The organism is Synechocystis salina LEGE 00031, from assembly GCF_015207985.1.
In the GTDB taxonomy this organism is placed as follows: Bacteria; Cyanobacteriota; Cyanobacteriia; order Cyanobacteriales; family Microcystaceae; genus Synechocystis; species Synechocystis salina.
In genome coordinates this window covers 1-54,429 of record NZ_JADEVV010000027.1, presented here as the reverse complement: position 1 = coordinate 54,429, position 54,429 = coordinate 1, and the positions used below count along the sequence as shown (strand labels likewise).

The 54,429-nt window shown below is 48.2% G+C and carries 51 protein-coding genes; 25 read left to right on the top strand and 26 right to left on the bottom strand.

The features are described from left to right. On the top strand, positions 1-1,048 hold a 1,048-nt coding region (gene aroB, locus IQ217_RS10790; RefSeq protein WP_194019943.1), incomplete at its 5' end, for a 3-dehydroquinate synthase. Here the strand turns inward: aroB and IQ217_RS10785 are convergent. Then, the gene (locus tag IQ217_RS10785) at positions 1,038-1,307 is read right to left on the bottom strand and encodes a hypothetical protein (protein ID WP_194019942.1); all 270 of its coding nucleotides are present in this window, start codon (positions 1,305-1,307) and stop codon (positions 1,038-1,040) included. The two genes, aroB and IQ217_RS10785, sit on opposite strands and share 11 nt — an antisense overlap. On the opposite strand from IQ217_RS10785, the gene IQ217_RS10780 reads away from it, so the two are divergent. The 4 genes from IQ217_RS10780 (at position 1,306) to IQ217_RS10765 (ending at position 6,781) form a co-directional block, all read left to right on the top strand. Beyond that, on the top strand, positions 1,306-4,491 hold the full coding sequence (locus IQ217_RS10780; protein ID WP_194019941.1) for an efflux RND transporter permease subunit: 3,186 nt from the start codon (positions 1,306-1,308) through the stop codon (positions 4,489-4,491). The genes IQ217_RS10785 and IQ217_RS10780 overlap by 2 nt on opposite strands. Before the next feature lie 65 nt (positions 4,492-4,556). After that, positions 4,557-4,784: a hypothetical protein gene (locus tag IQ217_RS10775; protein WP_194019940.1), complete on the top strand. Its 228-nt coding sequence runs from the start codon at positions 4,557-4,559 to the stop codon at positions 4,782-4,784. Beyond that, positions 4,771-5,202: a type II toxin-antitoxin system VapC family toxin gene (locus IQ217_RS10770; RefSeq protein WP_194019939.1), complete on the top strand. Its 432-nt coding sequence runs from the start codon at positions 4,771-4,773 to the stop codon at positions 5,200-5,202. The genes IQ217_RS10775 and IQ217_RS10770 overlap by 14 nt, the downstream gene beginning before the upstream one ends. 109 nt (positions 5,203-5,311) lie before the next feature. Further along, positions 5,312-6,781, top strand: a complete 1,470-nt coding sequence (locus IQ217_RS10765) for a TldD/PmbA family protein (protein WP_190599799.1) — start codon at positions 5,312-5,314, stop codon at positions 6,779-6,781. Positions 6,782-6,820: 39 nt separating this feature from the next. Here IQ217_RS10765 and prmC read toward each other — a convergent pair whose 3' ends face one another. Further along, positions 6,821-7,720, bottom strand: a complete 900-nt coding sequence (gene prmC / locus IQ217_RS10760; RefSeq protein WP_194019938.1) for a peptide chain release factor N(5)-glutamine methyltransferase — start codon at positions 7,718-7,720, stop codon at positions 6,821-6,823. A 158-nt stretch (positions 7,721-7,878) separates the two neighbouring features. Here prmC and IQ217_RS10755 point away from each other — a divergent pair, with 158 nt between their 5' ends. Together IQ217_RS10755 and IQ217_RS10750 are read left to right on the top strand one after the other, a co-directional pair. After that, positions 7,879-9,072: a hybrid sensor histidine kinase/response regulator gene (locus IQ217_RS10755; protein WP_194019937.1), complete on the top strand. Its 1,194-nt coding sequence runs from the start codon at positions 7,879-7,881 to the stop codon at positions 9,070-9,072. Between the two features lie 210 nt (positions 9,073-9,282). Beyond that, the gene (locus IQ217_RS10750) at positions 9,283-9,480 is read left to right on the top strand and encodes a hypothetical protein (protein WP_194019936.1); all 198 of its coding nucleotides are present in this window, start codon (positions 9,283-9,285) and stop codon (positions 9,478-9,480) included. Positions 9,481-9,621: 141 nt separating this feature from the next. Here IQ217_RS10750 and patD read toward each other — a convergent pair whose 3' ends face one another. Then, entirely contained in the window at positions 9,622-10,005 is a 384-nt protein-coding gene (gene patD / locus IQ217_RS10745) for a heterocyst frequency control protein PatD (protein ID WP_194019935.1), read from the bottom strand. 372 nt (positions 10,006-10,377) lie between these two features. On the opposite strand from patD, the gene IQ217_RS10740 reads away from it, so the two are divergent. After that, positions 10,378-12,660, top strand: coding sequence for a RelA/SpoT family protein (locus IQ217_RS10740; RefSeq protein ID WP_194019934.1), 2,283 nt, complete (start codon positions 10,378-10,380; stop codon positions 12,658-12,660). Between the two features lie 187 nt (positions 12,661-12,847). On the opposite strand, the gene ahcY is transcribed toward IQ217_RS10740, so the two are convergent. Next, positions 12,848-14,125 carry an adenosylhomocysteinase gene (ahcY, locus tag IQ217_RS10735; RefSeq protein WP_194019933.1) on the bottom strand — a complete coding sequence of 426 codons (1,278 nt, stop codon included), beginning with the start codon at positions 14,123-14,125 and terminating at the stop codon, positions 12,848-12,850. Between the two features lie 278 nt (positions 14,126-14,403). Here ahcY and vap15 point away from each other — a divergent pair, with 278 nt between their 5' ends. Beyond that, complete coding sequence (gene vap15 / locus IQ217_RS10730; protein ID WP_190599792.1) at positions 14,404-14,622, top strand: type II toxin-antitoxin system VapB15 family antitoxin; 219 nt, start codon at positions 14,404-14,406, stop codon at positions 14,620-14,622. Then, positions 14,612-15,043: a putative toxin-antitoxin system toxin component, PIN family gene (locus IQ217_RS10725; RefSeq protein ID WP_194019932.1), complete on the top strand. Its 432-nt coding sequence runs from the start codon at positions 14,612-14,614 to the stop codon at positions 15,041-15,043. The genes vap15 and IQ217_RS10725 overlap by 11 nt, the downstream gene beginning before the upstream one ends. A 30-nt stretch (positions 15,044-15,073) precedes the next feature. On the opposite strand, the gene IQ217_RS10720 is transcribed toward IQ217_RS10725, so the two are convergent. The 5 genes from IQ217_RS10720 to IQ217_RS10700 all read right to left on the bottom strand — a co-directional run bounded on the left by IQ217_RS10720 (position 15,074) and on the right by IQ217_RS10700 (position 21,105). Continuing rightward, positions 15,074-15,958 (bottom strand): transglutaminase family protein, encoded by an 885-nt coding sequence (locus tag IQ217_RS10720; protein WP_194019931.1) that lies wholly within the window; start codon positions 15,956-15,958, stop codon positions 15,074-15,076. Between the two features lie 97 nt (positions 15,959-16,055). Next, positions 16,056-16,619, bottom strand: coding sequence for a Uma2 family endonuclease (locus IQ217_RS10715; protein ID WP_194019930.1), 564 nt, complete (start codon positions 16,617-16,619; stop codon positions 16,056-16,058). Between the two features lie 20 nt (positions 16,620-16,639). Then, entirely contained in the window at positions 16,640-17,836 is a 1,197-nt protein-coding gene (locus IQ217_RS10710; RefSeq protein ID WP_228024028.1) for a glycosyltransferase family 4 protein, read from the bottom strand. Between the two features lie 51 nt (positions 17,837-17,887). Next, positions 17,888-19,024, bottom strand: coding sequence for a hybrid sensor histidine kinase/response regulator (locus IQ217_RS10705; RefSeq protein WP_194019928.1), 1,137 nt, complete (start codon positions 19,022-19,024; stop codon positions 17,888-17,890). A 95-nt stretch (positions 19,025-19,119) separates the two neighbouring features. After that, complete coding sequence (locus IQ217_RS10700) at positions 19,120-21,105, bottom strand: response regulator (RefSeq protein ID WP_194019927.1); 1,986 nt, start codon at positions 21,103-21,105, stop codon at positions 19,120-19,122. A 154-nt stretch (positions 21,106-21,259) separates the two neighbouring features. On the opposite strand from IQ217_RS10700, the gene atpD reads away from it, so the two are divergent. The 4 genes from atpD to IQ217_RS10680 all read left to right on the top strand — a co-directional run bounded on the left by atpD (position 21,260) and on the right by IQ217_RS10680 (position 26,185). After that, complete coding sequence (atpD, locus tag IQ217_RS10695) at positions 21,260-22,711, top strand: F0F1 ATP synthase subunit beta (RefSeq protein WP_194019926.1); 1,452 nt, start codon at positions 21,260-21,262, stop codon at positions 22,709-22,711. A gap of 148 nt (positions 22,712-22,859) precedes the next feature. After that, entirely contained in the window at positions 22,860-23,270 is a 411-nt protein-coding gene (gene atpC, locus IQ217_RS10690) for an ATP synthase F1 subunit epsilon (RefSeq protein ID WP_190596739.1), read from the top strand. Between the two features lie 199 nt (positions 23,271-23,469). Further along, entirely contained in the window at positions 23,470-24,987 is a 1,518-nt protein-coding gene (locus tag IQ217_RS10685; protein WP_228016614.1) for a M16 family metallopeptidase, read from the top strand. Continuing rightward, complete coding sequence (locus IQ217_RS10680; RefSeq protein ID WP_228016615.1) at positions 24,962-26,185, top strand: beta-ketoacyl-ACP synthase; 1,224 nt, start codon at positions 24,962-24,964, stop codon at positions 26,183-26,185. The genes IQ217_RS10685 and IQ217_RS10680 overlap by 26 nt, the downstream gene beginning before the upstream one ends. Positions 26,186-26,418: 233 nt before the next feature. Here the strand turns inward: IQ217_RS10680 and IQ217_RS10675 are convergent, their stop codons facing one another. From IQ217_RS10675 to IQ217_RS10635, 9 genes are all read right to left on the bottom strand, one after another. After that, positions 26,419-27,843, bottom strand: a complete 1,425-nt coding sequence (locus IQ217_RS10675) for a Ni/Fe hydrogenase subunit alpha (protein ID WP_194019925.1) — start codon at positions 27,841-27,843, stop codon at positions 26,419-26,421. A gap of 50 nt (positions 27,844-27,893) precedes the next feature. Further along, on the bottom strand, positions 27,894-28,322 hold the full coding sequence (locus IQ217_RS10670) for a type II toxin-antitoxin system VapC family toxin (protein ID WP_194019924.1): 429 nt from the start codon (positions 28,320-28,322) through the stop codon (positions 27,894-27,896). Positions 28,323-28,354: 32 nt separating this feature from the next. Further along, positions 28,355-28,615, bottom strand: a complete 261-nt coding sequence (locus tag IQ217_RS10665) for a hypothetical protein (protein WP_194019923.1) — start codon at positions 28,613-28,615, stop codon at positions 28,355-28,357. A 50-nt stretch (positions 28,616-28,665) separates the two neighbouring features. After that, positions 28,666-29,214, bottom strand: a complete 549-nt coding sequence (locus IQ217_RS10660) for an NADH-quinone oxidoreductase subunit B family protein (RefSeq protein WP_194019922.1) — start codon at positions 29,212-29,214, stop codon at positions 28,666-28,668. 47 nt (positions 29,215-29,261) lie between these two features. Further along, the gene (hoxU, locus tag IQ217_RS10655) at positions 29,262-29,978 is read right to left on the bottom strand and encodes a bidirectional hydrogenase complex protein HoxU (protein WP_194019921.1); all 717 of its coding nucleotides are present in this window, start codon (positions 29,976-29,978) and stop codon (positions 29,262-29,264) included. A gap of 26 nt (positions 29,979-30,004) precedes the next feature. Beyond that, the gene (locus tag IQ217_RS10650; protein WP_194019920.1) at positions 30,005-30,643 is read right to left on the bottom strand and encodes a Uma2 family endonuclease; all 639 of its coding nucleotides are present in this window, start codon (positions 30,641-30,643) and stop codon (positions 30,005-30,007) included. Positions 30,644-30,683: 40 nt separating this feature from the next. Beyond that, on the bottom strand, positions 30,684-32,285 hold the full coding sequence (locus IQ217_RS10645; RefSeq protein ID WP_194019919.1) for a NuoF family protein: 1,602 nt from the start codon (positions 32,283-32,285) through the stop codon (positions 30,684-30,686). A gap of 198 nt (positions 32,286-32,483) precedes the next feature. Then, the gene (hoxE, locus tag IQ217_RS10640) at positions 32,484-33,011 is read right to left on the bottom strand and encodes a bidirectional hydrogenase complex protein HoxE (RefSeq protein WP_194019918.1); all 528 of its coding nucleotides are present in this window, start codon (positions 33,009-33,011) and stop codon (positions 32,484-32,486) included. A gap of 824 nt (positions 33,012-33,835) precedes the next feature. Beyond that, a complete protein-coding gene (locus IQ217_RS10635) occupies positions 33,836-34,510 on the bottom strand; it encodes a hypothetical protein (RefSeq protein ID WP_190596756.1) in 675 nt (224 codons plus the stop codon). Between the two features lie 397 nt (positions 34,511-34,907). Between IQ217_RS10635 and hypD the strand changes: the two genes are divergently transcribed. Further along, positions 34,908-36,032, top strand: a complete 1,125-nt coding sequence (gene hypD, locus IQ217_RS10630) for a hydrogenase formation protein HypD (RefSeq protein ID WP_194019917.1) — start codon at positions 34,908-34,910, stop codon at positions 36,030-36,032. A 16-nt stretch (positions 36,033-36,048) separates the two neighbouring features. Here hypD and rfbD read toward each other — a convergent pair whose 3' ends face one another. The 4 genes from rfbD to IQ217_RS10610 form a co-directional block, all read right to left on the bottom strand. After that, the gene (rfbD, locus tag IQ217_RS10625) at positions 36,049-36,927 is read right to left on the bottom strand and encodes a dTDP-4-dehydrorhamnose reductase (protein ID WP_338116540.1); all 879 of its coding nucleotides are present in this window, start codon (positions 36,925-36,927) and stop codon (positions 36,049-36,051) included. 8 nt (positions 36,928-36,935) lie between these two features. Beyond that, a complete protein-coding gene (gene msrA, locus IQ217_RS10620; RefSeq protein WP_194019946.1) occupies positions 36,936-37,604 on the bottom strand; it encodes a peptide-methionine (S)-S-oxide reductase MsrA in 669 nt (222 codons plus the stop codon). A gap of 104 nt (positions 37,605-37,708) precedes the next feature. Continuing rightward, positions 37,709-39,184 (bottom strand): glycogen synthase GlgA, encoded by a 1,476-nt coding sequence (glgA, locus tag IQ217_RS10615; protein WP_194019915.1) that lies wholly within the window; start codon positions 39,182-39,184, stop codon positions 37,709-37,711. Positions 39,185-39,400: 216 nt separating this feature from the next. Next, entirely contained in the window at positions 39,401-39,994 is a 594-nt protein-coding gene (locus tag IQ217_RS10610) for a TetR/AcrR family transcriptional regulator (protein WP_194019914.1), read from the bottom strand. Between the two features lie 115 nt (positions 39,995-40,109). Here IQ217_RS10610 and IQ217_RS10605 point away from each other — a divergent pair, with 115 nt between their 5' ends. The 8 genes from IQ217_RS10605 (at position 40,110) to IQ217_RS10570 (ending at position 49,127) form a co-directional block, all read left to right on the top strand. Beyond that, entirely contained in the window at positions 40,110-40,784 is a 675-nt protein-coding gene (locus tag IQ217_RS10605) for a GNAT family N-acetyltransferase (RefSeq protein ID WP_199309564.1), read from the top strand. Positions 40,785-40,798: 14 nt separating this feature from the next. Beyond that, positions 40,799-41,494, top strand: a complete 696-nt coding sequence (locus tag IQ217_RS10600) for an SDR family NAD(P)-dependent oxidoreductase (protein WP_194019913.1) — start codon at positions 40,799-40,801, stop codon at positions 41,492-41,494. Positions 41,495-41,624: 130 nt separating this feature from the next. Next, on the top strand, positions 41,625-42,623 hold the full coding sequence (locus tag IQ217_RS10595) for an ATP-binding cassette domain-containing protein (protein ID WP_194019945.1): 999 nt from the start codon (positions 41,625-41,627) through the stop codon (positions 42,621-42,623). A gap of 321 nt (positions 42,624-42,944) precedes the next feature. Beyond that, positions 42,945-44,702: a hypothetical protein gene (locus IQ217_RS10590; protein ID WP_194019912.1), complete on the top strand. Its 1,758-nt coding sequence runs from the start codon at positions 42,945-42,947 to the stop codon at positions 44,700-44,702. Between the two features lie 51 nt (positions 44,703-44,753). Beyond that, on the top strand, positions 44,754-45,488 hold the full coding sequence (locus tag IQ217_RS10585; RefSeq protein WP_194019911.1) for a class I SAM-dependent methyltransferase: 735 nt from the start codon (positions 44,754-44,756) through the stop codon (positions 45,486-45,488). Positions 45,489-45,824: 336 nt separating this feature from the next. After that, positions 45,825-47,555 (top strand): mechanosensitive ion channel family protein, encoded by a 1,731-nt coding sequence (locus tag IQ217_RS10580; protein WP_194019910.1) that lies wholly within the window; start codon positions 45,825-45,827, stop codon positions 47,553-47,555. Positions 47,556-47,617: 62 nt separating this feature from the next. Further along, entirely contained in the window at positions 47,618-48,541 is a 924-nt protein-coding gene (locus IQ217_RS10575; protein ID WP_190596777.1) for a mechanosensitive ion channel family protein, read from the top strand. Between the two features lie 94 nt (positions 48,542-48,635). Beyond that, the gene (locus tag IQ217_RS10570; RefSeq protein WP_194019909.1) at positions 48,636-49,127 is read left to right on the top strand and encodes a hypothetical protein; all 492 of its coding nucleotides are present in this window, start codon (positions 48,636-48,638) and stop codon (positions 49,125-49,127) included. A 1-nt stretch (position 49,128) separates the two neighbouring features. Here the strand turns inward: IQ217_RS10570 and IQ217_RS10565 are convergent, their stop codons facing one another. Then, a complete protein-coding gene (locus tag IQ217_RS10565; RefSeq protein WP_194019908.1) occupies positions 49,129-49,290 on the bottom strand; it encodes a hypothetical protein in 162 nt (53 codons plus the stop codon). 169 nt (positions 49,291-49,459) lie between these two features. Then, positions 49,460-51,121, bottom strand: a complete 1,662-nt coding sequence (locus IQ217_RS10560; RefSeq protein WP_228024026.1) for a purple acid phosphatase family protein — start codon at positions 51,119-51,121, stop codon at positions 49,460-49,462. Positions 51,122-51,205: 84 nt separating this feature from the next. Here IQ217_RS10560 and IQ217_RS10555 point away from each other — a divergent pair, with 84 nt between their 5' ends. Then, positions 51,206-51,973: a WecB/TagA/CpsF family glycosyltransferase gene (locus tag IQ217_RS10555; RefSeq protein WP_228024025.1), complete on the top strand. Its 768-nt coding sequence runs from the start codon at positions 51,206-51,208 to the stop codon at positions 51,971-51,973. Positions 51,974-52,011: 38 nt separating this feature from the next. Here IQ217_RS10555 and tsaB read toward each other — a convergent pair whose 3' ends face one another. Continuing rightward, the gene (gene tsaB, locus IQ217_RS10550; protein WP_194019906.1) at positions 52,012-52,671 is read right to left on the bottom strand and encodes a tRNA (adenosine(37)-N6)-threonylcarbamoyltransferase complex dimerization subunit type 1 TsaB; all 660 of its coding nucleotides are present in this window, start codon (positions 52,669-52,671) and stop codon (positions 52,012-52,014) included. Between the two features lie 225 nt (positions 52,672-52,896). Between tsaB and IQ217_RS10545 the strand changes: the two genes are divergently transcribed. After that, positions 52,897-53,598, top strand: coding sequence for an SGNH/GDSL hydrolase family protein (locus IQ217_RS10545; protein WP_190597227.1), 702 nt, complete (start codon positions 52,897-52,899; stop codon positions 53,596-53,598). Positions 53,599-53,614: 16 nt separating this feature from the next. Here IQ217_RS10545 and IQ217_RS10540 read toward each other — a convergent pair whose 3' ends face one another. After that, positions 53,615-54,241 carry a DnaJ domain-containing protein gene (locus tag IQ217_RS10540; protein WP_194019905.1) on the bottom strand — a complete coding sequence of 209 codons (627 nt, stop codon included), beginning with the start codon at positions 54,239-54,241 and terminating at the stop codon, positions 53,615-53,617. Between the last annotated feature and the right edge of the window lie 188 nt (positions 54,242-54,429).

Sequence of the window (54,429 nt, the reverse complement as noted above, 5' to 3'; positions counted from 1 at the left end):
CTATCAAGTACAGATTGTGCCGGGGGGCTTGGCAGAAATTGCGAGCTATTTAGCTCCCCTCGGCTTGGGCCAAAAAATTATGGTGGTGTCTAACCCGGAAATTTATGACCACTACGGCGAAGTTGTCATTCAAGCTTTACAAAAGGCGGGTTATGAGGTTTTTCAGCATTTAATACCCGCTGGGGAAACCCATAAAACCCTGGCCTCCATTAATGAGCTTTACGATGTCGCTTTCCAAGCCAATTTGGAACGCAATTCCACCCTGCTGGCCCTGGGGGGAGGGGTGATTGGTGACATGACCGGCTTTGGGGCGGCCACTTGGCTGCGGGGTATTAATTTTGTCCAGGTGCCCACTTCTTTACTGGCCATGGTGGATGCTGCCATTGGCGGCAAAACGGGGGTGAACCATCCCCAAGGCAAAAATTTAATTGGTGCTTTTTACCAGCCCCGCTTGGTGTACATTGACCCCACTGTGTTAAAAACCCTGCCGGAACGGGAATTTCGGGCGGGCATGGCGGAGGTGATTAAATACGGGGTGATTTGGGACCCAGAATTGTTTACCGCCTTAGAAGAGGCAGACGATTTATCGAGCATCGATCGCCTGGCCCCGGCATTGCTAACCCAAATTATCCAACGCTCCTGCCAAGCAAAAGTGGACGTGGTCAGCCAGGACGAGAAAGAAGCAGGGTTACGGGCCATCCTCAACTATGGTCACACCATTGGCCACGGGGTAGAAAGTTTAACGGGCTACGGGGTGATTAACCATGGGGAGGCGGTGGCCATTGGCATGGAAGCGGCGGCCAAAATTGCCCATTGTCTAGGACTTTGTGACCACGAGTTAGGCGATCGCCAGCGGCAACTATTGCTCAAAACTAAATTACCCACGGAAGTTCCTCCCTCCTTGGCGGTAGAAGATTTGCTGGCGAGTTTACTGCACGACAAAAAAGTCAAAGCCGGTAAGGTGCGCTTCATTCTCCCCACGGCGATCGGGCAGGTGATCATGAGTGATGCGGTTACGGGGGAAGTCATTAAGGCTACTATGCTCTAGTTTTCTTCTGCGATCTAGTGAGTAATACTACTAGTTTTTCCCATTCCCCAGCGGTCCGTTGGGGCAGAATTTTCCCTTGAGGAAGATGGGGATCACCAGAGCGGTTCCACCAATCCCTCCAGCCCAAATTAAGCTTCTGGGCAACGGAAAGATCAACCCAAAGTAGGGTTAGGGCATTGTTAAAGATATGTAACAATATGGCAACGACGGCCGGGTTTAAAGCCAGTCTTCGCCGCTGAACCGCCTTTGTGCCTACCATGTTTGTCGATTTCTTCATTAAACGCCCCGTTTTTGCCAGCGTTTGCGCCATTATCATCCTCTTGGTGGGAATGATCAGCTTGGTCAATCTCCCCGTGGCCCAGTTTCCCGAAATTGCCCCCACAGCCATTCAGGTGACTTCCAACTACAGCGGTGCCAATGCAGAGGTGGTGGAAAGGGCCGTTACCGACATTTTGGAGCGGCAGATTAATGGGGTGGAAGGCATGCGCTACATTAGCTCCACCAGTAGTAACGATGGCACCAGCAGCATCACTGTCACCTTTGACCGCAGTCAGAATAAAGATATTGCCGCCGTTGACGTGCAGAATCGGGTGGCCTTAGCTTCCCCCCAGTTGCCAGAATCGGTCAATCGCACAGGGGTGAGGGTTAACAAAGAATCGAATGCGCTCTTGCTGGGCATTGGCATCACTAGCCCCAATGGTCAGTATGACAACGTCTTTTTAAGCAACTACGCCGACCGCTATTTGGTGGATCCCCTCCGTCGGATCACTGGGGTGGGGAATGTGCGGATTTTCGGGGAACGGCTCTATGCCATGCGTCTTTGGGTAGATCCGATGAAACTGGCGGCCCAACAGTTGACCATGGAGGATCTCAGCCAAGCCCTGAGGGAACAAAACCTCCAGGTGGGAGCTGGGCAAATTGGAGCTGAACCGGCACCGCCCGGGCAAGAATACCAACTGGATTTACGGGCTAGCAGTCAGTTGGCCGATTTGGGGGACTTTGAAAATTTAATTGTCAAATCAGGGCCCAGTGGCTCTGTGATCAGGTTTAAGGACATTGGCCGGGTGGAACTGGGGGCAGAGAATTACAACAGCTTTTTGCGCTTTCGGGGGGAGGAAGCGGTGGGGCTAGGTATTTATCAACTACTAGACAGTAATGCCCTGGAAGTTGCCCACTTGGTTAAAGAGGAAATGGCCCGGCTGGCGGAGAATTTTCCCGAAGGCATTGAGTATAACGTGGCCTTTGACACCACTGAATTTGTCCAGGAGTCCCTGTTTGAGGTGGTAAAAACCCTCTTAATTGCGGTGGTTCTGGTTATTTTGGTCATTCTGGTTTTTCTCCAGGATTGGCGATCGGCTTTAATTCCCGCTTTGACTATTCCCCTGGCGCTCATTGGTACCTTTGGCTTTGTTAAACTATTTGACTTTTCCATCAATAGCTTGACTTTGTTCGGTTTAACTTTGGCCACGGGGATGGTAGTGGACGATGCCATCATTGTGGTGGAGCAGATTAGCCGTTTCATTAAGGTGAAGCACGAAGACCCCAAGCAGGCGGCCCAGGAAGCCATGGGGGAACTAACGGGGGCGGTAATTGCCACTTCCTTGGTGTTGATGGCGGTATTTATTCCGGTGGCATTCTTTCCGGGAACAACGGGGGCTTTATACCAACAATTTGCCCTCACCATTGCCTTTTCCATTCTCCTGTCCACTTTTCTCGCCCTCACCCTCACCCCTTCCCTCTGTGCCCTACTGTTGCGGGAAGGCCAGGAACCTCCAGCGGCGATCGCCTGGTTTTTTAATTGGTTTAACCGGCGGCTGGAGCGGGTACGTCAACTCTATGGCGGTGCCCTGCAGAGGCTAGTCAAGTTTAAGGCCATGGTAGTGGGGGTTTTTGTGCTCCTAATCGGGGCCACGGCCTGGTTGTACTTAACAGTGCCCACCGCCTTTTTACCGGACGAAGACCAGGGCTATTTCATTACCATCATTCAGGCTCCCCAGGGAGTATCTTTGCAGTACACCAGTCGGGTCATGGCCCAGGTGGAAAAGGAGTTATTGGCAGTGCCAGAGATAACGGCAACTTTTGCGGTGGGGGGATTTAGCTTTAGTGGTAATAGCCCTAACCAGGGCATCATTTTCTCCCGCCTCAAACCCTGGGGTGAGCGCCCCGCTCCCAATCAATCGGTGCAAGCCATCATCGGTCAAATGTTTGGTAAATTTTCCCAGATTCCTGAAGCCAACATTTTTCCCCTTAATCCGCCTCCCATCCGGGGACTAGGACAGTTTGGCGGCTTTGACTTCCAACTACAGGATCTGCGGGTTAACAGTGAATTGGACACCATGGTGGCCACCATGGGACAAATTTTGGGGGCCGCGAACCAAAGCCCAGATTTACAAAGGGTGTTCAGCACCTTCCAAGCCAATAGTCCCCAATTGATTGTGAATGTGGACCGCAACCGAGCCAAGAGCTTAGGGGTTCCCGTGGATCAAATTTTCCAGACCATGGAAACGGCCTTGGGCTCTAGCTATGTGAACGATTTTGTCTTGCAGGGCCGCACCTATCGGGTTTACCTCCAGGCTGACGAACAGTTCCGCAGTAGCCCAGAGGATATTAACCGGCTGTATGTGCGTAGTGAATCCGGCACTATGATCCCCATGGCCAATCTGGTCAAGGTTACCCAGGGGGTGGGGGCACCGATCATCACCCATTACAACCTATTCCGTTCCATTGCCATTACCGGGTCAGCCAACCAGGGGGTGAGTACGGGGCAGGCCATGAATGCCATGGCGGCGATCGCCCGTCAAGTGATGCCACCGGGGTTTGATTTCCAGTGGTCGGGGATTTCCTTGGAGGAAGTTACTTCCCAGGGGCAGGCACCAATCATTTTCGGTTTGGGTTTATTGTTTGTTTTCCTGGTATTGGCCGCCCAGTACGAAAATTACGTTGATCCGGTAATCATCCTACTTAGTGTACCCCTAGCTATTTTGGGGGCGTTGATGGCGCAAAGCTTGCGGGGCTTTCCCAATGATGTCTACTGTCAAATTGGCTTGGTGATGCTCATTGGTCTGTCGAGTAAAAACGCCATTCTAATCGTGGAATTTGCCAACCAACTCAGGGCACAGGGTTATCCCATTGTCAAAGCGGCCCTAGAGGCGGCCCAGGATCGTCTCCGTCCCATTCTTATGACCGGTTTTTCCACCCTGTTTGGTATTTTTCCCCTGGCGATCGCCACTGGAGCAGGGGCCGGTAGTCGGCAAGCGTTGGGCACAGCGGTGTTTGGCGGCATGTTGGTGGCCACCTTCCTGAGCTTGTTTGTGGTGCCGGTTTTATACATTGTGGTCAAAACCATCAGTGGGCAACTTTTGGCCCCTAAATCCTCCCCATCAGAATCTCTCCCCGAAGCCCAGCCCCAGAGCCCGACCCCAGCGCCCCACCAGAATGGCTAAAATGTGTGAAAAGAGAACAAACCTGGTTTTATTGCCACAGCTAGCTTTTTAGTCAAAATTAGCCAATGAATCTCGACACCATTCAACAGGATCTGGCAGAGCTTTCTCCTGAGGCTCAGGAAATTGTTTTTGATTTAATCGAAAGCCTCAAGGAAAATCATGTTGCAAACACACCATTTTCTTCAACAGACTGGTCAGATTTTATTGGTTGCATAGATGCAGAACCCGATCTTTCTAGAAAATATAAAACTTATTTGAACTGTGAATTAGAAAAAAAACATGATCATTGTTGATACTGGCTTTTGGCTTGCCTTAGCTAATAAAAATGATGAGGTTCATATCCCGGCAGTGAATGTGTTTTACTCTTTACAAGAAGAGCAATTTATAACGACTTGGTGTGTTGTTACTGAAACTTGCTATCTACTACAAAATCGGGTTGGAATTAATGCACCGCAGGCATTTATTAGAAAAATTGGCACAGGAAAACTCAATATATTTGACATCAAACCCAGTCATTGCCCCCGCATTGAGCAACTTATGACAAAATATCGTGACTTGCCAATGGATCTTGCCGATGCATCTCTGGTGATCTTGGCAGAAAGCCTTGGTCATGGTCGTATTCTTTCCATTGATTATCGAGATTTTAGTATCTATCGCTGGAAAAATACCAAGCCATTTCAAAACTTATTTATTTTTCCAAAATCCGAATAAGTACCTAGGATTATCAGTCCATAAAAATTTATAAAGAAGATGTAAAAGCCCAGGTTAAATTGGTTAGAATACATTAAGAAATATTTCACTCATTCCTGAAAAAATCACTATGGCCCCCACCCTGCTCCTCTCCCAGGATTTACCCAGCCTCAACTACACCACCCCTGGCGATCGCCTCGATGGTAGATGGCAGGAATCGTTATCCACCCTATTGGGTTTGGGGAGGGCCGCCGGAGCAGACTTTGTGGAATTTTTCCTCGAAAAAGTCAATTACGTCAGTTGCTTAGCCGAAGATGACGCCATCACCAGCCTCACCCCCAGACTCTCCAGCGGTTGTGGCGTCCGGGTTTATAAAGGCAAGGGCGACTGTTACGTCAGCACCAATGACCTTTCCTTTAATGGGCTCCGCACCGCCCTGGAAAAAGGCCTATCCATCTTGGGTTTGACACTACCAGCGGGCCAATCCTTTGTGCCTGAACTGAATCTGGAAATGTTACGGGACTATGCCGGAGCGAAGGAAAAAGACCAATGGCTACATCGTTGTAGCCCCATGCAGGAGATGAGCGATATTTTGCTGGGGGCCAACCAAAAATTAGACCGCTATGCCAGCCATGCCCAATCCCGGCGGGCCGCCTATTTTCGTGATTGGCAAGAGGTTTTGGTGGCGGCTAGTGACGGTACCTTTGCCCGGGATATCCGCCTCACCCAATCCGTGGGATTTTCCCTCTTTTGTGCCGATGGTGAACACCGCACTTCCATGAGTAAGCGTTCCGGGGACACCAGTAACCCCGACTATTTACGCACTTGGGATGCGGAAACTGCGGCCCAGGAAGTGGCCGAATCTGCCGGAAAAATGCTCTACGCCGATTACGTGGAATCAGGCAACTATCCCATCATTATGGCCAACCAGTTCGGGGGGGTAATTTTCCACGAAGCCTGTGGTCACCTGTTGGAAACCACCCAAATTGAGCACAAAACCACTCCTTTCCTGGATAAAAAAGGGGAAAAAATTGCCCATGAAAATCTTACTGCCTGGGATGAAGGGCTGACCGATAAGGCCTTTGGCACCATTGATATGGACGATGAAGGCATGCCCACCCAGCGCACTCTGTTGATCGAAAACGGCATTTTGAAAAACTTCATTGCCGATCGCACCGGTTCCATCCGCACCGGCCATCCCCGCACCGGCAGTGGTCGTCGGCAAAGCTATGCCTATGCAGCCGCTTCCCGCATGCGTAACACCTACATTGCCCCGGGTAATTATTCGGTGGATGACATTTTTAATTCCGTCGAAAAGGGTATTTACTGCAAGCAAATGGGCGGCGGTAGCGTCGGAGCCACGGGGGAATTTAACTTTGCGGTTTCCGAAGCTTACTTGGTAGAAAACGGTAAGTTGACTAAACCCCTCAAAGGCGCAACGTTAATTGGCACAGCCACGGAAATTATGAATAAAATTTCCATGTCCTCCCAGGATTTAGGTTTGGCGGCGGGGTTTTGTGGCTCTGTGAGCGGCAGTGTTTATGTCACCGTGGGCCAGCCCCACATTAAGGTTGATGGCATTACGGTGGGTGGACGTTAGGTTTTTCCCAATTGCCCAAAACTTCTAAAACTCCCCAGTTCAGCCTAGGGTACGGGCGGAAACAAAGCGTTCAATGCCGGCTAGATCCCGATGAATGTGGATATCTTGATAGGTTCCATTCTTCCTCAACAGTTCAGCAACGATGGGGGCCTGGCCGGCCATAATTTCCACTAACCAAAAACCACCGGGCTTTAAATAGGCTGGCGATCGCCGAATTAATTGTTCCACTGCCTGCAAGCCATCGGCCCCGCCATCTAAAGCTAAAAGGGGTTCATGGTTAATCACTTCCGGCTGTAACTGGGGCAATTCCGCCTGGGGAATGTAGGGAGGATTGGACACCATGCCCTGCACCTGGCCCCGTAGATGGCCGAGGGGTTCCCACCAATGGCCTTGATGGAATTGAATCCGATCGCCAAGCTGATGGCGTTGGGCATTTTCCCTGGCGATCGCCAACGCGGGGGCACTGCAATCTACCCCATGGACTAGGGCGTGGGGAAAGAGGGAAGCTAAGCCCAGGGCCAGGGCCCCACTGCCGGTGCCTAAATCTACCCAATGGCCGGAGGGGTCCCTTAATCCCCACTGGTCACTTTGGTTTTGTACTATATCAATAATTAACTCCGTCTCTGGGCGGGGAATCAATACATCACTGGTAACTTTGAGGTCAAAATTGCGCCATTGGGTGTGCCCCAACAGATATTGCACCGGGTATTTCTCCTCTACCCTTTTCTGCCAGCCCTGTTGAACATTGTCCCAAGGTTCCCTGAGGCTAATTTGCCTGCGACTAAAATCTTGCAACCGTAAGGTTAAGCGGTCTAAGTCCGTCCACCCCTGCAAAAGCCAATCCAGTTCCCCCACTTCAATGCCATGGGCGATCGCCATTTGTCGGGCTGTGGCATACCATCGGGCAAATTCTTCACCGGCGACAAAGCCCTTAATCATCGTGTTTATAATCAACTGTCAAATACATGGCAAAACCCCACCGTTAATTGGGGAGACTACCCAGGAATTATTTTCGCTCCCAGAAGGATACGAGTAAAATACGGATGAGGTTGTCCCCTGGAACCCCAAGCAAATGGTTATTCCTCCCCAAATTTCCCATGTCCGTTATTAGTCCCTCTCTACGCATTCTACTCATTGAAGACAACCTAGCTGAAGCCCGCCTACTACAAGAAATTCTTAAGGGTTCCCCTACGGAAAACTTCGAGTTTAAGCATGTGCAAAGGTTGGGGGACGCCTTGGCAATTTTAGACCAGGGGCAAAAGTTCGACATCATTCTGCTGGATTTGACCCTACCGGACAGCCAAGGGTTGGATTCTCTGCCCAAACTCCAACAGCATCACCAGCAATTACCAGTTATTGTCCTCACCCACCACCAGGACGAAGCTTTAGCCCTAGAAGCGGTGCGGCAGGGGGCCCAGGACTATTTGGTCAAAAGGGATGTTAGCCTTGACGTGCTTCTGCGTTCTGTCCACTATGCCATCCAACGTCATTGCCTAGCCCGGGAATTAGCAGTGGAAAACCAGACCCTCAATGCTAATCTCAAGCGTCAGGAAAGGGAATTGTCTGAGGCGAAGGCAGCCAATAAGCTCAAGTCGGAGTTTGTCTCCATGCTTTCCCATGATTTCCGTAATCCCCTCAATACAATTCTGTTATCAGCGGGGCTCTTGGAAGAAAGCGGCGATCGCCTGAGTAAAGGGCAACAACATAATTATTTCAACATGATCCGCACAGCAATTAAAGATTTAGATGAATTGTTGTCGGAGGTTTTACTGCTGGGAAAAACGGAAAATGGCCAGCTCAGTTGTCAATTTGAAGCCCTCGATTTACTCTACTTTTGCCAGGACTTAATGCGTTTGGTGAACAGTGCCCAGCGACAACCCAGGCCAATTCATTTCCACACCGAAGGTAATTTGCAGCAGGGGGTATGGGATGCCCATTTATTAAGGCACATTATTTGTAATCTCCTCAGCAATGCTATTAAATATTCCCCTGCTCCCACACCAATTTTGTTTGACGTCATTGCCAAAGATAAAACGATGATCTTTCGGGTCACCGACCAGGGCATTGGCATTCCTCCCCAGGCCATGGCGGAATTATTTAATCCCTTTTTCCGGGCGGACAATGTGGAGGGGGTAACGGGAACCGGGCTAGGGCTGGCGATCGTGCAACGCTGCGCCAATATCCATGGCGGGGAAGTGGAAGTGGAAAGCCAAGAAGGGGGAGGGTCTTGTTTTACGGTGCGTTTACCAATTCTCGAAATTGCCGACAATGGCGATCGTGTCAGCTCCTGAAAAACGGGGGAAATTTTATCCAACGGTGGCTGAATTGGATGGGGCAAAGGATGGACAGAAGGGGACTGAGGTAGAGAAAATTCTATTTTTTTCCATGTTGAGGAGGGAAGTGGAAACGCTGAAACCCTTGATTCTACAGATTTTTTGGGACTGACATGCCCTGGAGATTTCCCTATGCTGTAGTTATTGAAAGCAAAGGAACACCACACCATGTTTGCCTCCACCAACTACACCTCCACCGCCATCCGCAACTACACCATCGCTGCTGTGACCGTTTTAACCCTAAGCATGGCCATCGGTGAACTATTTAATAATCCCAATCGCATTGCCACCCAAAACACCATTGACAATTACAGTTCTTACATTGGTGCTGGTTTGGTCAGCTATGCCCAGTCTTCCCTCAAATAAACTAAAGTTTCCAGTCTTTTATCCCCCTTGCTCCATAGTCTGCCACGCGTATCAGTTGCCAAATCCATCGGTTAACCATAACTAAAAAGCAAAAAATATTTAATCAGAAAAGCAAGTTTGCAGAAGGAAATAATTAACTGATTAATCAACACCATCAATCAACTGTTGTATTGCCCTACTAAAATCCATTAACTGTTGATAGTGCCCCAATAAACGCTGTTGGTAATGGTGCCGCCGATCTGGGGAACGGGCCGATCGCCAAAAAAGTAATTCCGTGGAGAGTAAGCGTAGGGTTCTTCGCAATTCCGTTTGCAACGACGGCCATTGTTGTGCCCCCTGGGTCGGCAGTTCTTCCGCTCTGACGCTGAGCAAATGATGCCCAAGGAAATCCTCTAGTCCGCTAACTTGCCTGGCCACCGTTGCTCCCTCGGCTTCAGGATCGGCCATGGTCAACTGGCATCGCTCCAGCAATTGTTGTAATTCTCTAAGGCGATCGGGTAAATCAGATGGTAGCGTAGACGACATTGCTCCGGGGGATTTGGCAGGGGTTGGGCGGATCAAGGTTAAAATAATGTTAAGGCTTGCTGATATTAATTCAGATTTGTCGGGACTGTATGGTCAAACTCCCTGGGATATGTTCTGGGGAGAGTACGGCTTTTACATCTCCATAGCAAAAGGAGCAAAAAATCATTAATAACCATTAACATTAATTAACACTAATCCCTAAATCCTGCACCGATATAGGAATGTCTGTTAAAAGATAAATACGGGATTTTGACAAGCTAATGGCTGATATTATATCTTTCCCCATTAACTGGCAATTATCGGCTCTTTTGGTCGTTTTTTTCTGTTTTATACCTAGTTAGTGCAAGCTACCTTAACATCCTCCCCAAAACTATGAATGCCGTCGCCGCTCTGCCCACCCCCACCATTCACACCACCTGTCCCCAAGATATTCACGATATCGAATTGCCCCAGTGGTTAGAAGATTGTTTACAGCAGTGGCAAACAGAGGTGGAACAAGGCCAGGACGAAGCAACAGCGCCCCATTGCTTAATCTGTCGAGCTTTCTGTTTTGCTTACGATCTCCATGCCCAACAGCGGCGTAAATCTGGGGAACCCTACATTGCCCATCCAGTGGCGGTGGCGGGGCTACTGCGGGACCTGGGGGGGGATGAAGCGATGATTGCGGCGGGATTTTTGCACGATGTGGTGGAAGATACGGACATTAGCATTGAACAAATTGAGGCTTTGTTTGGGGAAGAAACGGCCAGTTTGGTGGAGGGGGTAACTAAACTTTCTAAATTTAATTTTTCTAGTACAACGGAACATCAGGCAGAAAATTTTCGGCGCATGTTTTTGGCCATGGCCAAGGATATTCGGGTGATTGTGGTCAAATTAGCCGATCGCCTGCACAATATGCGGACTTTAGATGCGTTAAATCCCGAAAAACAACGGCGCATTGCCAGGGAAACCAAGGATATTTTTGCGCCTTTAGCTAACCGTTTGGGGATTTGGCGCTTTAAGTGGGAATTGGAAGATCTTTCCTTCAAATACCTAGAACCCGATTCCTACCGCAAAATTCAGTCCCTGGTGGTGGAAAAAAGAGGCGATCGGGAATCCCGGCTGGAAACCGTTAAGGATATGTTGCGCTTCCGCCTGCGGGATGAGGGCATTGAACATTTTGAACTCCAGGGCCGGCCCAAACATCTCTATGGCATTTATTACAAAATGACCAGCCAGGATAAGGCCTTCGAAGAAATTTATGACATTGCCGCCCTACGGATCATTGTGGAAAGCAAGGGGGAATGTTACCGGGCCTTGTCGGTGGTACATGACGTCTTTAAACCCATTCCAGGGCGCTTTAAGGATTACATCGGTTTGCCCAAACCCAACCGTTACCAATCTCTCCACACCACGGTTTTGGGACTGACCAGTCGGCCCCTGGAAATCCAAATCCGCACCGAAGAAATGCACCATGTGGCAGAGTACGGGATTGCCGCCCACTGGAAATATAAGGAGAGTGGTGGCTCGGAAAACACAGCCCTCACTTCCACTGACGAAAAGTTTACTTGGTTGCGGCAACTGCTGGACTGGCAAAGCGATCTCAAGGATGCCCAGGAATATGTGGAAAACCTTAAACAGAATCTCTTTGACGATGACGTTTATGTATTCACCCCCAAGGGAGAAGTAATTTCCCTGGCTCGGGGGGCCACGCCGGTGGATTTTGCCTATCGTATCCACACAGAAGTGGGGCACCACATGAAAGGGGCTCGGGTTAATGGCCAATGGTTGGGGGTAGATACCAGGCTGAAAAATGGCGATATTGTGGAAATTGTCACCCAAAAGAATTCCCATCCCAGTTTAGATTGGCTCAATTTTGTCGTTACCCCCAGTGCCCGCCACCGCATTCGCCAATGGTTTAAGCGTTCCCGCCGGGATGAGAATATTCTGCGGGGCCGGGAATTATTGGAAAAAGAATTGGGCAAAACTGGTTTGGAAGCTCTACTGAAATCGGAGCCGATGCAAAAAACAGCCGAGCGCTGTAATTACCAAAATGTGGAAGATTTGTTGGCGGGTTTGGGCTACGGGGAAATTACTTCCAATGCCGTTGTCAACCGTCTGCGGGAAAATAACGTTAACAACGTTAAAAATAGCCAATCCAACCAGGAAGTTACCCTCGCCAGTTCACCCCAAGTTCATCCCACTGCGCCCCCGGCCACAGGTAAAGATAATTCTCCGATCGCCGGCATTGAGGGCCTGCTTTATCACATTGCTGGCTGCTGCCATCCTTTACCGGGGGAACCCATTATGGGGGTCGTCACTAGGGGGGCCCGGGGTATTTCTATCCATCGCCAGGGTTGCCATAATCTCGAACAAATGGACGGCGATCGCCTGATTCCGGTGCGGTGGAATCCCAACAATAATAATCACCAAACCTATCCGGTGGACATTGTCATCGAAGCCATTGACCGAGTGGGGGTGCTGAAGGATATCCTTTCCCGCCTCAGTGATAATCACATTAACGTCCGCAACGCCGATGTTAAAACCCATTTAGGGCGGCCCGCTATCATCAGTCTCAAAATTGACATTCGGGACTACCAACAACTGTTGGGCATCATGGCCAAAATTAAAAATATGAGTGATGTTATGGATCTACGTCGGGTAATCTCCGGTTAGTTTGGCTATCTGGTCGATCCCCATCCCCCGCTAGAGGATATCCACAAATGCTGACATTAAACGGTTAGCAAGGTAGGGGGCAGAAGTGAGGGGAAGCGCTCCTATGGCCTGGCTAGAAACAAAAAAAATCTCCTGCAATTAGGAGATTTAGAAAGTTTTGAGTCAGAAAACTTAATTTGTCATCAGTTTAGGTACCGGAAGCCCAGGAATTGATGTATTCCACCTGTTCGGGGGTTAAGCTGTCAATGGCAATGCCCATGGCTTGGAGTTTCAAACGGGCAATTTCTTGGTCCACTTCCACCGGAATGGAGTGCATACCGGGCTCTAATTGACCCTTATTTTTGACCAAATGCTCACAAGCTAGGGCTTGGTTAGCAAAGCTCATATCCATCACCGCACTGGGGTGCCCTTCAGCAGCGGCCAGGTTAACCAAACGGCCTTCGCCAATCACAATAATGGATTTGCCATTGGGGAGAATATATTGCTCCGTGAAGTTGCGTACTTCCTTAACTTCCTTAGCTTGTTCCTTGAGGGATTTGAGGTCAATTTCAATGTCAAAGTGACCGGAGTTACAAACGATCGCCCCATCCTTCATGACAGCAAAATGCTCAGGACGAATGACGTGTTTGTTGCCAGTGACGGTGATGAAAATATCTCCCTGTTGGGCCGCTTCGGCCATGGGCATGACTCGGAAACCATCCATGGCAGCTTCGATCGCCGGTACGGGGCTAATTTCGGTGACAATTACGTCAGCCCCCATACCTTTGGCCCGCATGGCGACCCCTTTACCACACCAGCCATAGCCAGCCACCACAATGGTTTTACCGGCTAGGAGAATATTGGTGGCTCGGATGATGCCGTCCAGGGTGGATTGGCCGGTGCCGTAGCGGTTGTCGTAGAAATGTTTAGTGTCTGCATCGTTGACGTTCATGGCGGGGAAGGTAAGTACCCCATCGTTGAACATGGCCCGCAGGCGCACAATACCCGTGGTAGTTTCTTCGGTGGTACCAATGATGTCGCTCAGTTGGTGTTGCCGTTCCTGTACCAAGGTGGCTACCACATCGCTACCGTCGTCAATGATGATGTTGGGGCGGTGATCCAGGGCAATTTGCACATGGCGGTGATAGGTTTCGTTATCTTCCCCTTTAATGGCGTAAACGGGAATGCCGTAGTCGGCGACCAAACAGGCAGCCACGTCATCTTGGGTGGACAGAGGGTTACTGGCAATGAGCAGGGAGTCAGCCCCGCCGGCATGCAAGGCGATCGCCAAGTTAGCAGTTTCGGTGGTAACGTGACAGCAGGCCACCAAACGGATACCAGCGAAGGGTTTTTCCTGGGCAAAACGTTCCCGAATTTGCTTTAGAACGGGCATTTCCCGGGCCGCCCATTCGATGCGCTGACGACCTTGGGGAGCGAGGCTAATATCTTTAATATCGTATTTCTGTTTAACGGGCGTTGCTACCATACGGAGTAATTCCTAAGAACTTTGCTTGAATGTGATATAACTTAACATTTTATCGGTCTGGAATGGCGATCGTCCCTTTGGCCATTGACAGACTGTTAGCGTCGATTTGCAAAGTTCTGATCTGTCCCTAAATTTAACGACTAAAGCTCCGGCAAATGGGAAAAATTTAAATTTATCCCCCCAGAATTAGGGCCAGGGGGCTTTTTAAGCAGATTCTTGGGGAACTATTGGAAATGCAATAATGGGAGTTATAATTCCCCTCTCGGAGAAAAGTAAAAATGAACTCATTGCCGCCACTAGACTTCCCTGAGCTGAAAAATATTATTGCCCAATGTAATCTTGAAGAAAAACTAGAATTACTAGAACTTTTAGAGAAGGATACTTTTGCCACCAGATTCAACAAATTTCTCAATTCCGTCAAAACCGATGAATTAACTCTAGAAGACATTACCCGAGAAGTTGAAGCAGTCCGGCAAGCTAACTACCATGAACAATGAAGCTATCCGGGCTGTGATTGATACGAATATCTGGATTAGCTTTCTGATTGGCAAAACTCTTCAAGGTTTGAATCAAGCTATTATTGATAACCGAGTGGTGATTTTATTCAGTGAAGATTTGTTTGTTGAGCTGATGGATGTATTATATCGCCCTAAGTTTAAGAAATACTTTTCCGAAACAGCAATCCAAAATTTAGTCGCACTGTTAAACAAAAAAGTTGAATTGGTTAAGATAAATTTTCACTTTGACAGTTGTCGAGACAAGAAGGATAATTTTTTGCTAGATTTGGCAGTCTCAGGCAATGCAAATTATTTAGTGACGGGAGATAGTGATTTGCTAGCATTAAACCCATTTCAAACTGTAAAAATTGTCTCCTATCAACATTTTCAGACTGCTATTCTCGCCATGATAGATAATTAGTAATTATTGATCGGCGGGTTAATATTTAAATTAAGCATCATTCACAGCAGTAATTTTTACTGCCGTTTCTAGTTCTGACTGCACCGCCAAACCCGTTTCCAGAAAAGTTTTCACTGGAGCCACTTCTCCCCCCACCGGACTGCAATAGGCGGGAATGGCACTGGCCACCAAAGCAATATGGCGATCGCCAACGGCCAAACCATGGGTGGGGTCATAGCCCCGCCAACCGGCCCCCGGCAAATACACCTCGGCCCAAGCATGGAGTTCCCATTGATTAACTTCCGGGTCTCCCACTTCGTAACCACTGACAAATCGGGCGGCCAAACCCATGGCCCGACAGACTTCCATAAATAGGACTGTTAGATCCCGACAGGAACCTTCCTTACCCCGCCAGGTAACCCCCGCTTCCCAGGGTTCCCCCGTGGCCCGCACCGTATAGGTACAATGTTCATATAACTTTTGGGTCAAATTTTGCAAAAAAGTAATTGGTTGCCGCTGACAGTCATGGGCAATGTCCTGAGCTAGTTCCACCGCCACCGGATCGAGGCGACCCTCATAAGGCACCAGGTAACCCCGCAATTGTTGCGCCAGGGATTGGGGATAGTCAAACGGTAACTTTAAAGCCCAGGGTTCCACCAAAAAGTTAAAGGGATTTTTCATGGTGGTTTCCACAACGGATTCCACGGCGATCGCCAGCTTTTCGGTGGGATCCGTGAACCAAATCTTCTCCTCAGCGTTGCCATCCAGGGTCGTAATTGCCGCTGATTCGGAGGGGAGGGGATCAATGATCAGTTTGTAAGACAGTAAATTTTGCCAACCATTACTGCGGGGTCTGAGGCGTAAACGGTGGGGACGTAAATAAACGGGCTGATTAAAGCGATATTCAGTGTGATGTTCGATGTGATAGGTTGCCATAAAATTGAAGAGTCTAGAGTCGATTATGGAAGGATATGCTGGAAAAATCTTAAGAATTAATAGATATTTTTGAATTTTTAAAGCTATAGTAATAACTTTATTCCAAGAGCCAATTAAAAACTAAACCAAGGCTGATTTGCAAAGTAGAAGCAAAGGTTGGCACTGGTATAATTTGCTCCGTTTGGGCAAAAATATTCGTCTGTGCTCCTGGAGTATAGGTAAAAATAATCTGCTCGTCAGGATCAATTAACCAGCCCATTTGGGTACCATGATTGAGACAATGGAGAATATTTCTAATTACCCTAGTTTGACTTTGATCCGGAGAAAGAATTTCAATCGCCCAATTGGGAGCAAGGAGAAAAGAGTTAGCAATTTCACCGTTAGCTTCCCTGGGAATGTTAGACCAAGTAAAAATAGACAGATCTGGGACGATGGAGCGACCACCAAAAGTACAACGTAATTCGGGAAATGCCCTAGCAATCTTTTGAACTTTCAAAGATGCATTAATGACTGAAACTAATTCGCCTTGAATGACACTATGTTTTCCTTGGGGCATGGGTTTCTGAATAACTTGTCCTTCCAGATATTCTTTTGCAGGCTTAGTTTCTGGTAAATTGAGAAAATCTTCTAAGCTTATTGAAGGGGGCGCAATTTGTAGCATAGTTATCCTGTCGTCATAGGTTAATGAGTTAAAGACTGATAAACTTCTAGGGTTTTGCGGGCAGTGTGTTCCCAGGAAAAATCCTTAGACCTAGTTAAGCTTTTTTGTTTTAATTGCCTCTGCCAATCCGGGTTGGCAACTATTTTTTCTAATGCTAACGCTAAAGCCTGGGGATCTTGGGGATCCACTAATACGCCACTGTCCCCCACCACTTCCGGTAGGGATCCAGCGTTAGCGGTAATTATCGGCAAACCAAAGTTCATGGCCTCCACTACGGGCAAACCAAAACCTTCGTAAAAAGAAGGATAGACAAAAGCGGTGGCTCTTTGATAAAACAGGGCTAGCCATTGGTTAGGAATATATGCCAAACGATGAATCTGATCTGTATAGGGAGAATTGGCGATCGCCGTTAGGATGGGTTCATACTTCCAGCCCAGTTGACCGATGAGCACTAACTGATGGGGAGCCTTGGTGGCTTGTTTGAATAAATTAAAGGCTTCGATCAGGCCAACCACATTTTTACGGGGCTCCAGAGTACTAACAAAAAGAAAATAGGGCACCGCAAAATTGTAGGGAATGGCGGCTGAAAATGGATCGTTTGCCGAATCACTTTCTGGAGAGGTTGGCTCTGTTGATAATGGTGGACTTTGGTAACGGCTAGCCTGGGGGGTAACAAAAATTCTTTCCGGGGGAAATTGATAATAATGGCTAATTTCTTTTTTTGTACTTTCCGCAAAAGTTAAAATTCCCTGGGCAAAGGGCAAACAACGTAAAATTCTTTGGTGGTAGCGTTGGACAATGGGGGGAACAAATTCTGGAAATTTGAGGAAGGTTAAGTCGTGAATTGTTAACAGGTTTATACTTTGTTGGCTAGGAAAAATGTAGTGATCGGTGCCATGGATAAGATCGGGTTCATTTAAGCGTTTTTCTAACAAATTTATAATGGGATTGGCAAAACCAACCAGGCTATCGCTCAAGGTAACCGGCAAGGGTAAGCAAGTACAATTAGCAAATTCAGATAGATTGTTATTCTTTTGCCACTTTCCCCTTAACCAATCTTTAAACCCTGGTTGATAATAAATTTGGAGGGAAAATTGCCCTTGAAATTGTTGGCTATGCTGTAGTTTATTAAGGGCCCGCAGAAGGCTGAGATTATAAAAACCAATGCCACTCAATTGGCCCCTTATGGCTGTAGCATCCACATAAACTTTTAGCATCACCAATTAACTTTGCTCACTGTTGATAAATAATCTCTAGATGCCAAAATTTTAAGCGGGAACTTTTTCCAAGGGGAGGGTAAAGTAAATTTCTGCCCCTTTACTAACGGCGGTATTGAGGCCAATTTTGCCACCATGGGCTTCGACAATTAGTTTACAAACGTATAGGCCTAAACCTAGCCCGAGGGGATTATTATCCCGATCGCCGCGTTGATAGCGTTCAAAAACTCGGTCAGCGATGGCCAGGTCCACACCTACTCCATTATCTGTGACTCGACAGGTTAGGGTTTGGTCTAGGGCCGTAACTGTGATGGTAATGTTCAAAGGTTGGGAGCGGGGTAAAGGATTGTATTTAAGGCTATTGGCCAACAAATTTTCCAACACCCGCCAGATGAAATTGGCATCCCCCATGAATAAGGGCAAATTTTCCCCCAGATTCAAACTAAGGGTTACTTCCTGCTCCCCTAGTCCCAACGACCACTCCTGGGCAAAATCCCTCACTAGGGTGCTCAGATCAAGGCGTCGTAATACCAAAGGAACCCCCTGCTGTTCCCAATGTTGGCTTTCCACCAGGGAATTGATCAAGGCTAATTGACGTTCACAACTGCGGGCCATCTGCTCCAGGGTTTGGCGGGGTAGGGAAAGTTCCGTTTGGTTTGGATCGGCCCGTTTAAGATAATTGTTGAGCACCATGGACAGCCCCAACACAGGATTGCGGAGATCGTGGGACACCACCCGCAGGGAAACTTCCAGGGATTGTTCCGCCCGCTTTCGTTCTTGAATTTCTGCCCGCAGTTGATGTTTTTGTTGTAGCAGGAGCAGTTGATGCTCAATGCGGGCCAGCACTTCCTCCATTTGAAACGGCTTGGTGATGTAGTCCGCTCCCCCCAGGTTAAAAGCTTTGACTTTATCAAGTACGTTATCTAGGGCACTGATGAAAATAATGGGGATTTCCTGGGTATCGGGATTGGACTTTAACTGGGCACACATTTCATAGCCATTCATGATGGGCATATTAACGTCTAGTAAAATCAAATCCGGCGGGGATTGCTCAATACTTTTGAGGGCAAAATTGGCATCCAATGCTTTGCGGATTCGGTAACCATGGGCAGACAAAAGATTAGCCAGTAGCCGTACATTGTCCGGGGTGTCATCGACAATAAAAAGGGTTTTACAGTCCTGGCCCATGGCGATCGCCTGCGGGAATTGATGGAGGGGAAAGAAAAGTTAAAGTTGAGACGAATTTTAAGCACCTGTTGTCACAGTTGGGAATATCAATTGGGTTACCCCACTGGGGTCATCTCCCCAAGACTGGATTCAATCGTCAGGAAAATCTGTTCAAAGCGGTATTCCCTAGCCCAGGTGGCCAATAGGTGAGCCAGGGATGGTGACAAAGTCGGCAGGGACTCAACCAGGGCAATCAGTTCATCGTCATTGCATTCTAGGGCCATTTTCGTCATCTGTTGTCGCCAGGATAGGGGGGTCTGAGCCAATTGTTCTAATAGGGACGGAGCTGTGATGACAGGAAAGGGTCGGAGAGGGGAAGCCTGTGGTTGAACCTGGGAAGGTAAAGATACGGCCAGGTGTTTGGCTAGGAGGGCGATCAATTCTTCGGGGCGGAAAGGCTTGCGTAAAAAATCGTCACAGCCAGAGGCCAGGATTTCCGTCCGTTCTTCTTCAAAGGCACTGGCGGTGAGGGCAACGACGACCGTATGTTGCCCTTGGGGGCTAGCTTTAATTTTTTCGGTCGCACTCCGACCATCCAACACCGGCATTTGCATATCCATTAAAATCACCTGGGGCTGCCAACTCTCCCACAGGGCGATCGCCATTTCTCCGTTTTCTGCCTCTTGGACAACAAAGCCTAGGCTGGTGAGCAATTGGCACAGCAATAGCCGACTTTCCGGGCGATCATCCACCACGAGAATTTTTTGATTGTACTGGTCTAGAGAAGGGAGAATTGCCGCCGAGATTTCCGGAGTCGGATTGGGGGCCGCCATCACCTGCACTGGAATGGCAAAAAAGAAAGTACTGCCTTGATTGACCTTACTCCTAACTTGAATTTGTCCCCCCATCAACTGCACAAATTTTTGGCTGATGGGTAGCCCTAAACCGTTACCTTGGCAAGACTTCAGCCCCGTTTCTGTCTGGGCAAAGGGCACAAACAGTTGATCCATTTCATGGGAAGCAATGCCCGCCCCCGTATCCGATACCAAAAAATGAAGCCAGATGGATGCTTCCTCACCCCCGTTGGTCTGGGGAGTAGGGGGGGTCAGGCATTTAACCTTCAGGGTGACACCGCCCTGGGCCGTAAACTTAATGGCATTGGCCAACAAGTTAATCAATACCTGCCGCAACTTGCCCCCATCGGTTTTAATCCATTGGGGCACCTCTGGCGATCGTTCCACCTGGAGGAGTAATTGTTTTTCCTGGGCTCGCAGTTGAAAAAGGGCCTGTAAATTGTCCAATAAACGATGGCAATCAATGGTTTTTTCGTTGAGGGTGGTGCGGCCTGCCTCAATTTTGGACATTTCCAGAATGTCGTTAATCAGCTCTAGTAAATGCTCGCCGCTCCGATTGATGATATCCAGGGTGGGACGGTGGGGGGCCAAACTGGGATCCCGATGTAACAGTTGGCTAAAACCAATGATGGCATTGAGGGGAGTACGCAATTCATGGCTAATGCTGGCCAAAAATTCCGTTTTAGCCCGATTGGCCGCATCCGCCGCTTCCTTTGCTTGGGTCAGGGTTGTTTCTGCTTGGTGCCGGGCCTGGGCGATCGCCAAAAATTGCCCCACCAGCTTGGCCAAGTTTAATTCCTCCGGGTTCCAGCCGTAGTTGCCATGGAGATGAACCAGGCTAATGTAGCCCAACACTTGGGCATCCTTAACCATGGGCACTACCAAGATAGATTTCACCAGATCAAACTGCAGGGAGGCCTTATCCATCTCAGCCTCCGGCGGCATTTGCTCCACATCCCTCACCAAAACACCGTCACTGTCCTGCAAATTAGCCCAGATCCAGGGATAGGTGGCCACCGGCACCCCTTGAAAAGTTGATAACCGAGGAGCAGTACCCACCGCACACCATTCTTCCGCCATATGTAAACAGTCCTTGGCCGGATCATGGTAAATCACATGGACCCGCTGACAACCAAACAACAGCCCCAGTTGCTCCATGGCAAAATGGACTGCCGTGGCCCAGTCCTTTTCCAGCAAAGTTCTCGCAATCGCCCTCAGACAATCTTCCCGTTCCAACTTTTGCTCCAAAACCTCCCCCCGGCGATCGCCTATCAGCCTAGGATTTGCACCATCCCACCAGTTGGGGACAGCCCCAAAGTGATACCCTTAAAGATGGCAAATTTGACCAAAACTAAACAGTAATCCTGTAGTCTAACTATAAACAAATTCCTAGACAATCAGCATGGTAGCCGTAAAAGAAGCAACTAACGTTGGCAAAATTACCCAGGTCATCGGGCCTGTAATTGACGCCCAGTTCCCCAGTGGTAAATTGCCCCGTATTTATAATGCCCTTAAAGTCCAAGGCAGAAACTCTGCTGGTAACGAAGTAGCTGTTACCTGTGAAGTGCAGCAGCTTCTCGGCGACAACCAGGTCCGCGCCGTAGCCATGAGCACCACCGATGGCCTCGTCCGGGGTATGGACGTGGTGGACACCGGGGCCCCCATCAGCGTTCCCGTGGGAATCGGCACCCTCGGTCGTATTTTCAATGTTCTCGGTGAGCCCGTGGACAACAAAGGCCCAGTGCCCAGTGGAGAAACCTTCCCGATCCACCGCCCCGCCCCCAAACTGGTGGACCTAGAAACCAAGCCCCAAGTATTTGAAACCGGCATTAAAGTAATTGACCTGCTTACCCCCTACCGTCAGGGTGGCAAAATCGGTCTATTCGGTGGTGCCGGTGTGGGCAAAACCGTAATCATGATGGAATTGATCAACAACATCGCCATCCAACACGGGGGAGTATCCGTATTTGGTGGTGTGGGGGAACGGACCCGGGAAGGGAATGACCTCTACAACGAGATGATCGAGTCTAACGTCATCAACGCCGACAAACCGGAAGAGTCTAAAATCGCTCTGGTGTACGGTCAGATGAACGAACCCCCCGGGGCTCGGATGCGGGTTGGTTTAACTGCTTTGACCATGGCGGAATATTTCCGGGATGTGAACAAACAAGACGTATTGCTCTTCATCGACAACATTTTCCGGTTCGTACAAGCTGGCTCGGAAGTATCGGCTCTGTTGGGTCGGATGCCTTCTGCCGTAGGTTATCAGCCTACCCTCGGTACGGACGTAGGGGATTTGCAAGAGCGCATCACCTCCACCAAGGAAGGTTCCATCACCTCTATCCAAGCGGTGTATGTACCGGCGGACGACTTAACTGACCCCGCTCCCGCCACCACCTTTGCCCACCTGGATGGTACCACCGTACTTTCTCGTGGTTTAGCCGCTAAAGGTATTTACCCCGCCGTGGATCCCTTGGATTCCACCAGCACCATGCTCCAGCCCTCCATCGTTGGGCAAGAGCACTACAACACCGCTCGGGAAGTGCAATCTACCCTGCAACGCTACAAAGAATTGCAGGATATCATTGCCATTCTTGGTTTGGATGAATTGTCCGAGGAAGACCGTTTGACGGTGGACCGGGCTCGGAAAATCGAGCGTTTCCTTTCCCAACCCTTCTTTGTGGCAGAGGTGTTCACCGGTGCCCCCGGCAAGTACGTGTCCCTAGCCGACACCATCAAAGGCTTCAAAGCTATTCTGGCCGGCGAATTGGATGATTTACCAGAGCAGGCTTTCTACTTGGTGGGAGACATCGAGGAAGCTAAGGCTAAAGGAGCTAAGCTCAAAGAGGGCTAAGAGCTGATTTGTCTGGGGTCTAAGTTGGGAGAATTAGGGGGAATAGGAATGGTTTTCTAGGATGACCATTGCTTTATTCCCCCTGCTTTCCTGGTCGACGATCGCCAGTTGTTTGCATAGAAACGCTATCAAAGGGAAATTCCTAAAAATGACGTTAACAGTACGGGTAATCACACCGGATAAGGTGGTTTGGGATGAAGAAGTACAGGAACTGATTTTGCCCAGCACCACCGGCCAACTGGGTATCCTCAGTAATCACGCTCCCCTACTCACCGCTTTGGAAATTGGGGTCATGCGGGTGCGCCCTGGTAAGGACTGGAAAAATATTGCAGTCATGGGGGGCTTTGCTGAGGTAGAAAATAACGAAGTGAAAGTATTGGTCAATGGTGCCGAGTTGGGCACAGAGATCAATGCTGAATCGGCCCGCCAAGCCTACACCGAAGCCCAAGGTGCTTTGGAAGAAGCAAACCGGGGGGAAGATAAACCCAACCAACTGAAAGCTTCTAACAATTACAAAAAAGCTCGGGCTCGCCTACAAGCAGCCGGTGGCGCTGTCTAGTTGGGACGGTTGTCATTGGTCAGCACAATGGCCCAGCCCAGCTTGGCTAGTCAAAGTCTTCCCAGTGTTGAAGCACTGTTAGCATTGGGGAGGCTTTTGCCTTGGCACTAGTCACCGTTTTTGCTTCCGCCCCAGCCCCACGACAGATTTAACCGATAAACAATGGGGACTGTGGATACTAGATCGCCTTGTTTGCCCTATGAAAAATCCTTGGAAAACTCCCAAAACAGTGGTCTCTAGCCCCAATGCCTGGCAACGGTTCGTCCTGGTGGCCACCCTGGTAATGGCGATCGTCGTTTTTAGTAATCTTTCCCTAGCCCCGGCCATAGCGAGGGACCTGGGAGCCCAGCCCAAAACCCATGACCAATTGACGTTCCCCCCCCTGCCGGAAATCAATCTGCCGGACTACGAACGTTACACTCTGCCCAACGGTTTGGTGGTCTATCTAATGCCTGACCGGAGACTGCCCCTGGTATCAGGGTCAGTAGTAATGCGGGCAGGAGCCCGTTGGGAACCAGCGGATCAAGTGGGGTTAGCCCAGTTGACGGGCGCTACTATGCGGTTGGGGGGCACAGAGCAGTATTCCCCCGCCCAACTGAACAATTTATTGGAGCAAAAGGCCGCCGCCATTGAAACCAGCATTGGCACCGCCTCTGGTTCCGCTAGTTTTTCTTCCCTTGGTAAGGACTTTGACTTGGTGTTTGACCTCTTTGCCCAAGTACTCCAAACCCCAGCCTTTGACGAAGCCCAAATTGCCTTGGCCAAAAACCAACTGCGGGGAGGCATTGCCCGTCGCAACGACGACCCTGGGGATATTGCCAGCCGGGAATTTAGCAAAATGCTCTATGGCTCCACCAGTCCCTACGCCCGCACGGTGGAGTACCAAACCTTAGCCAATATTGACCGCCAGGATATTGTTGATTTTCATCAACGCTACGTCCGTCCCGACCAGATGATTCTAGGTATTGTGGGAGACTTCGACGGGGAAACCATCAAGCAAACCATTGCGGAAAAATTTGGTAATTGGCAAGTGCCGGGAACGGCTCCCCAGTTAACTCCCCCCAGTGCTAGCCAGGTTAATGACAGTGAAGTTTTTTTGGTTAATTTGCCCCACGTTACCCAGAGCAATGTGCTTTTGGGGCAAATTGGCGGCATGGTGGACAGCCCTGATTACGCCGCCCTGTCGGTGATGAATGGGGTCCTGGGGGGCTTTGCAGGCAGGTTATTTAACAATATCCGCTCTACCCAGGGCTTAGCCTATAGTGTTTCCGGTAGTTGGCAGGCCCGCTATGACTATCCCGGTTATTTCTTAGCTGGGGGCCCTACCCGCACAGAAACCACAGTGCAGTTTCTCCAATCTCTGTTACAAGAGTTTGAAAAGTTACGCATCACCGAAGTAAGCCCGGAAGAATTGGCCTATGCCAAGGACTCAATTTTGAATTCCTTTGTCTTTAACTTTGAAAGACCGGGGCAAACCCTTTCCCGGTTGATGACCTACGAGTATTACGGTTATCCAGAGGATTTTATTTTCACCTACCAACAGGCGGTGATGGACACCACGGTGGCAGACGTGCAACGGGTAGCGGCCAAGTATCTCCGCCCCGAACAGATGATTGCGGTCATTGTGGGCCAAGGCGATCGCCTGAAGGATGAATTAGAAGCCCTAGACCGGCGGGTGGAAATGTTGGAAATTGCCATTCCCGAAGCTAACAGTTAATCGGGCCATGGATGGGCAGGGGAAGCAGAAAACGGTTCCAATAGATGCTCTAGCCACAGGAGTGGTGGTTACGGGTCTGGCCCTCGACACTGTCCTGGGAGATCAATTACAAACCTGGGAGAAGTTGTTACAGGGACAAACGGCCATCAAGCCCAAGCAACCCTTCACTAACTTGCCACCGTTACCTTTGGCACTGCGAGGAGATTATCCCCGTTCCCTAGGGCAGTTGGTGCCGCCATTAGTCCAGGCTGCCCTTGACGATGCCCTACTTGATCCCGCGGAAGAACCCTGGGGCGTGGCGATCGGTTCTAGTCGAGCCAGCCAGGGCCATTGGGAAGATTGGGTTGGCAGTAATACTAAGCCCCCGGTGGCGCCTAACTTTGGGCCGGTAGATTGGTGGCAGACCTTACCCGATCAGGCCGCCCGTCTCGCCGCCCAACTTCTACCAGAGGTAACGGTGATGCAATGTCCCATGGCGGCCTGTGCCACCGGATTATGGGCGATCGCCCAGGGGGTGGAGTTAATTAGAACAGGTCATTGCCAACGGGTTTTGGCCGGAGCAGTGGAAGCCCCCATTACACCGCTCACATTGGCCGGTTTTAGTAAAATGGCGACGCTAGCAACCGATGGTTGCTACCCCTTCGATCGCCAGCGCCAGGGTCTAGTGTTAGGGGAAGGGGGGGCATTATTGGTGTTGGAAAGCCGAGCCTTGGCCGAAAAGAGAAAGGCCAGAATTTACGGTGAAATTTTAGGTTGGGGTTTTAGTTGTGATGCTCTCCATCGCAGTACCCCCGCCTTTGATAATCGCAGTGCCCAAAAAGCAGTTAAACATTGCTTAACCCGTAGTGGCTTAATTCCAGTACAGATTAGTCTTATCCATCCCCACGGCACCGGCACCCTTTTTAATGATCAGCGGGAAGCGGCCTTAATTCAAACCATGTTCGCACCAAATACACCAATCACCTCCACCAAAGGGGCCACCGGCCATACCCTGGGGGCTTCCGGGGCGATCGCCGTGGCCTTAACATTACTGAGCCTGCACCAGCAAAAATTGCCTCCCTGTGTCGGCTTAAGGGAACCGGAATTTCCCCTCAATTTCACCTCCATTAACCCCTTGGCCCATGGGCGCTTAGCCTACGGCCTATGTCTCAGCTTTGGCTTTGGGGGACAAAACGGGGCGATCGCCGTGGGGGCATAGTCTTATCAATAAAATGAACCGGACGTCAAGTCTCGTTGACAAAAATTAACATTATGTTTACTATAAAGAACATAAGGCTATGGAAACCCGACAGAATTCCTTTGCAAGAACTATTAAGGGCACGGGTTCTAGGGGTTTCGGTACCTTCCATTGACATTGAGTTCTCCTAGATATGCCCTCGGTTATACCGGGGTATTTTTTTGTCTAATTACGCCTGCTTTTTGTCCTGGCGACTAGTCCCGCCGAATGGATTGAATTACTTCCCCCTGGGTGTTCACTAAATCAATCATCAATGGCATTTGCCCCGCCGCGTGGGTGGAACAACTAAGACAGGGATCATAGCAACGAATACCTGCCTCTACCCGGTTTAAAAAGCCTTCCTGCACATCATGATTGCGAATGTAATACTTGGCAATTTGAGCCACGGTTTTATTCATGGCCAAGTTATTATTACCCGTGGCGATGATCAGATTAACTTTCTCAATCAGACCATTTTGATCCACTTTGTAATGGTGAAATAGGGTTCCCCTGGGTGCTTCACTTACCCCCACTGCTTCGGTACAGTTAATTTCCGCCCTGGCTCGACAGTTTTTGGACAAAATATCTGGATCATCCATCAACAATTCGATGGCTTCTAAACAGGCGAGGATTTCCACCAAACGGGCGTAGTGATAAAAGAAGGAAGACGTGGCTACGCCTCCAGCCCGTTGACGATATTCCTCTAATTCTCGGTCTGCTTCCGGGGTGCCAATATGATGACAAACATTAAGGCGGGCTAAGGGGCCAACCCGATAAATACCGTCCGGGTAACCTAGGGGCTTATAGTAAGGAAATTTTAAATAGGACCATTTTTCCACCGACTCACCAATGAAATCAGCGTAATTATCTTCACTGAGATTATCGGCCACAATATTGCCTTCACTGTCGGTAAACCGCAAATGGCCACCATAATGTTCCCATTCCCCATGGGTTCCCACTAGTCCCATAAATAAAGAGGGAAACCGACCAAATTCTGCCACCTCAGTTTGGAAGCGGTCTAGGAGATTTTTAAACAAATTTAGAGCGACGTAAATGGTCTCTTTTGCTTCTGGTAAACGGTCCACAATCCACTGCCTTCCTTCTGCGGACAAGGGCGATCGTACTCCCCCAGGCACAGACCAAGCGGAGTGGATTTTTTTGGCTCCTAAAAGTTCAATCACCGTCTGGCCAAATTGTCGTAAACGGATGCCGGCCCTAGCTAAATCGGGATCAGCGGCGATTAAGCCAAACACATTCCGGGTAGCGGGGTCACTGTCCCAACCAAGCAGAAAATCAGGACTGCTGAGATGGAAAAAACTAAGGGCATGGGATTGGGTAATTTGCCCCAAATTCATTAACCGTCGTAGTTTTTCGCCAGCCGGAGGGATCTGCACCGCCAGTAACTTGTCCCCGGTTTTAGCCGCACAAAGGAGATGGCTCACAGGGCAAATGCCACAAATGCGGGCGGTAATACCGGCCATTTCCCACATGGGGCGGCCTTCACAGAATTTCTCAAAGCCCCGATACTCCACCACATGGAAGCGGACATCATCGACGTTGCCTTGGTCATTGAGAAAAATAGAGATTTTAGCGTGGCCTTCAATGCGGGTAACGGGATCAATAACAATAGTTTTAGACATGATAGTAAGTCAATTAATGTAATTTTTTTTGATATGATAACTGAACAAAATTAACTGCTATTGGTGGCAACTAATTTTATTCTAGGAAAATTTTGTTGTACGGAATTGAACATTTTTTTGTCACAAGTATAAAAATCTATCTGCATTTTTTCTGCTAAAGCTAAATAATGGGCATCGTAGGCGGCCGGCAATTGAAATCTTTCGGCGATCGTCAAAGCATCTTGGTGCAACTGGTCATACTCATAGATCTTGATGTTCAGTTTAAAAACAAGATTAAGTTTTTCTTGAGCGGAATCAATTTGCTTAAATCTCTGGAGACGGTGTAGGACATTACTGGCTTCGTAATAAATTAATTTAGGGGCGATAATAGTGTTGTTTTTTGTTTGCCACTCCCTCCACAACAACTGAGCTTTGTTAGAACTATCTTCCTTGGTAAGCAAAAGAATTAAAAAACTGTTATCGATACAGATATTTACCATTGAATTTAAACTAGTTTAATTATTAAACCTAATCAAGATTGCCAAGTTTCTAGCAGCTGTTGGTCTCTTTCTTCTCGCATTTGATGAATGATTTCTGTAATAGAAAGCTCAATTTTTTTTCCTTGACGTACAGATAGATCTTTTTGTTTGCTAGCTTCAATCTCTTCTAATACTTCTTCCCAGTTATCTTTTTTTTCTTCTATTTGTTCCAATTGACTCTTCAATAATTTTTGTTCCTCCAGGGAAAGACTCTGAATTATCTGAACCAAGGATTCTACCAATTGAATATTCATTGTTCAATCTCCTAAATACTGATTTTGCAAACCGTGGGGAAAACTTAATTTTAGCCAAACTTAATCATTGCCCGTCCCTCCATCAGGGGATGTTCTCCATTTAATAGCGGCTCCAATGTTGCTCGAATGCGGTGGGCGTCGGGGGGACAACCGGGCATAAAAATATCCACTGGAATTACTTGGTGTAAGGGGACAACTTTGTCTAATAAGGGCGGGACAATGCCTGGTTCATCGGGTAGTTGGGGAGTGCCGTCCCCCAGTTCAATATAGGCTCGACGCAGAACCGGATCACTGCCTTTAAGCATATTGCGCATACCGGGGACATTGGCCGTAACGGCACAGTCGCCAAAGGAAATTACTACTTTTGTTTTTTTCCTTAACTCCAGGGCCAATTCTAAATTTTCTTCGTTGGCGATCGCCCCTTCCACTAGGCAAACATCAACGTTGTCGGGATATTCTTTCAAGTCACAACCAACGGGGCTGAAAACTACATCCACTTTTTGGGCCAACTCGATTAACCATTCATCCATATCCAGAAAGGACATATGACAACCGGAACAACCGGCGAGCCAAACGGTAGCAAAACGAATTTTAGACATATTTTTAGGGTTTATCTAGGTTACTTTCAGAGTAAAAGTTATGGAAATTATCGAGTCCATTGTTGATCTTTACGGGCCGTAGCTAAAAATTCCACCTTATGGCGATCACCAATTTTTTCAGCGGTGGTTTCTCCCTTATGGAAAATAGAACCAGTGGGGCAGGCATCGACACATTTGCCACAGGAAGTGCAAGCATCCACCGTTCCCCAGGGTTGGCTCAGACCAGAAACAATTTTGCATTCGGCCCCGCGATAGGCCACATCCCAGACATGGGCCCCTTCAATTTCATCGCAAACTCGCACACAACGGGTACAGAGAATGCAACGGTTATGGTCAATACCAAATAAAGGATGGGATAAATCCACTTCCCGCTTGGGAAATTGATATTTAAAACGGCTATGGTCCATGCCCACCGTAATAGCCATATCTTGCAATTCACAATTGCCGTTAGCAACACAAATGGCACAGACATGGTTACCTTCGGAAAAGAGTAATTCCACCGTCATGCGTCGGTAATCTTGCAGCTTTTCTGTGTTGGTATGCACCACCATTTCTTCACTGACCGCCGTCACACAGGCAGGCATCAGTTTATTAGTCCCCTCCACTTCCACCATACACAAACGACAAGCGGCGGCTTCAGAAAGGCCTTCTAAATGGCAGAGGGTGGGAATAGGAACTCCTGCTTCTTTGGCAGCCTGGAGCACCGTAGCCCCCTCCTCAATGGCGATCGCCTTATTATCAATGGTTAAGGTAACAACAGACATTGGCAAAAAACTCCTCTGAAAATAAATTAACTAAACTGTTGAAGTAGCCAACGCATCACTTCGCTATGGTTAGTTTGACGTGATTTTTGTAACCCTTCTTCTAAAATAGCCAGTTTTAAGCCAGGAAGAACTAGAGATTCTCTAATTTGGTAGCTCCCTTGATTTTTCATTTTAAACCCCAGAATTTTAGTGACTTTCACATCCACAATCCAATATTCTTTAACGCCTAAATCTTCATAAAGTAGTCGTTTTTTTCCTTGATCATCAGCTAAGGAAGTATTGGCAATTTCAATGACCAAATCGGGGGGAGGATAATCATTTAAATTGACAATACCCGTTCCATAGGGAATAGCCATAGCATTATCCCCCACATGGCAAGAAATATCAGGTTGTACTTCCCATTGACCAGGTTGACGGTAACTACAGGTATCACGGATTGTTACTGGAATATTTCTTAAGGCAACATAGAGACCAAGAGCACCATTCACAAGGCCATGGTCTCCAGCATGATCCCTGCTAACAGGGGACATTTCTATTCTTAGATGATCTTGATAGTAATAAAATTTACCCTTTTCATAATCAGGGTTTTCAGCAGCTTGGATAAATTCTTCCCAAGAGGTCTTGATCCAAGTATCACTTTTGATGGGCACAGTTAAAACAGTCATGGCGTTTCAGGAGAATTAATTTGACATACAAACCATCAAACTAGACTTTAAGCAAAGCTTCATACTCATGTTTAAAATAGCGCAAGGTACTAATTACTGGGTTGGGAGCACTCATTCCTAACCCACAGAGGCTAGTCTCTTTCACCATGTAGCAAAGATTTTCCAATTTAACTAAGTCTGTCTGGGTGGCTTCCCCTTCTAAAAAGCGGGTTAAAAGGTCATAAAGTTGCACTGTTCCGGCTCGACAGGGAATACACTTGCCGCAGGATTCCGATTTGCAAAAATCCATATAAAACTGGGCCACGTCCACCATATTGGTGGTTTCGTCCATAACAATCATGCCCCCCGACCCCATCATGGTCCCCAAGGCTAATAGGGTGTCATATTCGATGGGTGTATCCAATTTATCGGCGGGGATACAGCCTCCGGAAGGCCCCCCAGTTTGCACAGCTTTGACTTGGCCGCCATCGGGTACGCCGCCCCCCATTTCTTCCACCACTTGCCGCACTGTTGTGCCCATGGGAACTTCAATCAAACCGGCATTTTCCACTTTCCCCGTCAAAGCAAAGACCTTAGTGCCCTTACTTTTTTCAGTGCCAATGGCCCCATACCAGTCGCCCCCTTCCCGAATAATGGGTACGACGTTAGCGTAGGTTTCGACGTTGTTAATTAGGGTGGGACTTGCCCATAAACCCGATTGGGCTGGATAGGGTGGTCGCGGTCGGGGCGTGCCTCGTTTCCCTTCCACTGAGGCAATGAGAGCTGTTTCTTCCCCACAGACAAAGGCGCCGGCCCCCACCCGGATTTCCACTTTGAAATCAATGGGAGAATCAAAAATTTGGGTACCCATTAAGCCGTAGCGTTTGGCCTGTTGGATAGCTTTTTGTAGTCTTTGGATGGCCAGGGGATATTCCGCCCGTACATAGATGTAGCCATGGTTGGCCCCCACAGCATAGGCGGCGATCGCCATTCCTTCTAGGATGCGATGGGGATCACTTTCCAAAACACTGCGGTCCATGAAAGCACCGGGATCACCTTCGTCAGCATTGCAGATAACATATTTCTGCTGACCGGGCATTTTGGCCACTGTGGCCCATTTCAAGCCGGTGGGATAGCCGCCCCCACCCCGACCCCGCAGACCACTTTTTTGCACTTCCGTGATCACTTTCTCTGGAGTCATTTCATAGATGGCTTTATAAAGCTGTTCGTAGCCCCCCAGGGCAATGTATTCATCGATGGACTCGGGATCAATCTGGCCGGAATTTTCTAGGACAATATTCCGTTGCAGAGCGTAGAAGGGATGGTGCGGGTCGCCACTGATTAAGCCGGTTTCCGGAATCGCATCGGGTTCTTGCAATTTTTTGACAATATCCCCCACCTGTTCTGGGGTGACAAATTCGTAGAGTTGGTTCCGGTCATCCACCGCTACTAGGGGCCCCCGACCACAGAACTTCATACAGCCCACCCCACAGACTTCCACCTTGTCCCCTAAGCCCGCTTCGGCGATCGCCGTGGTGAGATTTTTTTTCACCGCCTCCCCTTCAGAAGAAAGGCAACCGGCGGCACTACAACAGCGAACGCGAATTTTTGCCTGTTTCTCCCGGCTTTTGGCAGCAATTTCCCTTAATTCTTTGATATCCATAAAACCTTAAATCCTCGGTTGGTGGTGGAGCAATGGAATTTAACTAGAAAAGTGGAGTGAAATTTGATTAATCAATGGCCATGGATGGCAATGATAAAAAACAATTACTACTAAAAATCGCCAATTATTTAGACCTTTATCCAGCATTGATAACTTAAGTAGTAGCAACTACTGCATAAATCAATGCTTAAGCTTTAATTAAACTTCAGTGTTGCCTAACCAAGGTTGGATCGCCGTCAACACCCCATCATCAGTTTGCTTGCCCAAAACCTTGCCATCATAGACCACCGCTGGAGCAATGCCGCAGGCTCCAATGCAACGGGCCGTCACCAAGGACATTTGGCCATCTTCGGTGGTTTCTCCGGGCTGGAGATGGATTTCTCGATCCAGGGTTTTCAGCAAATCCCCCGCTCCTTTGACGTAACAAGCTGTTCCTAAACAAACCACACAGGTATGTTTGCCGCTGGGCTTAAGGGAGAATAAATGATAGAAAGTCGCCACCCCAAACACTCGGCTGAGGGGGAGTTTGAGCCCCCGGGCCACATAGAGTAGGACATCTTCCTCCAGATAGCCAAAAATCTCCTGGGCTTTGTGAAGAATTTCAATGAGGGCATCCTGATTAAATTGGTTGCGCTTCATGGTGGCATCCAACACCTTAAAACGCTTGTCTCCACTAGGATGGGCCGCAGATGGGGGCGTAGTTTGGCGATCGGTGGCAACGGTCATGGAAAAACCCTCAAAAAGGAGCAATACAGCCGATAAAAGATGGGGGAAAGCGTAAACCAGGAAATTTTGACTGCAAAAATTAACCTGATTGCCACCCTTGATTAGGGAAAAATTTTCGTTTCTCCACAATCTTGCCCACAATAACGAACTGAATCTTTATCTGGTTGTCTTCATTGTTACACCAACTTTTTAAAAAGCGAACAAATCTTTAGGTTTCTTCAATATCGATGGTTTAATATCGACAATTTAGACAACAAAAAAGTTGTTTTATGCGACAAAAATAGCTCAAATAAACTGCTGCAGCTTTTGTTAATATTTCGCAACAAAATTAATAGCCTTTGCTTTTTTTAAATGAATAAAGTTAAATATGGCTTGCCATTCTTGGTAGGATTTTGTACATTAAATACATGGAGCAGAAAGGCTTCACTGGCAGATACAAACAGCCACTTCCGTCCGAAAACCCTAGTTTAACAAGAGAGGTAAAACTGAGCTGTTTCTTTCTAAATCTGTCTCGTTTGTTTCTCATTTCATCGCTCAGATAGCGGACAACACCCAAACCGAAAACAGTCACAGCCCCAATTGCTAGCCATGGGAGATAGGCATTACCCTTGTAGTAGGTATTTGCAGCTCCAATCATGCTCGAAGAAAGGAGGGTTAGTAAGACTAGTTACTAGGTTCTGGGTGTTGTTTAATATTGGGATAATTTTTTCAATAGATAGTTAAAAACATAGTTTGCCCGGTGTGGTCAACCATGGGATGGTTAGATGGTTACAAGTCACTTAGATAAATTGTTAGCATTAACCGTCGGACCCATTAGTGAATAACTAACTGTCTAAGTGGTGGTGGTAGATGATTTTATGGGTAATTTGGCTGTGGCTATAGAAGGGTTTAGCCGTCTGCAAAATTTCTTTGACCCAGTTTAGGGTCATGATGGCGTCTAAATAATCTTGTCTACTATTCTTGGCGTCGGGATGGTCAAGGAAGCTAACTGCCAATTCCTGCATTAGCGCCCTAGCAGTGCCGCTACCATAGGAGCTTTCGTCCGATGATTGCTTATGAAAGTCCCAGTCAATAATCCAGGTAAGAATTTTTGCTTTGGCTTGGGTAACCCGATAACCTTTGATGCGATGGGTGTATGTAGTGATGTCAACGTTGCGCTTTTGGCGAATGTATCGGTCGGCTTTGCGGAGATGACCTTTACTTGCTTCTTGCAAAATTTCTTGGTCTAACATTTTATTGAATTCCCGCAGGTTATCCAGGGTGATAAGAATGGAACCAACGGAATTTTGATAGCGTACTTGATAGGCAGCAATGGTAAATTTATGGCTGGGGGGCAGTCGGTATAATTCCCCCTTTTGATCCAGGGATTTTTTGATCAAACTAACTTTTTCCGCCGATAAAGCTTCCGCTTTGGCTTGGCGATTGAGAATGGTATCTAACCCTTGCTGTACCAAAGACTCAACTTTTATGCTACTTAGTTTTGAAAGATCAAAATTCATTTTAACTATACTAACTGATGGATGGGATGAAAAGAGTGGTCAGCAGGGGGAAATTTTGACATGATATTTTTGTCGTAAAAAGATATTAAAGACTACATCAACTAACCCTTAAAATATTGTTTTTCTATTTCCACTTTAGCAATAAAATTCCCTACTTGTTGCCATTGCTTAGGACATAAAAAGCTGGGCAAGCGTGGGAGAAGTGCCATGATCATCTAAAAAATCAGCCTAAATACTCTTGCAAGCAGAAACTTACTGAATATCTGCTTCTTATTCAGGAGGACTAGGGAAAATTGACCATCGCTTGCAGACTTTTCCAGCACATTCCAACTTGACCAGAATTAACTATTACTGAAAATTTTCGTTAACCTTGGGATCAGTTCGCCAAATTTTAGCTATGAAATACGTTGATGAATATCGGGATGCCGAGGTGGTGGCCCATTACCGTCAGGCGATCGCCAGGGAGATCAGCCAACCTTGGACGCTGATGGAAATTTGTGGCGGCCAGACCCACAGCATTGTCAAATATGGTTTGGATACTTTGTTGCCGAGGGATTTGACTCTGATCCATGGCCCCGGCTGTCCTGTGTGCGTCACCCCGATGGAATTGATTGACCAGGCTTTATGGTTGGCCCGGCAACCAGAGATAATTTTTTGTTCCTTTGGGGATATGTTAAGGGTGCCCGGCAGTGGGGCGGATTTATTAACCGTTAAAGCCCAGGGCGGCGATGTCCGCATTGTCTATTCTCCCCTCGATTGTTTGGCGATCGCCAGGGAAAACCCTAATCGGGAAGTGGTGTTTTTTGGGGTAGGTTTTGAAACCACAGCCCCCGCCACCGCCATGACTCTCCACCAAGCTAGGGCCCAACAGGTGCGTAATTTTAGTTTGCTTTGCGCCCATGTGTTAGTGCCCCCGGCCATGGAAGCCTTATTAGGCAATCCCGATTCCCTCGTGCAGGGCTTTTTAGCAGCAGGCCATGTCTGTACAGTGACCGGGGAAAGGGCATATCAACGCATTGCGGCAAAATACCAAGTGCCTATAGTTATTACTGGCTTTGAACCGGTGGATATTATGCAGGGCATCCTTGCCTGTGTGCGCCAACTGGAGTCGGGACAATTCACTTGCGACAATCAATATCGGCGATCAGTCCAACCCCAGGGCAATGCCCATGCCCAGAAAATTATTGATCAAGTATTTGAACCAGTCGATCGCCATTGGCGGGGTTTAGGATTAATTCCTGCCAGCGGTTTGGGACTAAGGCCAGCATTTGCGCCTTGGGATGCCGGAATTAAATTTGCGTCCCTACTGCAAACCATGGCTCCAACGATGGGGGAAACGGTGTGTATTAGCGGAGAAATTTTACAGGGACAACGGAAACCCAGCGATTGTCCAGCCTTTGGTACGACCTGCACCCCAGAACAACCCCTGGGAGCCCCCATGGTTTCTTCGGAAGGGGCCTGTTCGGCCTATTACCGTTACCGTCAACAGGTACCGGAGTCCGTGGCAATGGGGGCAATGTAATGTAGTGGCCTTGTCATCAGAAAATGCCCTCGTTGATGCTTTGTTGCAGCATGGCCCGCAATGAAGCTCGCCAATGGGGAGGGGCTGAACCCAAAGTTTGTACTATTTTTTCATGGGATAGAACGGAGTAGGCTGGCCGTCGAGCCGGCGTGGGATAGGCCGCTGTAGTAATGGGCACCACCCGACGTACCTGAAGGGAAATGCCCAAATTTTCAACTTCCTCAAAAATCGCCACTGCAAAATCGTACCAACTAGCCACCCCACTATTGCTGTAGTGGTAAATGCCCTGGGCCCGTTGTTGAACCAAAGCGGCGATCGCCTGAGCCAGATCCTTGGCCCAGGTGGGACCACCAATTTGATCCGCCACCACCCGCACTTCTTGCCGCTCTTTGCCCAAACGCACCATGGTTTTGACAAAATTGCCGGAGCCTTTGGCTCCATAAACCCAGGCAGTGCGGACAATGAGAAATTTAGCGCCACTTTCTGCCACGGCCCTTTCTCCCTGGAGTTTGCTTTGGCCGTAAACCCCCAGGGGGTTGGTTTGATCAGTCTCTTGGTAAGGGGAACTCTGGCTACCATCAAACACATAGTCGGTGGAGATATGCACCACATAGGCGCCGATCTCCTTGGCCACGTTGGCGATCGCCTGGGGAGCAAGGGCGTTCACTGCGTAGGCTAATTCCGGCTCCGTTTCAGCCCTGTCCACGGCAGTATAGGCGGCGGAGTTGACAATGATATCGGGAGCGAAAGCACGAATTTTATCCCCCAGGGTGGCCGGTTGGGCCAAATCAAAAGTTGCCCTGGTGCCGGCTTGCACTTGCCCACAACGGGATAAAGCAAGGGCCAACTCCTGACCCACTTGCCCTGTGGCCCCCAATAAAAGGATTTTGTCCACCAACTTGACTAAGCTCCCAGGGAAACTTCTGTGCCGATGGGACAGGCTACATTAGTGCCCCCCAAACCGCAGTAACCATTGGGATTCTTAGCCAAATATTGTTGATGATAATCCTCGGCGTAGTAAAAATCCGGGGCCGGCAAAATTTCCGTGGTAATTTCCCCATAGCCCTCCTGTTGGAGAGCTTGCTGATAGGCTTGCTGCGATGCCAAAGCGGCCTGTTGTTGGGCTTCGGAATAGGTGTAAATGCCGGAGCGGTATTGGGTACCGACATCGTTGCCCTGGCGCATGCCCTGGGTGGGGTTATGGCTCTCCCAAAAGACTTTGAGTAATTCCTTGTAGCTCACCTGTTGGGGATCAAACACAACGAAAACCACCTCATTATGCCCAGTCATGCCCGTACAAACTTCTTGGTAGGTGGGATTGGGGGTGTACCCAGCCGCATAACCAACGGCGGTGCTGTAAACTCCCGGAATTTGCCAAAATTTGCGTTCCGCCCCCCAAAAACAGCCTAAACCGAACATAGCAGTTTCCATTCCTTCGGGAAAGGGTGCCTTGAGGCTATGGCCATTGACGAAATGCTTATCTGGCACCGGCATGGGGGCTGATCGCCCAGGGAGGGCTTCATTGGGGGCAACCATGGCCGTTTTTTTACCGAATAAATCGAAGAATCCCATAATCTTTAAGTTGTTGTTATTCATTAACGCTGAACGAAGCTATGGCCAACGGCTTTTGCTCCGCCTATGGACTAGTGTAACGAAACTGTTACAAGCCCGAAGGGTTAAGCCCGGATGTATTCGTAGGCTTCCACATACTGGAGGCCCGGTTTATTCCAAGAGTAGTCGTAGGCCATGCCCTGCAAGGCCAAGGTTTTAAAGGCCACGGGATCATCCTTATACAAGGCGATCGCCCGACCAAGGGCCGTTTCCAAGGCATACTGATCCGGTTGATAGAAAACAAAACCATTACGTTTTTCCGGGGGATGGTTTTGGTCATAATCCCGGTCAAACACGGTGTTCACCAAACCGCCCACTCCCCGCACCACCGGAATGGCCCCATAACGAAGCCCGATCATTTGGGTCAAACCACAGGGTTCATAGTTACTCGGCACCACAATGATGTCCGCCGCTCCGTAAATTAGGTGGGCCAACTCCTCATCAAAACCCAACTCCAGATGGACATTGGGATTATCGTTGAGATGTTGTTTTTCGTGCCAGAACCATTTGCTCAGATTCGGTTCGGTGGCGGAGCCGAGCAGTACAAATTGAGATTCCTGGTCAAGGGCGTAGTAGATGGAGTGGTGCACCAAATGGACACCTTTTTGCCCATCCAAGCGGCCAATAAAGCAGACCATTGGTTTGTTATCGTCCGCTTCCAGCATTAATCTTTCCCGTAAAGCTTGCTTATTTTTTGCTTTATCGCCAAAGGTTTTGGGACCGAAGTTGCTCGCCAAGAGGGGATCAATTTCTGGGTTCCAGACTTCGTAGTCCAAACCGTTCAAAATACCGCCAAATTTTTGCTGATTAAGTTCCAGGGTGTGGCCCAGGCCACAGGAGATATCGGAAAAGCGGGCCTCCCAAGCATGGTGAGGGGAAACGGTGTTGACATAGTTGGAATAGACGATGCCCCCCTTCATGAAGTTAATCGCATTGGGATTGAAATTATCCTGCAGGCGATCGTAGCTGAAATAATAACTGTCATTATTAAGCCCCGTGGCGTGGAGAATATTGGCTCCAGCAATGCCCTGGTGTTTGAAATTGTGGATGGTATAGCAAACCCGCTGATGATCCATGCCGTGGAAGCGATAAATTTCGTACAACAACACCGGTACTAGCCCCGTTTGCCAATCGTGGCAGTGGACAATGTCTGGGCGTTTGTTGCTACGTAGCAAAAACTCCATGGCCGCCTTGGAGAAAAAGGCAAAGCGCATATGGTCATCGAGGGCGCCGTAATAATGACCCCGGTTAAAAAAGTTATCAGAAGATTTGGGCTGAATGAAGAAGCAGAGTCTACCGTGGACCCAGCCACAGAAAACGTCACAAAAAATTGAGCTGCCATGCCAGGGCACCTCTAGGTTACGGTAGGCATCGTGTAAACCCCAGATATGGTCATAGCGCATGCAATCATACATGGGCAGGATGAGCTCGACGCAATGGCCCCGCAGTTCCAATTCACGGCTGAGCCCGTAGATAACATCCCCCAATCCTCCGGCCTTAATGACGGGGGCGCATTCTGAGGCAATTTGAACGATGTACATAGAGGCTCCTGATAACAGTTTTTACTCGACGGCGATCGAGTTGATTGTATTTTCCTATATTGCCCCTCTCTTGCAAGTACTGGAGGAGAATTCCCCTGGCTAAGGGCTGGGTTGAGTACCGGTTACATCTGGAAATTAATTCAGTCCAGCAATGGCTTCAGTCATTACTCATTTTTCACCATGGGCCTGGCTTTTTTTGAACCCAAGAATGAAAAACTAACTGCAATGATGATGCCGTAGCAGTAACGTTTCCACCAAGCATTGGGCGGTTGTAAGTCGTTCCGGATCATTAGACTGGGCCACCCAAGCGGCCAACTCATTCAACGAACCATTGACCAAGTGGGCGAAACCCTCAGCATCGACGGTGTTAAGTTGCCCCTCAGAGACGGCGGTCTGAATCGACTCGTGGAGTAAACCAAAGCCATATTGATCAATTTCGGTGAGGTCATCCGCTGCCAAAACGGCAGGAGCTTCCACAAATACCAAGCGCCGTAGTTCGTCCTGTTGAGCAACTTCAAGAAATGCCTGACAGCCAACGATTAACTGTTGCCAGTTATTGTCTAGGGGCCGAACTTTCATTTGGATGTAGTTGGTGATTTCGTCATAGGCTTCCACGATGACAGCTTTAAACAGCCCCAGCTTGTCGCCAAATTGATGGTATAGGGCTCCCCTGGTAATGGCTAGCTCACTAATGATTTCTTCGGTGCCCGTGGCGGTATATCCCTGGGTGGCAAACAGGTGACGGGCTCGATCAAGAATGGCGCGGCGAGTTCGTCGAGTTTGTTCCGCTTTGGTTAACTTAGCCGGCATGGGAATTAATTTAACATTCAGACAGTATGTATCTTGACAAAGAAAGGGGCTTCTTTTATTTTTGAGATACATACAGATTGTATCTTTTATGGGGAGTTTTCCCAAAGGAGCTGTGATGTCAACTACGCTAAATACCCGCCAAGCAACCACTGCGGATATTCCATTTCTCGCCAGGATTGAGTACGAGGCTTCCCTGCCGCCGTTAAACCATTGCTTTTGGGAAGATTTATTGGAAGGTACCGGTACCACAGCCTTGGAGTTTATTGAGGCAGAACTAAAGGCTGATGCTTGCAATTGGGGTAATGTGCCGGATTTTCTGATTTTGGAAGCTGAGGGCAAACCTGTTGCTGCCGCCGCTGGCTATGTGCCTGGGACAGAGGACTATTGTCCATTACGCCTATCCCAGCTAGAGGCGATCGCCAAGGAGTTGAACTGGACGAAGGAAAATTTGGCAGCTTTTCGTGGGCAGTATCTGGGGCTTTGGGGCGGAAATTTACGACCGTTTTTTCTCACCCCCCAGGCAACCTGGATTATTGAAAATGTGGCCGTATTACCGGAGGCCCGGGGCCAGGGTTTGGGCAAAGCGTTACTGAGGGCTTTACTGGAAAAAGGGCGATCGCAAGGCCATGAATTTGCTGGCATTATGGTGATCAATGGCAATGACAGGGCCCGTCATACCTATGAATCCGTGGGATTTAAGCCCTATCAAACCTTTTACCAGGATTATTTTTCGGAGCAATTCAAAATTGATTTTCCGGGCGTTACCAAGTTTGGTCTGCGTCTCAACTAGCAAAGAGAGCCACCATGTCTTTGAAAACAGTTCTAGTGGCAGGTGCTAGTCGGGGTATTGGACTGGCGGTGGCAGAGCACTTTGTTGGTCAGTGCGATCGCCTGTGGGCGGTGTCCCGTACGGCGGCTCCGGTGGGTGAATGGGTGCAGGCGGATCTGTCTAACTTGGCAGGGATAGGAACGGTGGTGGAGGCCATTGGCAATGACTCCTTGGATGGCTTGCTATACATGGGGGGGACTTGGGAAACCCATGCCTTTACTTCCCAGTACCGTTTTGAAACCTGTGCCGATGAAGATCTTGTCCGGGTGATTACCGTTAATTTGCTGGCTCCGATGCGCTTGGTGAAGGCGTTACTGCCGGCCCTACGGCGATCAGATAATCCCAAGATTATTTTTATGGGGTCCCTCTCCGGTCGGGATAATTACCCCGGGAGGGAAGTGGCCAATAGTGCATCTAAATTTGGACTGCGGGGGGTGGTGCATTCCCTCAGGGAAGAATTGAGATCAGAGCAAATTGGCGTCACTGTGATTAATCCCGGCAATGTTGGCACCCCTGAAGTAATGGCAGATCTAGCGGCGGATAATTTGGTCGGGGGCGCAGCAATACCCTTGAGCGATCTGCTGTGCATTATTGAGTGTGTCCTTTCCCTATCCCGATCCACCTGCATTAAAGAAATTGATGTACCCGCAATGTTGGGGGATGGCGCTTGATGGCGCTGGAAAAATGGCGGATCTCAAGCAAATTCCCGCAAATATCATAGATAGGGGGTAAAACTGGCCGGCTTTAACCATTGGTAATGTGTGGTTAGTTTATGATCGGTTCACCCAGATTTTTTTGACTGTGACCCCCATGGAATTAACCCCCGACACCAAAGCCGCTGTGGTTACCCAAGGCTTGACTAAACGTTTCGATCGCCAGGGGGCGGTGACCAATGTGGATTTAACCATTGCGGAGGGGTCGGTGTATGGTCTGATTGGCCCCAACGGTGCCGGCAAAACGACCCTAATCCGTATGTTGGCCACGGCGGAGGAACCCACCAGGGGAGAAATTTATCTGTTTGGCGATCGCCTAGTGGCCGGGGCAGACAATTTACGCATCAAACAATACTTGGGCTATTTACCGGACGATTATCCCCTCTATGAAGACTTGAATGTTTGGGATTATCTGGATTACTTTGCCCGGTTATACCATCTGAAAAATCCCAGCCGTCGCCACCGTATCCAGGAAGTGTTGGAGTTGGTGCAACTAACCAGTAAGCGCCACAGCCGCATTAACAGTCTTTCCCGGGGAATGAAACAACGGTTAAGTTTGGCCCGCACCATTATCCATGAGCCCATTTTACTCCTGCTAGATGAGCCGGTTTCTGGGCTAGACCCCCTGGCTCGGCAACAATTTCGTGACATTATCCGGGTGTTGCAGGCCGCTGGCATGACCATTCTGATTTCCTCCCATGTGCTCAGTGATCTGGCGGAACTCTGCACGGCGATCGGCGTAATGGAGTTGGGTTGTTTGGTAGAAAGCACCACCTTGGCAGACTTGTATAATCGCCTGGGGCAACGCACCATCACCATCACCCTCTTGGGGGGAGTGGAGCAATTGCCGGATTGCCTGAAGGATCAACCCGGTGTGGAGGATTGGCAGATAAACTATGACCAGGGGGATCAGCAGAATTCCGCCCCAGGGGTCCATTGCTCGGTGATTTTTTCTGGTTCCCCCGCAGACAGCGCCAACCTGCTCAGAAATTTGATCTATGCTGGTTGTCAAGTAAGTCAATTCCATTGTCAACAGGAGGATTTAGAAAGTATTTTCCTCAAACTAGGCCATCAACAGGTTTCTTGACAGTGACAATGACCCTTCCGCCCTGGCTAGTGCCGATGATGTAGCGATTCTCCGCTCAAAACACCGTTAATTTATCCTTTACTAATTTGTTTTCTGTCTAGTTTACTTACCCTCCAATTTAATATTTAATCTGCAATTTATTTGACAGTGAACAGCGTTCTCCCACTGGCATTGTTTCCCTAATAGGGAGCTAACTGAAATCCGCAACCCCTAATCTGATCGGTACTTTGCTAAACGAAACTGGGGGATGAATTAGGATTTAATCAGCGACCAATTGACTTTATTTCTTGCTTTTCCCTGCCCCACTTCGCAGTCACCGCCATGAGCAATTTTTTCTCTGTCTATGCCGATCGCCTGGGAGACTGGCATCCCCAACTGTACCGGGAACTCAAAAGCCGTTTCACCGCCCCTAAAGTGCGTTGGTTATTGTTAGTTAGTGTAATTTTCCAGAGCGTGGTGCTATTTTTTCGAGCCGGAGAAATCCCCGTACTGGATCCGCTTAAACCCGCTGGGGAGCAATTTAGTCGCTACTGCCTGGGCATCCCACCGGACTGGGAATATAACCGCGGCATTTTTGTTTGCACCCAGGATCTATTGGGGCAGTTACCGGTCAATTGGCGGCTGTGGTGGCTGGATGGCTTCACTTTTTTGAGCTTGGCCGGGCTGGCTTTATTGCTGGTGGTGGGGGTTTATTTACTAGTAGCGGATCTACAAAAGGAATGCCAACGGGGCACGTTAAATTTTATTCGCCTTAGTCCCCAGGGCGAGGGCAGTTTTATTTGGGGCAAAATCCTGGGGGTGCCTAGCTTGTTGTATGGATTTTTGCTCACCCTTTTGCCTCTCCACATCATTGCGGCTGGAGGAGCGGGCATTTCCTTGCTTCTACTGGCAGGTTACTACGCTGTGGTGCTAGCGGGGGCCAGTTTCTTTTTCCACATTGCCCTCTGGATTGGTTTAAGTAGTAATGCAAAAAGTTATTCCCTTTCTAAAAGTGCGGCGATCGCCGGTTTATGTGCGGTGGGGACGCTGATTGGCACGATTCTAATCATGCAAGATAACGATTGGGAGCCATTTTTCCTCTCTTGGTTATCTCTGTTTTACCCCGGTAAAGCTCTCATTTATTTAGTCCGCTCCACCTTTTTATCCATACCCACCGTCGGTTACCTCGGCCCCAATGAACTAGACCAATTGCGCTGGTATGGTTGGGATTTATTTCGGTCGGCTCCCCTGGGCATGGGATTTATGGTGGCCAATTTTGCAGTGGGAACCTATTGGATTACCCAAGTATTACGTCGTCGCTTCCGTCGTCCCTTTAGTACTGCGTGGAGCAAGGTTCAAAGCATGGGGGTGACTCTGTCCGTGGTGGCGATCGCCAACGGTTTTTTACTCCAGAGCTATACCCAAGGTGACTATCTAGATTTTCTACTGTTGAACCTGGGTAGCTGGCAACTGACCCTTTGTTGCTTCTTTTTGGGGTTGACCCTGGCTCTGTGCCCCCAAATTAATTATTTACGGGATTGGAGTCGCTATCGCCACGAGGCCCCCCGGCAGCATCGCACTTGGAGCTGGCAAAATCTGGTATCCGACCATAGTCCTCCCCAAGGGGCGATCGCCATTAATCTTTGCTTCACCGCCCTTTTAACCTTACCCATGGTTTTATTGTTACCCTGGCTAGCGCCGGCACCGGCAGGGGTGACCATTCCTCTCGGAAGCATAGTGGTGGCCTTGGCCATGGGTCTGTTGTGGAATTTTACCTTCGCTACCCTAATCCAGTGGAGTCTGCTGCAGATGAGCTTCCCCCGTCTACTGGTGTTGATTTTATCGGTGGTGGTGATGGTGGTAATCCCCTTGGCGATCGCCATTGGCGCGGGCATTAAGGAAAGCGTCGTTATGTGGTTTAGCCCCCTGCCGTCCATTGCCCTGGTGGAGGGAATTAACTTTCAAACGCCCCTCTTTTTTCTCACAGTTCTCAGCCAAACAGTGGTAATTGTGGCCAGCACCTGGCAATTTAATTGCTACGTCCAACGTCTCGGGCGATCGGAAAGCCAGCAATATCTTGCCCCGGTTCAGCCGGAGTGAGAAAGGGCAAAAATCCATAGTCAATCAACTACAACGCTACCTGCCATCACCATGACCACACCCCTGGGGAAAAAATCAACCATTGCAGACATCCGCTCCCGTTTTGACAAAGATGTTGCGCGTTTTTCTTCCCTCGAAACCGGCCAGGCGACAACCATTGACGCTCCCCTCGCCATGGCCCTAATCACCAAGGCGGCCATTTCCTGTACTAAAAATATCCGCTATGTACTGGATATTGGCTGTGGTGCTGGCAACAACACAATTCGACTGCGTCAATCCGCCAATCATGATTTCAATGTTGATCTACTTGATTTAAGCGCACCCATGCTGATGAAGGCGGCGGAACGTGTCCAACAATTAAACGGAGGTGCACTGCGTACCATACAGGGGGATTTTCGCTCAGTAAGCCTGCCAAACTCGACCTATGATGTGATTATTGCAGCGGCAGTGTTGCACCATTTACGGGATGACGAAGACTGGTTACAGGCTTTTCAGAAAATTTATGATTTGCTTGCCCCCGGTGGTAGCGTGTGGATTACCGATTTAGTCTTCCACGAGCACCCAGCCGTCCAAGCAATGATGTGGGATCGATACGGTGATTATTTGGTCTCCCTTGGTGATGCGGAGTATCGGGACAAGGTGTTCAGCTACATTGACCGTGAAGATTCTCCCCGGCCTGTCACCTACCAACTTGATTTACTCCGTTCCGTTGGCTTTGACACGGTGGATCTTCTCCATAAAAACTCTTGCTTTGCTGCATTTGGGGCGGTGAAGCGTAGAGAATAAAGTGTTAAAACCAAGGATAAAATTTGATACTTTTCTTCGTTAACTTTAGTTAGCTAGAATTTATTAAACTCCGTCTTGATTAATTCAAGAACGTCTAGAAAAATATACCCGTTGACCTGGGCTCTATGGTATGGGGAAGGGAAAAACTTTGGTCAACAAGAACATCATTAAACAATACTGTCCCACACTGAAACTAACCTTCCACCAGCGGGACTAGAATTAACCAAAATTAAAACTCTGATCAGCCATATTCTCTGCCAAAATTGATCCCAGGGGAAATGAAATTTATGGAAAATGTCATACACTAATTCCCTTAATAATTCCCGAAGAAAAAATATGTTGTTCTATCACAGGATAAAGAACTGGTTGCGCAACGGTTTAATTATTTTTCTGCTTAACCTAGTTACACTGGTGGCGACGGCCTACTTGGTTTATCCCCAAACTGTTAAGCCGACAGCCAATGAACCGAAAGGGGCGCCGGTGATTTTAGGGGACGAAACACTATTTTATATTCAAGCGAGAATTGCCTCTTTCTCCCCAGAATTCCGGGCCCAGGTAGTTTCTAATCGAATAGTTAGTCTGGCTAAAAATACTGAAGTTAGCCTGAATACACTCAAAATTGTCGACAATGAAGCGGCGGCAACGGCGGATATTCGGGCGGGGGATGAAACCCTAGTGACGATCGCCGATGTGGATGCGGTGGCGGCGGGACAATCTCGTAAAGAGCTTGCTAACGAATATTTACAGGTCATCAAACAATCAATTACTGATTTTAGGTCCTCCTATAGCATCCATAGTTTAGTGCGGGGAGTAATTTACACACTAATTGCCACAATTATCCTAACTATCAGCTTAATTAGTATCACTAAATCAGTCCCAGTTATTTATCGCCAATTGAGGCGTTGGCGGGGCACCCGGATTCCGGCGTTAAGGCTGTTTGACACCCAAATTTTATCTGCCCATCGGGTAATTGATCTGATTTCAGAGATCATTAAAGTTGTCCGACTTGCCCTTTTACTTGGAGTTTTCTATCTCTACATTAATCTGGTTTTAAGTTTTTTTCCCTGGACAAAGGGACTAGCTCGGATTTTATTTGAATATGTCCGCACGGCGATTAGCACTCTGGTAGCAGGATTACTTGCTTATTTTCCCAACCTATTTTTTCTCGTGATCATTTGGCTATTCACATCTTATTTTCTTAAAGTAATTCGCTTTTTATTCGCTGAAATCGAGCAAGACAATATCAAGTTTCAAGGATTTTATCGAGAATGGGCTCAACCCACCTATAAGCTGGTGCAATTTCTCGTCTTAGCCTTTGCGGCTACAGTAGCATTCCCTTACTTACCGGGTTCTAAAACCCCTGCTTTCCAGGGAATTTCTATCTTTTTAGGGTTGCTAATTTCCCTCGGTTCTTCATCGGTAATTGCCAATATTTTTGCTGGTATTATGTTGACCTACACCAGGGCATTTTCCGTCGGTGATCGAGTTAAAATCACCGATACCATTGGGGATGTGGTGGAAAAAACATTGTTTGTTACTCGTATTCGTACCATTAAAAATGTGGTGATTACCATTCCCAACTCGGCCGTTTTAGGTAGCCATGTCATTAACTATAGCGCCGCCGCCAGTGATCCGGGAGCACCACCCTTAATTCTGCACACCACCATCACCCTGGGCTATGATGTGCCCTGGCGTAAAGTCCATGCCGTACTGATCGAAGCGGCTCTAGTAACAGATCAAATTCTCGAAGACCCTGCACCGTTTGTGTTGCAAACTAGTCTGGATGATTTTTACATCGCCTATGAGTTAAATGCCTATACCCATAATCCAGGCATCATGGCAAAAATTTATTCAGAACTTCATCAAAATCTTCAAGATAAGTGCAACGAAGCCGATATTGAAATTCTTTCGCCCCATTACCGCGCTGTGCGGGACGGTAACCAGACCACCATTCCTGCTGATTATCTACCGTCGGATTATGAAGCACCCGCATTTAAAGTTTCATCCCTCAATGCTCCATCGACAAAGGATAATGGAGTAAATACATCAGAATCTGACCAGACCTAGGGCGACGCATTTTATCTCAGGCAACAGTCGACAAAGCAAAATTATGCATTAGACATTAACCTATGGAAAAGTTAGTCAATATAATTCAAAGCTGGCTCAGTGATCCCAACGTCGTCAAGTTAATTGAAGTTGCCATTGGTATTTTAATTGTCTCCATTGTTTTTAAGATGGCGGCCCGGGGCTTATCCAGTCAAGTTCAAGATGGAGATTTACGTTACCGTATCCGCAAAATTCTGGCTTTTATTAGTTATGGATTTATTGCCCTCCTGATTTTGACAATTTTTAATGAAAACCTCAGACAGTTAACCGTTATTTTTGGTGTGGTGGGCGCAGGGATTGCCTTTGCCCTACAGGAAGTGATTGCCAGTTTTGCTGGTTGGACGGCTATTTCCTTTGGAGAATTTTACAAGATCGGCGATCGGGTTCAGTTAGGGGGCATTATGGGGGATGTGATTGATATTAATCCTCTAAGAACGACACTGATGGAATGTGGCGATTGGGTAAAAGCGGACCTCTACAACGGGCGCATTGTCAGAATTGCCAATAGTTTTGTCTTTAAGGAACCAGTTTTTAATTATTCGGGGGATTTCCCTTTTATTTGGGATGAAATTATTGTTCCGGTAAGGCATGGTGGCGATCATCGACTGGCCAGAAGCATTTTGCAACGGGTCGTTGAAGAAGTGACCGGCTGCTACGTTGAACCAGCTAAAGCTGAATGGAGTCGCATGATCCATAAATACTTGATTGAAAATGCCCAAATTGAGCCATTTGTGACTTTGATTGCCAACGATAATTGGTTAGAGTTTACCGTCAGATACGTCGTGGATTATAAAAAACGTCGGGCAACGAAGGATCGTCTTTTCACTCGGATTTTAGAAGAGATTGAAAGTACTGATCGACGGGTTGAGTTGGCATCCACAACGGTGGAACTTGTCTCCGCCTCCGGTTTACATGTAAGCCTGAAGTCAGGTAATGGATCCAATTAGGCGATCGTAAAACACCCTTTATTTATCCCCATGGAGTTGTTAATTAAGATCAAAAATTTACTGACAATAGCTATTGACAAACTACAGATCTACGATGAAAACACTATCGGTCGAACAACAAATTGCCAATCTTCGTCCAGCCCTGGGAATAGCGGGCCAGATCAATCGGTGGTTCTTGGGGGCAGCCGTTTTGGGGGCGATCGCCTCACTCTTATTTTGGAATCCATTACCTCTGACATTTTCACTTTTTTTTGTCATTGTCGGATTTTCCAGAAGAAAGCTGGGTCCCAATCTGATTGCGGCCATATCTGCTTTTGATAAGGAAGCTCCTTCATGGGGAGAGGTTTCCATTACCATTACTCGTTGGAATGCCGATAATCGTTACCACGGAATTGTGCGGGAAACGGGTTATCCCAATTGGAAATATCAATTTATCCCCCAGGGTTGGCGACCAGTACCGGGTACTTACCCTGCCAAGATATGGCGCACTGGTATTGATGGCAGACCCATTCTTACCGTTGTCCAAGAAGGAATTATTATTCCCACTGGTGATGCTAGGGTCGAGTCGGACTCCATTGAAAATTAACCTAGAATTGACAGAGCAACATATTGGTGGTGCAAAAATAATCAGGAAATTGATTAAGCGCTAGGCGATCGCCTCGGTTGGAATTAATTACTGTCAGTTGGCGATTGGTCGGTGCATTGCCTAGAGACAAATATAATTTTTCAGCAAAGGAGCTAGACGACATACAAATAAACCACTACTTCAAACTAATGGCCCAATACAACCAATGGATCAAGAAATTCTACATTGGTCCCAGAACTTGTCTTCCCCATGTTTAGAAGCTCCTTTTAAATACACAAAGATTTCAGTAAAATTGATTGTAATGTAAGAAAATCAAACAGGATGTGTTGGATTTATCTTAGTTGAAATTGGTCAAATAAAACCACATTGTTATTATCTTCATTGCTGTCAAAATAATAGCTTTTGATCACTGCGTTATTGTCACCAGTTTCCAGTACACTAAAGACAGTGATTTTATTACTAGCAATGTATGGTAATAGTTTTCCTTGGGAATCAAGCAAAGGGGCAATGGTGGGAATAATTGGCGACAAACCATTGGGATTACCGACGAGGAAATCATTGCTGGAATCAATAAAATCTGGCAGGGAACGGGGATTATCAGCTAAATGAGCGCCATAACTATTGCCAACATTAGAAGTTTCCAAAAAGTGCATCCCCCCAGGACTGACAAAACGATTCCAGAGATGGGAATGGCCATAAAAAATTAGTTGAACTCCGGCACTTTCCAGCAGGGGAATTAAGTGTTTAATAATCTGATCTTCTCCTTTGGGATAATGGTAACGGCGGTGCACCATGGTGCCATCGGGGGCATATTCTTCGTAGGCTTGGGGGTCAGTGTAGGGTGGAGTAACATTACCCCCCAAACTGTGGGGAGGATGGTGGAACATGACAATTTTGTACTGAGCTTGCTGAAAAGCTTCCCCAGCCAATTCCTGCTGTAGCCATTCATACTGCCTACTACCAGGGGTAATGGGCTCAAAAATATGCTGACCATGGCCCCAATTTTCTGGTTCATCCAACTGTTGACTGCTTTCCTGGTAGCGCCCTGCGGTACTGGCATTCTCTTGTGGAGAGCGCCAAACATTGGTTACCATTAAAGAAATCAGACGAATATGACCAAAGGTGACAGCGTAGTACTGTTTTTGCGGCGCTGGGCTGGGGGGAAGGGAAAAAATTTCCCCATAGGTGCGGAAGTTAAAGGAATTGTCTTCAATCCATTGGGTGTCTTGGTCTGGATCATATTCCTGTTCAGCAAAATCCTGCCGCTCAAAGTATTCTTCTTCGGCGATCGCTTGGGGTCGAGCGTCCTTAAACTGTAAATGCAACGCCTTGCCGGGGGAATAGCGGCCCATTACTTCATGGTTACCAATGCAGGGAAAGAGAGGAGTGGATTGCAACACCGGTGCTCCCTGATAGATTTTGCCCCCCAGGGTCACCGAAGCCCGGCCCTGCAGCACGGGAAAAAATGATCTGCCCCGGCGGTCATCAAACCATTCCGAAGCCCGATCCGGCACATTGACCATATCTCCGGCGTGGAACACTGCATCAAAGCCACCATAAACGGCGATCGCCTGTTGGATATTGGCCGCCACCATGGGCATTAACTGATGGTCGGAGGTGAGCAAAATTTTTAAGGGCTGATCCGCAGGGGGACTGGGTTGCAGGGAAAAAATATCGCTCTGGTGTATGTGTTGGCGATCGGCACTAAAAACTTGATAGGGTAAATGCTCTCCGGGCTTCAAACCAGCAATTACGGCTTGGTGTCGCCAAATAGCCCGGGGGGAAAGCTTGTCATAGGTTTTGAAGGTGTAGGACCACTCATCTTCCCTAGTGCGGGTCAACTGTCGAGTGGAAGCCTCGGTGCGATGTTCCAGGTCTTTGCCCCACTGCACCCAATGGTTGTCCCCGGCAAATTCGGTGAACCAAACGACTTCAACGCTATCGGGGGTGGGAAGTTGTAAAAAAGGATCACTCAACATAACCAGCAAATGCATCAATAACAAACTAGTAATAATCATCCCCCGGCCTCGGTTTTATGGTTCCGACAATGGCAAAATTAAACCACTCAGATATCCACCTTGGCTTTTGCTGTGACCATTTCCCGCACCATTATCAGCACTAGAATTGACTGCACAGACTATGGACAAGCCACAACTACCATCATTAATTTAGCTAAAGCGGCGATCGCCAGTTATGTGGTGGCGGCCAATGTCCATGTGGTAATGAGCGCCTATGGCAATAAAAGTTATCAAGAAATTATTGATCAAGCTGTGTTAGTTACCCCCGATGGTATGCCATTGGTGTGGGGATTAAAATTGCTCGGTTACCCACAGGCCACTAGGGTTTATGGCCCGGATTTGATGCTAACAATTTGTCAGCAGGCCGCGGCGGAAAACCTTGGTATTTACCTCTACGGCGGTACCGAAGCTTGTTTAACTCAACTCAAAATTAATCTAATTAAACGTTTTCCCACACTTAATGTCGTCGGTGCTGATTCTCCTCCTTTTCGTCCTCTGGAACCGCAGGAGAAAGAAATGGCCCTAGCAAAAATTAAGCGGTCGGGAGCCCATATTCTCTTTGTTGGTCTAGGCTGTCCCAAGCAGGAAATCTGGATGGCGGATCATTACCAAAAACTAAATCTGGTCATGGTGGGGGTAGGAGCTGCTTTTAATTTCCACAGTGGTTTGGTGTCCCAAGCTCCCCGCTGGTTAATGGCCCTGGGATTGGAATGGTTCTATCGTTTACTCATGGAACCGAAACGATTATGGCGCAGATATTTAATTAACAACCCCGCTTTTATTGTTCTATTTACTTGGCAATGGTTCACTAAGAAAAAAACCTTATAAACTATTTTGCTCCTAATGTTTGAGCAGGAAAAAACAGACTAATTCGTCACGGGGTCGGTGGGGCTCATGCCATAAAAAGGTTGGGCCGCTGACCAATGGGGTCGATCGCCAAGGAGCCAATGTTGCCAAGCAAGGGTGAGCAGTTGGGGGGCGGTGATGCCAAGCTGGGGCGGAGTGCCATAGACTCGTTCCACCTGTTTATCGGCCATGAATTGTTGCCAATCGTCGGGTAACCAAAGGCGATCGTCGCTTAGGGTAACTAGTTTTTCCCCGATAACTTGATAGACTGCCCCGTAAAGATAACCCCTGGTTGCGGGCATGGTGACAGCCAATAACTCGCCATCGTCACAGGTTTTGATCAAAGATTGAGCAAAACAAGCCAGGGTAGAAATGGCAAATAGGGGAATTTGTAATTGCTGGGCTAGGGTGCGGGCAGTGACCATACCAATGCGGACGCTGGTAAAGCTACCGGGGCCTTGGGCTACGGCCAGATAGTCCAATTCTGGCCATTGCTGGCTCGGCAAAAAATCCCCTAAACAATTGTGTAATTGATTGAGTAATTCCCGATCCAATGACCAAGTTTGCTGGGCTACCGGATTTTTTCCCCGTTGTAGAGCTAAACCTAGTTGGCCGGTGGCGGTGTGGAGGGCCAGACCTAAATTGTGATCGGTCAGGGAAAGGGGAGGAGGTACGGTCATTACCAATAGATTTAAGTATCGTTGCTTACTGCAACCTTTAGTTTATCGGGGATAGGATAGGGGCAAATGCATAGCTGTTATCTAATTTTCTGCCCCAGTGTGGCGATCGCCGGGGAGCAAACGTGTATAAATGCTTACGTCAACCTGTAAAATCTCAGTTAAGATCTCGTTACAATCCATCCCATTGGTTTTGACTTTATCCGCCCGACCCTAGGACATCATCCCATGCAAACGATTTCCCCTGCGTCGACCCTTACCCAGACTCCCCGTTTTGACCATCCCCTGAAAGTCTTGGCCATGGGGGACAGCCTTGTTTATGGTTACGGAGATCCCATCGGTGGCGGTTGGGCAGAACGGCTACGGAGATTTTGGATGGAAGAAAATGGCCCCGTACTTTATAACCTCGGTATCCGTGGCGATCGGGTAGCCCAAGTCAGTGAAAGGTTGGAGCAAGAATTTCGTTTACGGGGAGAAATCCGCAATAAAGTCCCTGACCTGCTCATTCTCTCTGTGGGAGTGAACGACTCCCCACGGTTGGGTCGGCCCGATGGACGTTGTTTCACCGATGAAATTCTCTTTCAAAAACAGGTGGAGCAACTGTTGGACAGTGCCCATCAACTCTGTCCGGTGCTTTTTATTGGTATGGTGCCGGTCAACGAAGCTCGAATGCCTTTCCTCGACTGTTTTTATTTCAACCACTCTGATCAACGCCGTTTCAAAACCATCACCCAACAAGCCTGTGGCGATCGCCAAATTCCCTACCTAGATATTTTTGAAATCTGGCAACAACGGGGCCAAGAATGGATTAACGACCATCTCATGGCCGACGGACTCCACCCAAACGTAGCGGGTTACAAAGCCTTATTGGATGACATTCACCACTGGCAACCCCTCAAGGAACTAACCAGTAAGGTATCTCAACCCTAGTTGTCGGTTTATTTTACTAAAGTTGTTTCTTTGGATTAGTGCGACAAAATTGTTCGTAGGCCCAGTTGATTTTTTGCATGGCAATAGGTGAGTTCTTATACTCCCGCCCGTCATAGTTTTGGTCGGGATGGTACTGCTTTGCCAGTCTGTAATAGGCCGCTTTGACTATTTTCGGGTCATCGTGGGGTGAAACGCCTAGAACTTCCCACCAATTTAAGGTGAAACTGAATTTTTGATTATCCGATAATGTTTGATCCACCGAATGCAACTGCCAAACTTTCAGGAATCCGGAATGACTAGAAGTAACTAAAACCTCGCCATTGGGACTAAATTGTAACGGAAAACAGCCCGGTAAAGTCTCTAAACATTGCCAAGTTTGCCATTGCCATAGTTTTACTTCTTCATTTGTGGCCGTGGCAATTATTTTACTAACTGGATTAATGCTCATGCCCAACAAATTGGTTTGCTTAGTCTGAAAAGATTGCCAACAAGCTTTTTCTGCCAAGTTCCAAATTTTTATCTCCCCTGCCCTGCTAGCGCTAACTAAAAATTTACCTTCTTCTATAACAATTAAATCAACCACATCTTGGTCATGGTTGCCTAGGACAGAATGATATTGACCATTATTAATTTCCCAAATCAAAATAGAGCCATTTTCATACCCGACAAAAAGCTGTTGATTGTCTGCACCAAAGGTAATGGCCCTGATTGACTGACAAAAGAAGTGAAAAGCAGTCTAGGTGGGGATTGTAGAAAAGAGGGGAGGTCACGTTCTAGGATTAGATACCACTCAAAACCTGGAACGCGATGCATAATCACTCCCCCCTCTAC

Excerpts from the sequence above, each read along its gene's own strand:
- IQ217_RS10780 (WP_194019941.1), top strand. The coding sequence starts at position 1,306 with ATGTTTGTCGATTTCTTCATTAAACGCCCCGTTTTTGCCAGCGTTTGC.
- IQ217_RS10785 (WP_194019942.1), bottom strand. The coding sequence starts at position 1,307 with ATGGTAGGCACAAAGGCGGTTCAGCGGCGAAGACTGGCTTTAAACCCG.
- IQ217_RS10775 (WP_194019940.1), top strand. The coding sequence starts at position 4,557 with ATGAATCTCGACACCATTCAACAGGATCTGGCAGAGCTTTCTCCTGAG.
- IQ217_RS10770 (WP_194019939.1), top strand. The coding sequence starts at position 4,771 with ATGATCATTGTTGATACTGGCTTTTGGCTTGCCTTAGCTAATAAAAAT.
- IQ217_RS10765 (WP_190599799.1), top strand. The coding sequence starts at position 5,312 with ATGGCCCCCACCCTGCTCCTCTCCCAGGATTTACCCAGCCTCAACTAC.
- prmC (WP_194019938.1), bottom strand. The coding sequence starts at position 7,720 with ATGATTAAGGGCTTTGTCGCCGGTGAAGAATTTGCCCGATGGTATGCC.
- IQ217_RS10755 (WP_194019937.1), top strand. The coding sequence starts at position 7,879 with ATGTCCGTTATTAGTCCCTCTCTACGCATTCTACTCATTGAAGACAAC.
- IQ217_RS10750 (WP_194019936.1), top strand. The coding sequence starts at position 9,283 with ATGTTTGCCTCCACCAACTACACCTCCACCGCCATCCGCAACTACACC.
- patD (WP_194019935.1), bottom strand. The coding sequence starts at position 10,005 with ATGTCGTCTACGCTACCATCTGATTTACCCGATCGCCTTAGAGAATTA.
- IQ217_RS10740 (WP_194019934.1), top strand. The coding sequence starts at position 10,378 with ATGAATGCCGTCGCCGCTCTGCCCACCCCCACCATTCACACCACCTGT.
- ahcY (WP_194019933.1), bottom strand. The coding sequence starts at position 14,125 with ATGGTAGCAACGCCCGTTAAACAGAAATACGATATTAAAGATATTAGC.
- vap15 (WP_190599792.1), top strand. The coding sequence starts at position 14,404 with ATGAACTCATTGCCGCCACTAGACTTCCCTGAGCTGAAAAATATTATT.
- IQ217_RS10725 (WP_194019932.1), top strand. The coding sequence starts at position 14,612 with ATGAACAATGAAGCTATCCGGGCTGTGATTGATACGAATATCTGGATT.
- IQ217_RS10720 (WP_194019931.1), bottom strand. The coding sequence starts at position 15,958 with ATGGCAACCTATCACATCGAACATCACACTGAATATCGCTTTAATCAG.
- IQ217_RS10715 (WP_194019930.1), bottom strand. The coding sequence starts at position 16,619 with ATGCTACAAATTGCGCCCCCTTCAATAAGCTTAGAAGATTTTCTCAAT.
- IQ217_RS10710 (WP_228024028.1), bottom strand. The coding sequence starts at position 17,836 with ATGCTAAAAGTTTATGTGGATGCTACAGCCATAAGGGGCCAATTGAGT.
- IQ217_RS10705 (WP_194019928.1), bottom strand. The coding sequence starts at position 19,024 with ATGGGCCAGGACTGTAAAACCCTTTTTATTGTCGATGACACCCCGGAC.
- atpD (WP_194019926.1), top strand. The coding sequence starts at position 21,260 with ATGGTAGCCGTAAAAGAAGCAACTAACGTTGGCAAAATTACCCAGGTC.
- atpC (WP_190596739.1), top strand. The coding sequence starts at position 22,860 with ATGACGTTAACAGTACGGGTAATCACACCGGATAAGGTGGTTTGGGAT.
- IQ217_RS10685 (WP_228016614.1), top strand. The coding sequence starts at position 23,470 with ATGAAAAATCCTTGGAAAACTCCCAAAACAGTGGTCTCTAGCCCCAAT.
- IQ217_RS10675 (WP_194019925.1), bottom strand. The coding sequence starts at position 27,843 with ATGTCTAAAACTATTGTTATTGATCCCGTTACCCGCATTGAAGGCCAC.
- IQ217_RS10670 (WP_194019924.1), bottom strand. The coding sequence starts at position 28,322 with ATGGTAAATATCTGTATCGATAACAGTTTTTTAATTCTTTTGCTTACC.
- IQ217_RS10665 (WP_194019923.1), bottom strand. The coding sequence starts at position 28,615 with ATGAATATTCAATTGGTAGAATCCTTGGTTCAGATAATTCAGAGTCTT.
- IQ217_RS10660 (WP_194019922.1), bottom strand. The coding sequence starts at position 29,214 with ATGTCTAAAATTCGTTTTGCTACCGTTTGGCTCGCCGGTTGTTCCGGT.
- hoxU (WP_194019921.1), bottom strand. The coding sequence starts at position 29,978 with ATGTCTGTTGTTACCTTAACCATTGATAATAAGGCGATCGCCATTGAG.
- IQ217_RS10650 (WP_194019920.1), bottom strand. The coding sequence starts at position 30,643 with ATGACTGTTTTAACTGTGCCCATCAAAAGTGATACTTGGATCAAGACC.
- IQ217_RS10645 (WP_194019919.1), bottom strand. The coding sequence starts at position 32,285 with ATGGATATCAAAGAATTAAGGGAAATTGCTGCCAAAAGCCGGGAGAAA.
- hoxE (WP_194019918.1), bottom strand. The coding sequence starts at position 33,011 with ATGACCGTTGCCACCGATCGCCAAACTACGCCCCCATCTGCGGCCCAT.
- IQ217_RS10635 (WP_190596756.1), bottom strand. The coding sequence starts at position 34,510 with ATGAATTTTGATCTTTCAAAACTAAGTAGCATAAAAGTTGAGTCTTTG.
- hypD (WP_194019917.1), top strand. The coding sequence starts at position 34,908 with ATGAAATACGTTGATGAATATCGGGATGCCGAGGTGGTGGCCCATTAC.
- msrA (WP_194019946.1), bottom strand. The coding sequence starts at position 37,604 with ATGGGATTCTTCGATTTATTCGGTAAAAAAACGGCCATGGTTGCCCCC.
- glgA (WP_194019915.1), bottom strand. The coding sequence starts at position 39,184 with ATGTACATCGTTCAAATTGCCTCAGAATGCGCCCCCGTCATTAAGGCC.
- IQ217_RS10610 (WP_194019914.1), bottom strand. The coding sequence starts at position 39,994 with ATGCCGGCTAAGTTAACCAAAGCGGAACAAACTCGACGAACTCGCCGC.
- IQ217_RS10605 (WP_199309564.1), top strand. The coding sequence starts at position 40,110 with ATGTCAACTACGCTAAATACCCGCCAAGCAACCACTGCGGATATTCCA.
- IQ217_RS10600 (WP_194019913.1), top strand. The coding sequence starts at position 40,799 with ATGTCTTTGAAAACAGTTCTAGTGGCAGGTGCTAGTCGGGGTATTGGA.
- IQ217_RS10590 (WP_194019912.1), top strand. The coding sequence starts at position 42,945 with ATGAGCAATTTTTTCTCTGTCTATGCCGATCGCCTGGGAGACTGGCAT.
- IQ217_RS10585 (WP_194019911.1), top strand. The coding sequence starts at position 44,754 with ATGACCACACCCCTGGGGAAAAAATCAACCATTGCAGACATCCGCTCC.
- IQ217_RS10580 (WP_194019910.1), top strand. The coding sequence starts at position 45,825 with ATGTTGTTCTATCACAGGATAAAGAACTGGTTGCGCAACGGTTTAATT.
- IQ217_RS10575 (WP_190596777.1), top strand. The coding sequence starts at position 47,618 with ATGGAAAAGTTAGTCAATATAATTCAAAGCTGGCTCAGTGATCCCAAC.
- IQ217_RS10570 (WP_194019909.1), top strand. The coding sequence starts at position 48,636 with ATGAAAACACTATCGGTCGAACAACAAATTGCCAATCTTCGTCCAGCC.
- IQ217_RS10565 (WP_194019908.1), bottom strand. The coding sequence starts at position 49,290 with ATGTCGTCTAGCTCCTTTGCTGAAAAATTATATTTGTCTCTAGGCAAT.
- IQ217_RS10560 (WP_228024026.1), bottom strand. The coding sequence starts at position 51,121 with ATGCATTTGCTGGTTATGTTGAGTGATCCTTTTTTACAACTTCCCACC.
- tsaB (WP_194019906.1), bottom strand. The coding sequence starts at position 52,671 with ATGACCGTACCTCCTCCCCTTTCCCTGACCGATCACAATTTAGGTCTG.
- IQ217_RS10545 (WP_190597227.1), top strand. The coding sequence starts at position 52,897 with ATGCAAACGATTTCCCCTGCGTCGACCCTTACCCAGACTCCCCGTTTT.